General features: G+C 58.5%; 58 protein-coding genes and 1 pseudogene (1 of these 59 cut by a window edge). 48 read left to right on the top strand and 11 right to left on the bottom strand.

Going from position 1 to position 55,378, the window contains the following annotated elements:
• A protein-coding gene (hpaR, locus tag ABLU73_RS19615; protein ID WP_002887503.1) for a homoprotocatechuate degradation operon regulator HpaR crosses the window boundary here: on the bottom strand, positions 1-212 show its 5' end (the start). 229 nt of this gene lie to the left of the window's left edge; the window shows 212 of its 441 coding nt (coding positions 1-212); its start codon is at positions 210-212; the stop codon falls past the left edge of the window.
• Between the two features lie 64 nt (positions 213-276).
• Here hpaR and ABLU73_RS19610 point away from each other — a divergent pair.
• The 17 genes and pseudogenes from ABLU73_RS19610 (at position 277) to ABLU73_RS19530 (ending at position 15,908) form a co-directional block, all read left to right on the top strand.
• Positions 277-441 (top strand): annotated as a pseudogene (locus tag ABLU73_RS19610) (hypothetical protein).
• A gap of 57 nt (positions 442-498) precedes the next feature.
• Positions 499-1,131 (top strand): fumarylacetoacetate hydrolase family protein, encoded by a 633-nt coding sequence (locus tag ABLU73_RS19605; RefSeq protein ID WP_004204186.1) that lies wholly within the window; start codon positions 499-501, stop codon positions 1,129-1,131.
• Positions 1,128-1,892: a fumarylacetoacetate hydrolase family protein gene (locus ABLU73_RS19600; RefSeq protein WP_048294123.1), complete on the top strand. Its 765-nt coding sequence runs from the start codon at positions 1,128-1,130 to the stop codon at positions 1,890-1,892. The genes ABLU73_RS19605 and ABLU73_RS19600 overlap by 4 nt, the downstream gene beginning before the upstream one ends.
• Positions 1,889-3,355 (top strand): 5-carboxymethyl-2-hydroxymuconate semialdehyde dehydrogenase, encoded by a 1,467-nt coding sequence (gene hpaE, locus ABLU73_RS19595; RefSeq protein ID WP_049116142.1) that lies wholly within the window; start codon positions 1,889-1,891, stop codon positions 3,353-3,355. Before ABLU73_RS19600 ends, hpaE begins: the two co-directional genes overlap by 4 nt.
• Position 3,356: 1 nt before the next feature.
• The gene (gene hpaD, locus ABLU73_RS19590) at positions 3,357-4,214 is read left to right on the top strand and encodes a 3,4-dihydroxyphenylacetate 2,3-dioxygenase (protein WP_002887492.1); all 858 of its coding nucleotides are present in this window, start codon (positions 3,357-3,359) and stop codon (positions 4,212-4,214) included.
• 9 nt (positions 4,215-4,223) lie between these two features.
• On the top strand, positions 4,224-4,604 hold the full coding sequence (locus tag ABLU73_RS19585) for a 5-carboxymethyl-2-hydroxymuconate Delta-isomerase (protein WP_017899124.1): 381 nt from the start codon (positions 4,224-4,226) through the stop codon (positions 4,602-4,604).
• Between the two features lie 108 nt (positions 4,605-4,712).
• Positions 4,713-5,516, top strand: a complete 804-nt coding sequence (gene hpaH, locus ABLU73_RS19580) for a 2-oxo-hept-4-ene-1,7-dioate hydratase (RefSeq protein WP_004204180.1) — start codon at positions 4,713-4,715, stop codon at positions 5,514-5,516.
• A gap of 10 nt (positions 5,517-5,526) precedes the next feature.
• Positions 5,527-6,324, top strand: a complete 798-nt coding sequence (gene hpaI, locus ABLU73_RS19575; protein WP_017899125.1) for a 4-hydroxy-2-oxoheptanedioate aldolase — start codon at positions 5,527-5,529, stop codon at positions 6,322-6,324.
• A gap of 21 nt (positions 6,325-6,345) precedes the next feature.
• The gene (hpaX, locus tag ABLU73_RS19570; RefSeq protein WP_004204177.1) at positions 6,346-7,704 is read left to right on the top strand and encodes a 4-hydroxyphenylacetate permease; all 1,359 of its coding nucleotides are present in this window, start codon (positions 6,346-6,348) and stop codon (positions 7,702-7,704) included.
• Positions 7,705-7,713: 9 nt separating this feature from the next.
• The gene (gene hpaA / locus ABLU73_RS19565) at positions 7,714-8,604 is read left to right on the top strand and encodes a 4-hydroxyphenylacetate catabolism regulatory protein HpaA (protein ID WP_004204176.1); all 891 of its coding nucleotides are present in this window, start codon (positions 7,714-7,716) and stop codon (positions 8,602-8,604) included.
• 223 nt (positions 8,605-8,827) lie between these two features.
• Positions 8,828-10,390, top strand: a complete 1,563-nt coding sequence (gene hpaB, locus ABLU73_RS19560) for a 4-hydroxyphenylacetate 3-monooxygenase, oxygenase component (RefSeq protein ID WP_002887473.1) — start codon at positions 8,828-8,830, stop codon at positions 10,388-10,390.
• A gap of 19 nt (positions 10,391-10,409) precedes the next feature.
• Positions 10,410-10,922, top strand: coding sequence for a 4-hydroxyphenylacetate 3-monooxygenase reductase subunit (locus tag ABLU73_RS19555; protein ID WP_017899127.1), 513 nt, complete (start codon positions 10,410-10,412; stop codon positions 10,920-10,922).
• A 295-nt stretch (positions 10,923-11,217) separates the two neighbouring features.
• On the top strand, positions 11,218-13,368 hold the full coding sequence (locus ABLU73_RS19550) for a carbon starvation CstA family protein (protein WP_004204173.1): 2,151 nt from the start codon (positions 11,218-11,220) through the stop codon (positions 13,366-13,368).
• Between the two features lie 110 nt (positions 13,369-13,478).
• A complete protein-coding gene (locus ABLU73_RS19545) occupies positions 13,479-13,682 on the top strand; it encodes a YbdD/YjiX family protein (RefSeq protein ID WP_002887451.1) in 204 nt (67 codons plus the stop codon).
• 11 nt (positions 13,683-13,693) lie between these two features.
• Positions 13,694-14,650 (top strand): GTPase, encoded by a 957-nt coding sequence (gene yjiA / locus ABLU73_RS19540; RefSeq protein ID WP_017899128.1) that lies wholly within the window; start codon positions 13,694-13,696, stop codon positions 14,648-14,650.
• A gap of 392 nt (positions 14,651-15,042) precedes the next feature.
• On the top strand, positions 15,043-15,588 hold the full coding sequence (locus ABLU73_RS19535) for a YfaZ family outer membrane protein (RefSeq protein ID WP_004204167.1): 546 nt from the start codon (positions 15,043-15,045) through the stop codon (positions 15,586-15,588).
• Positions 15,588-15,908, top strand: a complete 321-nt coding sequence (locus tag ABLU73_RS19530) for a hypothetical protein (protein ID WP_004204165.1) — start codon at positions 15,588-15,590, stop codon at positions 15,906-15,908. Before ABLU73_RS19535 ends, ABLU73_RS19530 begins: the two co-directional genes overlap by 1 nt.
• 48 nt (positions 15,909-15,956) lie before the next feature.
• Here the strand turns inward: ABLU73_RS19530 and ABLU73_RS19525 are convergent, their stop codons facing one another.
• Positions 15,957-17,327 carry an NAD-dependent succinate-semialdehyde dehydrogenase gene (locus ABLU73_RS19525; protein WP_060656745.1) on the bottom strand — a complete coding sequence of 457 codons (1,371 nt, stop codon included), beginning with the start codon at positions 17,325-17,327 and terminating at the stop codon, positions 15,957-15,959.
• 159 nt (positions 17,328-17,486) lie between these two features.
• On the bottom strand, positions 17,487-18,389 hold the full coding sequence (locus ABLU73_RS19520) for an Rpn family recombination-promoting nuclease/putative transposase (protein WP_049003530.1): 903 nt from the start codon (positions 18,387-18,389) through the stop codon (positions 17,487-17,489).
• A 215-nt stretch (positions 18,390-18,604) separates the two neighbouring features.
• On the opposite strand from ABLU73_RS19520, the gene ABLU73_RS19515 reads away from it, so the two are divergent.
• The 8 genes from ABLU73_RS19515 to ABLU73_RS19480 all read left to right on the top strand — a co-directional run bounded on the left by ABLU73_RS19515 (position 18,605) and on the right by ABLU73_RS19480 (position 25,257).
• Entirely contained in the window at positions 18,605-19,420 is an 816-nt protein-coding gene (locus tag ABLU73_RS19515; RefSeq protein ID WP_085846576.1) for an AraC family transcriptional regulator, read from the top strand.
• 47 nt (positions 19,421-19,467) lie between these two features.
• The gene (locus ABLU73_RS19510) at positions 19,468-20,130 is read left to right on the top strand and encodes a LysE family translocator (protein ID WP_155026916.1); all 663 of its coding nucleotides are present in this window, start codon (positions 19,468-19,470) and stop codon (positions 20,128-20,130) included.
• Positions 20,123-21,415 (top strand): DUF445 domain-containing protein, encoded by a 1,293-nt coding sequence (locus ABLU73_RS19505; protein ID WP_023319661.1) that lies wholly within the window; start codon positions 20,123-20,125, stop codon positions 21,413-21,415. The genes ABLU73_RS19510 and ABLU73_RS19505 overlap by 8 nt, the downstream gene beginning before the upstream one ends.
• Positions 21,416-21,468: 53 nt before the next feature.
• A complete protein-coding gene (gene mdtM / locus ABLU73_RS19500; protein ID WP_064151042.1) occupies positions 21,469-22,716 on the top strand; it encodes a multidrug efflux MFS transporter MdtM in 1,248 nt (415 codons plus the stop codon).
• Between the two features lie 25 nt (positions 22,717-22,741).
• Complete coding sequence (locus ABLU73_RS19495; RefSeq protein ID WP_004204157.1) at positions 22,742-22,981, top strand: DUF2164 domain-containing protein; 240 nt, start codon at positions 22,742-22,744, stop codon at positions 22,979-22,981.
• Between the two features lie 96 nt (positions 22,982-23,077).
• Positions 23,078-24,229, top strand: a complete 1,152-nt coding sequence (locus ABLU73_RS19490; RefSeq protein ID WP_017899135.1) for a double-cubane-cluster-containing anaerobic reductase — start codon at positions 23,078-23,080, stop codon at positions 24,227-24,229.
• Between the two features lie 9 nt (positions 24,230-24,238).
• On the top strand, positions 24,239-25,006 hold the full coding sequence (yjiL, locus tag ABLU73_RS19485) for a putative 2-hydroxyacyl-CoA dehydratase activator YjiL (RefSeq protein WP_053810802.1): 768 nt from the start codon (positions 24,239-24,241) through the stop codon (positions 25,004-25,006).
• Positions 25,003-25,257: a DUF3343 domain-containing protein gene (locus ABLU73_RS19480; protein ID WP_004204154.1), complete on the top strand. Its 255-nt coding sequence runs from the start codon at positions 25,003-25,005 to the stop codon at positions 25,255-25,257. Before yjiL ends, ABLU73_RS19480 begins: the two co-directional genes overlap by 4 nt.
• Here ABLU73_RS19480 and ABLU73_RS19475 read toward each other — a convergent pair.
• From ABLU73_RS19475 to ABLU73_RS19460, 4 genes are all read right to left on the bottom strand, one after another.
• Positions 25,254-26,318: a DUF2955 domain-containing protein gene (locus ABLU73_RS19475; protein WP_264923643.1), complete on the bottom strand. Its 1,065-nt coding sequence runs from the start codon at positions 26,316-26,318 to the stop codon at positions 25,254-25,256. The genes ABLU73_RS19480 and ABLU73_RS19475 overlap by 4 nt on opposite strands.
• Entirely contained in the window at positions 26,308-27,375 is a 1,068-nt protein-coding gene (locus tag ABLU73_RS19470; protein WP_043522365.1) for an HlyD family secretion protein, read from the bottom strand. The genes ABLU73_RS19475 and ABLU73_RS19470 overlap by 11 nt, the downstream gene beginning before the upstream one ends.
• Positions 27,376-27,381: 6 nt before the next feature.
• On the bottom strand, positions 27,382-27,846 hold the full coding sequence (locus ABLU73_RS19465) for a MarR family transcriptional regulator (RefSeq protein ID WP_004204151.1): 465 nt from the start codon (positions 27,844-27,846) through the stop codon (positions 27,382-27,384).
• A 162-nt stretch (positions 27,847-28,008) separates the two neighbouring features.
• Positions 28,009-28,173: a DUF1127 domain-containing protein gene (locus ABLU73_RS19460; RefSeq protein WP_023319656.1), complete on the bottom strand. Its 165-nt coding sequence runs from the start codon at positions 28,171-28,173 to the stop codon at positions 28,009-28,011.
• A gap of 177 nt (positions 28,174-28,350) precedes the next feature.
• Between ABLU73_RS19460 and ABLU73_RS19455 the strand changes: the two genes are divergently transcribed.
• Together ABLU73_RS19455 and ABLU73_RS19450 are read left to right on the top strand one after the other, a co-directional pair.
• Positions 28,351-29,763, top strand: a complete 1,413-nt coding sequence (locus ABLU73_RS19455) for a PLP-dependent aminotransferase family protein (RefSeq protein WP_122542483.1) — start codon at positions 28,351-28,353, stop codon at positions 29,761-29,763.
• A 304-nt stretch (positions 29,764-30,067) separates the two neighbouring features.
• Positions 30,068-31,918 carry a nuclease-related domain-containing DEAD/DEAH box helicase gene (locus ABLU73_RS19450; protein WP_004204147.1) on the top strand — a complete coding sequence of 617 codons (1,851 nt, stop codon included), beginning with the start codon at positions 30,068-30,070 and terminating at the stop codon, positions 31,916-31,918.
• Between the two features lie 10 nt (positions 31,919-31,928).
• Here ABLU73_RS19450 and fosA read toward each other — a convergent pair whose 3' ends face one another.
• Complete coding sequence (gene fosA / locus ABLU73_RS19445; RefSeq protein WP_032418092.1) at positions 31,929-32,348, bottom strand: FosA5 family fosfomycin resistance glutathione transferase; 420 nt, start codon at positions 32,346-32,348, stop codon at positions 31,929-31,931.
• A complete protein-coding gene (locus ABLU73_RS19440) occupies positions 32,342-33,250 on the bottom strand; it encodes a LysR family transcriptional regulator (protein ID WP_060656742.1) in 909 nt (302 codons plus the stop codon). Before ABLU73_RS19440 ends, fosA begins: the two co-directional genes overlap by 7 nt.
• An 86-nt stretch (positions 33,251-33,336) precedes the next feature.
• On the opposite strand from ABLU73_RS19440, the gene ABLU73_RS19435 reads away from it, so the two are divergent.
• The 21 genes from ABLU73_RS19435 to ABLU73_RS19335 all read left to right on the top strand — a co-directional run bounded on the left by ABLU73_RS19435 (position 33,337) and on the right by ABLU73_RS19335 (position 54,092).
• The gene (locus ABLU73_RS19435) at positions 33,337-34,119 is read left to right on the top strand and encodes an NAD(P)H-dependent oxidoreductase (protein WP_023319649.1); all 783 of its coding nucleotides are present in this window, start codon (positions 33,337-33,339) and stop codon (positions 34,117-34,119) included.
• Between the two features lie 141 nt (positions 34,120-34,260).
• A complete protein-coding gene (locus ABLU73_RS19430; protein ID WP_017899140.1) occupies positions 34,261-34,845 on the top strand; it encodes a TetR/AcrR family transcriptional regulator in 585 nt (194 codons plus the stop codon).
• 21 nt (positions 34,846-34,866) lie between these two features.
• Positions 34,867-35,673 carry a winged helix-turn-helix domain-containing protein gene (locus tag ABLU73_RS19425; RefSeq protein WP_064187912.1) on the top strand — a complete coding sequence of 269 codons (807 nt, stop codon included), beginning with the start codon at positions 34,867-34,869 and terminating at the stop codon, positions 35,671-35,673.
• Positions 35,670-36,188, top strand: coding sequence for a FidL-like protein (locus ABLU73_RS19420; protein WP_004204137.1), 519 nt, complete (start codon positions 35,670-35,672; stop codon positions 36,186-36,188). The genes ABLU73_RS19425 and ABLU73_RS19420 overlap by 4 nt, the downstream gene beginning before the upstream one ends.
• A gap of 445 nt (positions 36,189-36,633) precedes the next feature.
• The gene (locus ABLU73_RS19415; RefSeq protein ID WP_004182810.1) at positions 36,634-36,912 is read left to right on the top strand and encodes a BMC domain-containing protein; all 279 of its coding nucleotides are present in this window, start codon (positions 36,634-36,636) and stop codon (positions 36,910-36,912) included.
• Positions 36,913-36,929: 17 nt separating this feature from the next.
• Positions 36,930-37,214 carry a BMC domain-containing protein gene (locus ABLU73_RS19410; RefSeq protein WP_002442227.1) on the top strand — a complete coding sequence of 95 codons (285 nt, stop codon included), beginning with the start codon at positions 36,930-36,932 and terminating at the stop codon, positions 37,212-37,214.
• A 12-nt stretch (positions 37,215-37,226) separates the two neighbouring features.
• The gene (locus ABLU73_RS19405) at positions 37,227-37,505 is read left to right on the top strand and encodes a BMC domain-containing protein (protein WP_004146125.1); all 279 of its coding nucleotides are present in this window, start codon (positions 37,227-37,229) and stop codon (positions 37,503-37,505) included.
• A gap of 53 nt (positions 37,506-37,558) precedes the next feature.
• Entirely contained in the window at positions 37,559-39,163 is a 1,605-nt protein-coding gene (locus ABLU73_RS19400; RefSeq protein ID WP_348850378.1) for an acetaldehyde dehydrogenase (acetylating), read from the top strand.
• Between the two features lie 25 nt (positions 39,164-39,188).
• Positions 39,189-39,455, top strand: a complete 267-nt coding sequence (locus ABLU73_RS19395) for a EutN/CcmL family microcompartment protein (protein ID WP_017899143.1) — start codon at positions 39,189-39,191, stop codon at positions 39,453-39,455.
• Between the two features lie 8 nt (positions 39,456-39,463).
• Entirely contained in the window at positions 39,464-40,618 is a 1,155-nt protein-coding gene (locus tag ABLU73_RS19390) for a 1-propanol dehydrogenase PduQ (RefSeq protein WP_043522388.1), read from the top strand.
• A gap of 25 nt (positions 40,619-40,643) precedes the next feature.
• Positions 40,644-44,030 carry a choline trimethylamine-lyase gene (cutC, locus tag ABLU73_RS19385; RefSeq protein WP_069135423.1) on the top strand — a complete coding sequence of 1,129 codons (3,387 nt, stop codon included), beginning with the start codon at positions 40,644-40,646 and terminating at the stop codon, positions 44,028-44,030.
• A gap of 85 nt (positions 44,031-44,115) precedes the next feature.
• A complete protein-coding gene (gene cutD / locus ABLU73_RS19380; RefSeq protein WP_043522391.1) occupies positions 44,116-45,063 on the top strand; it encodes a choline TMA-lyase-activating enzyme in 948 nt (315 codons plus the stop codon).
• A 12-nt stretch (positions 45,064-45,075) separates the two neighbouring features.
• A complete protein-coding gene (locus tag ABLU73_RS19375) occupies positions 45,076-45,474 on the top strand; it encodes a BMC domain-containing protein (protein ID WP_023319642.1) in 399 nt (132 codons plus the stop codon).
• A complete protein-coding gene (locus ABLU73_RS19370; RefSeq protein WP_065697276.1) occupies positions 45,471-46,091 on the top strand; it encodes a phosphate propanoyltransferase in 621 nt (206 codons plus the stop codon). Before ABLU73_RS19375 ends, ABLU73_RS19370 begins: the two co-directional genes overlap by 4 nt.
• Positions 46,092-46,103: 12 nt before the next feature.
• On the top strand, positions 46,104-46,772 hold the full coding sequence (locus ABLU73_RS19365; RefSeq protein ID WP_065697275.1) for a hypothetical protein: 669 nt from the start codon (positions 46,104-46,106) through the stop codon (positions 46,770-46,772).
• A gap of 31 nt (positions 46,773-46,803) precedes the next feature.
• Positions 46,804-47,217, top strand: coding sequence for a multidrug efflux SMR transporter (locus ABLU73_RS19360; protein ID WP_060656737.1), 414 nt, complete (start codon positions 46,804-46,806; stop codon positions 47,215-47,217).
• A 19-nt stretch (positions 47,218-47,236) separates the two neighbouring features.
• Positions 47,237-47,566, top strand: a complete 330-nt coding sequence (locus ABLU73_RS19355; RefSeq protein ID WP_004204123.1) for a multidrug efflux SMR transporter — start codon at positions 47,237-47,239, stop codon at positions 47,564-47,566.
• Between the two features lie 279 nt (positions 47,567-47,845).
• The gene (trpS, locus tag ABLU73_RS19350; protein ID WP_004204121.1) at positions 47,846-48,853 is read left to right on the top strand and encodes a tryptophan--tRNA ligase; all 1,008 of its coding nucleotides are present in this window, start codon (positions 47,846-47,848) and stop codon (positions 48,851-48,853) included.
• A 306-nt stretch (positions 48,854-49,159) separates the two neighbouring features.
• Positions 49,160-50,227 carry an HlyD family efflux transporter periplasmic adaptor subunit gene (locus ABLU73_RS19345; RefSeq protein ID WP_065903158.1) on the top strand — a complete coding sequence of 356 codons (1,068 nt, stop codon included), beginning with the start codon at positions 49,160-49,162 and terminating at the stop codon, positions 50,225-50,227.
• A complete protein-coding gene (gene rbbA, locus ABLU73_RS19340) occupies positions 50,224-52,968 on the top strand; it encodes a ribosome-associated ATPase/putative transporter RbbA (RefSeq protein ID WP_264923644.1) in 2,745 nt (914 codons plus the stop codon). Before ABLU73_RS19345 ends, rbbA begins: the two co-directional genes overlap by 4 nt.
• Positions 52,968-54,092, top strand: coding sequence for an ABC transporter permease (locus tag ABLU73_RS19335; RefSeq protein ID WP_023319637.1), 1,125 nt, complete (start codon positions 52,968-52,970; stop codon positions 54,090-54,092). Before rbbA ends, ABLU73_RS19335 begins: the two co-directional genes overlap by 1 nt.
• Positions 54,093-54,133: 41 nt before the next feature.
• Here ABLU73_RS19335 and ABLU73_RS19330 read toward each other — a convergent pair whose 3' ends face one another.
• Both ABLU73_RS19330 and ABLU73_RS19325 read right to left on the bottom strand, forming a co-directional pair.
• Positions 54,134-54,451, bottom strand: a complete 318-nt coding sequence (locus tag ABLU73_RS19330; RefSeq protein WP_004204117.1) for a hypothetical protein — start codon at positions 54,449-54,451, stop codon at positions 54,134-54,136.
• Positions 54,452-54,772: 321 nt separating this feature from the next.
• Positions 54,773-55,048 (bottom strand): DUF2574 family protein, encoded by a 276-nt coding sequence (locus tag ABLU73_RS19325; protein WP_064189444.1) that lies wholly within the window; start codon positions 55,046-55,048, stop codon positions 54,773-54,775.
• Positions 55,049-55,378 lie beyond the last annotated feature (330 nt).

Genomic DNA, 55,378 nt, shown 5'->3' with positions numbered 1-55,378 from the left:
CGCTCCATACGCGTCAAAATACCGGTCAGACTGGGGCGCAGGATACAGGCGCGAAAAGCCAGATCGTGAAAGTCCATCGACGGACGTTCGGCGAGGATCCGCACGATCCGCCACTGCTGTTCGGTGAGATTGTGTCGTTTAACGATCGGTCGAAAGTAGGCCATCGCCGCTTCACGCGCCTGCAACAAGGCAATGGTTAATGAATCATGCATAGTTTCCCCTCAACGGCCTCATCTAAAACTTATTAACAAATTAATAATTAGCGTTAATCCTGCCATGTACAACCGGTTTCTGCACCTGAAAAGTACCAGTCTTTCCGTGAAAAATATTCAACTCATTGATTAATAATAAATAAGTTACTGATGTGTAAATATTGTGTTAATCAGATCACAAAACATTCACTTCCAGTTGCTAAACCTCAGCGCAAAGCATAAAAGATGATCATTAATATATTAACGAAATCCCTTTGAACCGAAATCAGTCCCAGAGGAGTGGTGAATGAAAGGTACCATCTTCGCCGTTGCGCTCAATCATCGCAGCCAGCTCGACGCCTGGCGCGAGGCGTTTCAACAGGCCCCCTACAAGACGCCGCCGAAAACCGCGGTCTGGTTTATCAAGCCGCGCAATACCGTGATTGGCGATGGCGAGGCGATCCCCTATCCGCCGGGTGAAACCGTGCAAAGCGGCGCCACCGTGGCGCTGATTGTCGGCAAAACCGCGCGCAAGGTGGCGGAAGAAGAGGCGGCGAACTATATCGCCGGCTACGCGCTGGCTAACGACGTCAGCCTGCCGGAAGAGAGTTTTTATCGCCCGGCGATCAAGGCCAAGTGCCGCGATGGCTTCTGCCCCCTCGGCGCGCTGTCGCCGGTGCGCAACGTCGATAACCTGACCATCATCACCGAAATCAACGGCCGCGAAGCGGACAGCTGGCATACCGGCGATCTACAGCGTAACGCCGCGCAGCTGCTGAGCGCCTTGAGCGAGTTCGCCACCCTCAATCCCGGCGACGCGATCCTCATCGGTACGCCCCACTCCCGCGTCACGCTGCGCCCCGGCGACCGGGTACGTATCCTCGCCGACGGTTTCCCGACGCTGGAAAACCCGGTTGTCGCAGAAGGAGAGCTGGCATGAAACAGGCACGCATTGAATGGCAGGGACAGGTACGCGACGTGCTGGTCGATGAACGCGACCAGGTGCGCCTGGACGATGGCACGGTATTAAAAGAAGGTGAATTCCGTTGGCTGCCGCCCGCCGACGGCACGCTGTTCGCGCTGGGGCTGAACTACGCCGACCACGCCAGCGAGCTGGAGTTTAAGCCGCCAACCGAGCCGTTGGTGTTCATCAAAGCACCAAACACCTTTACTGGCCACCAGCAGCAGTCGGTACGCCCGGATAACGTCGAATACATGCACTACGAAGCCGAGCTGGTGGTGGTGATCGGTAAAACCGCGCGCCGCGTCAGCGAAGCCGAGGCCATGGACTATGTCGCCGGCTATACCGTGTGCAACGACTACGCGATCCGCGACTATCTGGAAAACTACTATCGGCCGAACCTGCGGGTGAAAAGCCGCGACACCCTGACGCCGATCGGCCCGTGGATCGTCGGCAAAGAGGCGATCCCGGATCCGCATAATCTGGCGCTGCGCACCTGGGTCAACGGCGAGCTGCGCCAGCAGGGCACCACCGCCGATCTGATCTTCAGCATCCCGTTTCTCATCGCTTACTTAAGCGAATTTATGACCCTGCAACCGGGCGACATGATCGCCACCGGCACGCCGAAGGGGCTGTCCGACGTGGTGCCGGGCGACGAGGTGATCGTTGAAGTCGAGGGCGTGGGCCGCCTGGTCAACCATATCATCAGCCAGCAAGCGTATGAGGAGACACTGTCATGAAAAAAATTAACCATTGGATCAACGGTAAAAACGTTGCCGGCGCAGACTATTTTCATACCACCAACCCGGCCACCGGTGAGGTACTGGCTGAAGTCGCCTCCGGCGGCGAAGCCGAAATCAACCAGGCGGTAGCGGCGGCAAAAGCGGCCTTCCCGAAGTGGGCTAACCTGCCGATGAAAGAGCGCGCGCGCCTGATGCGCCGCCTGGGGGATCTGATCGATCAGAACGTCCCGGAGATCGCGGCGATGGAAACTGCCGATACCGGCCTGCCGATCCACCAGACCAAAAACGTGCTGATCCCGCGGGCGTCACATAACTTCGAATTTTTCGCCGAAGTGTGCCAGCAGATGAACGGCAAAACCTACCCCGTCGACGACAAGATGCTGAACTACACCCTGGTGCAGCCGGTGGGCGTCTGCGCGCTGGTGTCGCCGTGGAACGTGCCGTTTATGACCGCCACCTGGAAGGTGGCGCCGTGCCTGGCCTTAGGCAATACCGCAGTGCTGAAAATGTCCGAGCTGTCGCCGCTGACCGCCGATCGTCTGGGCGAGCTGGCGCTGGAAGCCGGGATCCCGGCTGGCGTGCTCAACGTGGTGCAGGGCTATGGCGCCACCGCCGGCGACGCGCTGGTGCGCCATCATGATGTGCGCGCCGTCTCCTTCACCGGCGGCACCGCCACCGGCCGCAACATCATGAAAAACGCCGGCCTGAAAAAGTACTCCATGGAGCTGGGCGGAAAATCGCCGGTACTGATTTTTGAAGACGCCGATATTGAGCGCGCGCTCGACGCCGCGCTGTTCACCATCTTCTCGATCAACGGCGAACGCTGCACCGCCGGTTCGCGCATTTTCATTCAGCAGAGTATTTATCCGGAGTTCGTCAAGCGCTTCGCCGAGCGCGCCAACCGCCTGCGCGTGGGCGATCCGACCGATCCGAATACCCAGGTCGGCGCGCTGATTAGCAAGCAGCACTGGGAGAAAGTGTCCGGCTACATTCGCCTCGGCATCGAAGAGGGCGCCACCCTGCTGGCCGGCGGCGCGGATAAGCCGTCCGACCTGCCGGCGCATCTGAAAGCCGGCAACTTCCTGCGCCCGACGGTACTGGCGGATGTCGACAACCGCATGCGCGTCGCCCAGGAAGAGATTTTTGGCCCGGTCGCCTGCCTGCTGCCGTTCAAAGACGAAGCGGAAGGGCTGCGCCTGGCTAACGATGTGGAATACGGCCTGGCGTCGTATATCTGGACCCAGGACGTCAGCAAAGTGCTGCGTCTGGCGCGCGGTATTGAAGCCGGGATGGTGTTCGTCAACACCCAGAACGTGCGCGACCTGCGTCAGCCGTTCGGCGGCGTGAAGGCCTCCGGCACCGGCCGCGAAGGCGGCGAGTACAGCTTTGAAGTGTTCGCCGAAATGAAAAACGTCTGCATCTCGATGGGCGACCATCCGATCCCGAAATGGGGAGTCTGATATGGGTAAGTTAGCGTTAGCAGCAAAAATCACTCACGTGCCGTCGATGTATCTGTCTGAGCTGCCGGGGAAAAACCACGGCTGCCGCCAGGGCGCGATCGACGGACATAAAGAAATTGGCAAGCGCTGCCGCGAAATGGGCGTCGATACCATCATCGTGTTCGACACCCACTGGCTGGTCAACAGCGCCTACCACATCAACTGCGCCGACCATTTCCAGGGCGTCTACACCAGTAACGAACTGCCGCATTTTATTCGCGACATGACCTACGACTACGACGGCAACCCGGAGCTGGGCCAGCTCATCGCCGACGAGGCGGTGAAGCTCGGGGTACGCGCCAAAGCGCACAATATTCCGAGCCTGAAGCTGGAGTACGGCACCCTGGTGCCGATGCGCTACATGAACAGCGATAAGCATTTCAAAGTGGTGTCTATTTCCGCCTTCTGTACCGTTCACGACTTTGCCGACAGCCGCAGGCTGGGCGAAGCGATCCTCAAAGCCATTGAGAAATATGACGGCACCGTGGCGGTGCTGGCCAGCGGCTCGCTGTCGCACCGCTTTATCGACGATCAACGCGCCGAAGAGGGGATGAACAGCTACACCCGCGAGTTCGATCATCAGATGGATGAGCGGGTGGTGAAGCTGTGGCGCGAGGGCAAATTTAAAGAGTTCTGCACCATGCTGCCGGAGTACGCCGACTACTGCTACGGCGAAGGCAACATGCACGACACGGTGATGCTGCTCGGCCTGCTGGGCTGGGATAAATATGACGGCAAGGTGGAGTTTATCACCGAGCTGTTCGCCAGCTCCGGCACCGGCCAGGTTAACGCCGTGTTCCCGCTGCCGGCGCAGGCGTAAGGGGGCCCCATGCCGCATTTTATCGCCGAATGTACCGACAACATCCGCGAGCAGGCCGATCTGCCCGGGCTGTTCGCCAAAGTCAACGAGGCGCTGGCCGCCACCGGCATCTTTCCGATCGGCGGGATCCGCAGCCGCGCCCACTGGCTCGATACCTGGCAGATGGCCGACGGTAAGCAGGATTACGCCTTTGTCCATATGACGCTGAAGATCGGCTCCGGGCGTAGCCTGGAGAGCCGTCAGGACGTGGGAGATATGCTGTTCGCGCTGATCAAATCCCACTTTGCCGCGCTGATGGAGAGTCGCTACCTGGCGCTGTCGTTCGCCATGGAAGAGCTCGACCCGACGCTGAACTACAAACAGAACAACGTGCACGCGTTATTTAAATAATGTGCAAATTGCCCGGTGGCGCTGCGCTTACCGGGCCTACAACGGCCATGAATTTGTAGGCCGGATAAGCGAAGCGCCATCCGGCAATACAATGCCACAGGAATCACTATGCTCGATAAACAGACCCGAACCCTGATTGCCCAGCGGCTGAATCAGGCCGAAAAACAGCGTGAACAGATCCGCGCGATCTCGCTGGATTATCCGTCGATCACCATTGAGGACGCTTACGCCGTCCAGCGCGAGTGGGTCGAGATGAAGATCGCCGAAGGCCGCGTACTCAAAGGCCACAAGATCGGTCTGACCTCAAAAGCCATGCAGGCCAGCTCGCAGATCAGCGAGCCGGACTACGGCGCGCTGCTTGACGATATGTTCTTCCACGACGGCAGCGATATCCCCACCGACCGCTTTATCGTTCCGCGTATCGAAGTCGAGCTGGCCTTCGTGCTGGCCAAACCGCTGCGCGGCCCGAACTGCACGCTGTTTGATGTCTACAACGCCACCGACTTCGTTATTCCGGCGCTGGAGCTTATTGACGCCCGCTGCCACAACATCGATCCGGAAACCCAGCGCCCGCGCAAAGTGTTCGACACCATTTCCGATAACGCCGCCAACGCCGGGGTGATCCTCGGCGGCCGCCCGATTAAACCCGACGAGCTGGATCTGCGCTGGATCTCCGCCCTGCTGTACCGCAACGGCGTGATTGAGGAGACCGGCGTCGCCGCCGGGGTGCTCAATCACCCGGCCAACGGCGTGGCCTGGCTGGCCAACAAGCTGGCGCCGTACGATGTTCAGCTCGAAGCCGGGCAGATTATTCTCGGCGGCTCCTTTACCCGTCCGGTACCGGCACGCAAGGGCGATACCTTCCATGTCGACTACGGCAACATGGGCGCCATCAGCTGCCGCTTTGTCTGAGGAGAGCAACATGAACAACGCTTTTAAAGCGGCGCTCAAGGCCGGGCGTCCGCAAATCGGCCTGTGGCTTGGGCTGTGCAGTAGCTACAGCGCCGAACTGCTGGCCGGCGCCGGCTTCGACTGGCTGCTGATCGACGGCGAACACGCGCCCAACAATGTACAAACGGTGCTAACCCAGCTTCAGGCCATCGCGCCCTACCCTAGCCAGCCGGTGGTCCGCCCATCGTGGAACGACCCGGTGCAGATCAAACAGCTATTGGATATCGGCGCGCAAACCCTGCTGGTGCCGATGGTGCAGAACGCCGACGAAGCGCGGCTGGCGGTCAGAGCCACTCGCTACCCGCCCGCCGGCATGCGCGGCGTCGGCAGCGCGCTGGCCCGCGCCTCGCGCTGGAACCGCGTGCCGGATTATCTCCACCAGGCCAACGACGCCATGTGCGTCCTGGTACAGATTGAGACCCGTGAAGCGCTGAAAAATCTGCCGCAGATCCTCGATGTCGACGGGGTGGACGGGGTGTTTATCGGCCCGGCGGACCTCAGCGCCGATATGGGTCACGGCGGCAATCCGCAGCACCCGGAAGTACAGGCCGCCATTGAAGATGCCATCCAGCAAATCCGTCAGGCCGGTAAAGCGCCGGGGATCCTGATGGCCAATGAACAGCTGGCGAAGCGCTATCTCGAACTGGGCGCGCTGTTCGTCGCCGTCGGCGTCGATACCACCCTGCTGGCCCGCGGCGCAGAAGCGCTGGCGGCCCGGTTTACCCACACCGCAACGACCACAACCGATAACAATAAATCCGTCTATTGAACGGATAATGTGGAGCGCAACATGACTACCTCTACCCTGCAACACAATGATAATAAATCCGTTGAAGTAGAAAACCGGGTGATCAAAAAGCTGTTCCGCCGCCTGATCACCTTCCTGTTCGTTCTCTTTGTTTTCTCATTTTTGGACCGCATTAATATCGGCTTCGCCGGCCTGACGATGGGCAAAGACCTCGGCCTGACCTCCACCATGTTCGGCCTGGCGGCGACGCTGTTCTACGTCACCTACGTGCTGTGCGGGATCCCCAGCAATATCATGCTGGCGAAAGTTGGCGCGCGCCGTTGGATCGCCGGGATCATGGTGGTCTGGGGGATCGCCTCGACCTGTACCATGTTCGCCACCAGCCCGCATACGCTGTACATCCTGCGCATGCTGGTCGGCATCGCCGAGGCTGGTTTCCTACCAGGGATCCTCGTCTATCTGACCTGGTGGTTCCCGGCCTACCATCGCGCCCGCGCCAACGCCCTGTTTATGATCGCCATGCCGGTGACCATGATGCTCGGCTCGATACTTTCCGGCTATATTCTGGCGCTCGACGGCCTGTGGAACCTGAAGGGCTGGCAGTGGCTGTTTCTGCTGGAAGGCCTGCCATCGGTGGTGCTTGGCGTCGTCACCTGGTTCTTCCTCAACGACACGCCGGATAAAGCCAACTGGCTGGATAACGAAGAGAAACAGGCGCTGAAGGCGATGATCGATCGCGAACGGGAACATGCGGCGATCGTCCCGGCTTCGCCGCGTTCCACGCTGCGCGAAGTCCTGACGCCAGCGGTGCTGATGTATACCCTGGCCTACTTCTGCCTGACCAATACCCTCAGCGCCATTAATATCTGGACGCCGCAGATCCTGCAGAGCTTCAACACCGGCAGTAGCAACATCATGATTGGCCTGCTGGCGGCGATCCCGCAGTTCTGCACCATTTTCGGCATGATCTGGTGGAGTCGCCGCTCCGACCGGCGCAAAGAGCGCAAGATGCATACCATCCTGCCCTACCTGTTCGCCGCGGCGGGTTGGCTGCTGGCTTCGGCAACGCACCACAGCCTGATCCAGCTGATCGGCATTATTATGGCTTCGGTGGGATCCTTTACCGCGATGGCCATTTTCTGGACCACCCCGGATCGGGTGATCAGCCTGCAGTCGCGCGCGGTGGCGCTGGCGGTGATCAACGCCATCGGCAACGTCGGCTCTGCCGTCAGCCCGCTGTTGATCGGCATTTTGCGCGATACCACCGGCAGCTTTAGCTCCGGGCTGTGGTTTGTCGCCGGGCTGCTGATCGTCGGCGCGCTGGTGCTCACCCGCATTCCAATGAGCCAGCGTGAGGACGCCGCCGCCGCGCCGGGCTTAGCGGCGCAAAAAGGCCACTAAGGAGCGGGTATGTGTCAGCATTCCATCGCCAACATCGACATCAATAAAGATTACGACGAGAGCCTGGGTACCGAAGAGGTGCACTATCAGTCGTTTGCCCGTATGGCGGCCTTTTTTGGCCGCGACATGCAGGCGCATCGCCACGACCGCTATTTTCAGATGCACTTTCTTGATACCGGGCAGATTGAGCTGCAGCTTGATGACCATCGCTACTCGGTGCAGGCGCCGCTGTTTGTGATAACGCCGCCTTCGGTGCCGCACGCCTTTATTACCGAGTCCGATAGCGATGGTCACGTGTTGACGGTGCACGAAGAACTCATCTGGCCGCTGCTGGAGGTGCTTTATCCCGGCACGCGGGAGACCTTCGGCCTGCCGGGGATCTGCCTGTCGCTGGCGGATAAACCCGACGAGCTGGCGGCGCTGGCGCACTACTGGCAGCTGATTCGCCGGGAATCTACCGCCCAGTTGCCGGGGCGCGAGCATACCCTGGCGCTGCTGGCGCAGGCGGTCTTTACCCTGCTATTGCGTAACGCAAAGCTCGACGATCACGCTGCCAGCGGCATGCGCGGCGAGCTGAAGCTATTCCAGCGCTTTAACCAGATGATCGACAGCCACTACCATCAGCACTGGACGGTACCGGATTACGCCAGGGAGCTACACCTGACCGAATCGCGGCTGACCGATATCTGTCGCCGCTTTGCCAACCGTTCGCCGAAGCGGCTGATATTCGACCGCCAGCTACGCGAGGCGAAGCGGCTGCTGTTGTTTTCCGATAGCGCGGTTAATGAGATAGCCTGGCAGCTGGGGTTTAAAGATCCCGCTTATTTTGCGCGCTTTTTTAGCCGCCAGGTCGGCTGCTCGCCCAGCAGCTACCGGGCGCAAAAAGTACCGGTATCGTAAGTTCCCGCTGGCGCTGCGCCTGCCGGACGATGGCCCACAGGTCGGGTCAGCGCCGCGCCAGCCGGCAAAAGCTGCAGAGATCACAAAATTCACTCCCGCCTGAAAAGTACCCGTCGTTGTCGCAAACGTCCCTTCACGACAAGCGCAATAACCGCTTCAATTAAACAACAAAAACAAAACATATATTTAACATTATTTTCCGATAAATACTGAAGAGGCCCCTATGAAACCTGAAGATTTCCGCGCCGACGCGAAACGCCCGTTAACTGGCGAAGAATATTTAAAAAGCCTGCAGGATGGCCGCGAAATTTATATCTACGGCGAGCGCGTGAAGGATGTCACCACCCACCCGGCTTTCCGTAACGCCGCGGCTTCTGTCGCGCAACTGTACGATGCGCTGCACAAACCGGAGATGCAGGATTCCCTGTGCTGGGGCACCGATACCGGCAGCGGCGGCTACACCCATAAATTCTTCCGCGTGGCGAAAAGCGCCGACGATCTGCGCCAGCAGCGCGACGCCATCGCCGAATGGTCGCGCTTAAGCTACGGCTGGATGGGCCGCACCCCGGACTATAAAGCCGCCTTCGGCTGCGCGCTGGGCGCCAACCCGGCGTTTTACGGCCAGTTCGAGCAGAACGCCCGCAACTGGTACACCCGCATTCAGGAAACCGGCCTGTACTTTAACCATGCGATCGTCAATCCACCGATTGACCGCCACAAGCCGGCTGATGAAGTGAAGGATGTTTACATCAAGCTGGAAAAAGAGACCGATGCCGGGATCATCGTCAGCGGCGCGAAAGTAGTCGCCACCAACTCGGCGCTGACCCACTACAACATGATCGGCTTCGGCTCCGCACAGGTGATGGGCGAGAACCCGGACTTCGCCCTGATGTTCGTCGCGCCGATGGATGCCGAAGGGGTGAAACTTATCTCCCGCGCCTCCTATGAGATGGTCGCCGGCGCGACCGGGTCCCCGTACGACTATCCGCTCTCCAGCCGTTTCGACGAGAACGACGCGATTTTGGTCATGGATAAAGTGCTGATCCCCTGGGAGAATGTGCTGATTTACCGCGACTTTGACCGCTGCCGTCGCTGGACCATGGAGGGCGGTTTCGCCCGCATGTATCCGCTGCAGGCCTGCGTGCGCCTGGCGGTGAAACTGGACTTTATCACCGCCCTGCTGAAGCGTTCTCTGGAATGTACCGGTACCCTCGAATTCCGCGGTGTGCAGGCCGACCTTGGCGAAGTTGTGGCGTGGCGCAACATGTTCTGGGCGTTAAGCGATTCCATGTGCTCGGAAGCGACGCCGTGGGTCAACGGCGCATGGCTGCCGGATCACGCCGCGCTGCAGACCTATCGCGTGATGGCCCCGATGGCCTACGCCAAGATCAAAAACATCATCGAGCGCAACGTCACCAGCGGCCTGATTTATCTGCCGTCCAGCGCCCGCGATCTGAACAACCCGCAGATCGACCAGTATCTGGCGAAGTACGTGCGCGGCTCCAACGGTATGGATCACGTTGAACGCATCAAGATCCTCAAACTGATGTGGGACGCCATCGGCAGCGAATTCGGCGGCCGCCACGAGCTGTATGAAATCAACTACTCCGGTAGCCAGGATGAGATTCGCCTGCAGTGTCTGCGCCAGGCGCAGAGCTCCGGCAATATGGACAAGATGATGGCGATGGTCGACCGCTGCCTTTCCGAGTACGACCAGAACGGCTGGACGGTGCCGCATCTGCACAATAACGCTGATATCAACATGTTGGATAAGCTGCTGAAGTAATTCGCAGCGGGAGGTCATAATGCAATTAGATGAACAACGCCTGCGTTTTCGCGATGCCATGGCCAGCCTGTCGGCGGCGGTGAATGTGGTCACTACCGCAGGCGAAGCCGGCCGCTGCGGGATTACCGCCACGGCGGTGTGCTCGGTGACGGATACGCCGCCATCGGTGATGGTGTGTATCAACGCAAACAGCGCGATGAACCCGGTGTTTCAGGGCAACGGCAAGTTGTGCATCAACGTGCTGAACCACGAACAGGAAATCATGGCCCGTCATTTCGCCGGGATGACCGGGGTGACGATGGAAGAGCGGTTTGCCCTCAGCGGCTGGCAGCACGGCGCGCTCGGGCAGCCGGTGCTGAAGGGCTCGCTGGCCAGTCTCGAAGGCGAGATTAGCCAGGTGCAAACCATCGGTACCCACCTGGTATATCTGGTGGAGATCCGCAATATTACCCTGAGCCCGCAAGGCCATGGCCTGATTTACTTTAAACGCCGTTTCCACCCGGTGATGATGGACATGGAAGTCGCGGTGTAATGGCCTCGCCTGCTCCTCCCCGGTTGGGGAGGAGCGTTAACCAACAGAGTCGCAGGCCACAATCTCCTGTGATCACAATCACATAATCCAGCCCTGTTCACTTCGTAGCCAACCGCTTACCCCCTCCAGTAACCGCTTAACCCCCTATACAACCACTCACCGATTTACCCAACTTTACGCGCGCGTCGTTCTGGCAAGATCGAAGCCAGCCTAGCTAATCAATACCTCCATTAACCCTTACTTAAAACCAGACGGCTTCGGCCAATTATTCATCTAATTAACGCCAGGTTTTACTATGGATACCAAAAAACTACTCAAGCACATACCCTGGGTGATTCTCGGAATCATCGGGGCATTTTGCCTCTCAGTCGTCGCCCTGCGCCGCGGTGAGCACGTCAGTGCCCTGTGGATCGTCGTGGCGTCGGTTTCCGTGTACCTCGTCGCCTACCGGTATTACAGCCTGTATATCGCGCAGAAGGTGATGAAGCTTGACCCGACGCGCTCGACGCCGGCGGTCATTAATAACGATGGCCTGAACTATGTGCCGACCAACCGCTACGTGCTGTTTGGCCACCACTTCGCCGCCATTGCCGGCGCCGGCCCGCTGGTGGGCCCGGTGCTTGCCGCGCAGATGGGCTATCTGCCTGGCACCCTCTGGCTGCTGGCCGGCGTGGTGCTGGCGGGGGCAGTACAGGACTTTATGGTGCTGTTTATCTCCTCGCGGCGTAACGGCGCCTCGCTGGGCGAGATGATCAAGCAGGAGATGGGGCCGGTTCCGGGCTCTATCGCCCTGTTTGGCTGCTTCCTGATTATGATCATCATCCTCGCGGTACTGGCGCTGATCGTAGTGAAAGCGCTGGCGGAGAGCCCGTGGGGCGTCTTTACCGTCTGCTCGACGGTGCCTATCGCCCTGTTCATGGGTATCTACATGCGCTTCCTGCGCCCGGGCCGCGTGGGTGAAGTGTCGGTTATCGGTATCGTGCTGCTGGTGGCCTCCATCTGGTTCGGCGGCATTATTGCTCACGACCCCTACTGGGGCCCGGCGCTGACCTTTAAAGACACCACCATCACCTTTACCCTGATTGGCTACGCGTTTATCTCCGCCCTGCTGCCGGTATGGCTGATTCTGGCGCCGCGTGACTATCTGGCTACTTTCCTGAAAATCGGCGTTATCGTCGGCCTGGCGCTGGGGATCGTTATCCTCAACCCGGACCTGAAAATGCCGGCAGTGACCCAGTACATTGATGGCACCGGCCCGCTGTGGAAAGGCGCCCTGTTCCCGTTCCTGTTTATCACTATCGCCTGCGGCGCGGTCTCCGGCTTCCACGCGCTGATCGCCTCCGGCACCACGCCGAAGCTGCTGGCCAACGAAACCGATGCCCGCTTTATCGGCTATGGCGCGATGCTAATGGAATCTTTCGTGGCCATCATGGCGCTGGTCGCGGCCTCGATTATCGAACCGGGTCTCTACTTCGCGATGAACACCCCGCCGGCGGGCCTGGGCATCGTCATGCCGAACCTGCACGAAATGGGCGGTGAAAACGCGGCGATGATCGCCGCGCAGCTGAAAGAAGTGACCGTCCACGCGGCGGCGACCGTCAGCTCCTGGGGCTTCGTGATTTCACCTGAGCAGATCCTGCAGACGGCGAAAGATATCGGCGAACCTTCGGTACTGAACCGCGCCGGCGGCGCGCCGACGCTGGCCGTCGGTATCGCCCACGTGTTCCATAAAATCATCCCGATGGCGGATATGGGCTTCTGGTACCACTTTGGTATCCTGTTTGAAGCGCTGTTTATCCTCACCGCGCTGGATGCCGGTACCCGCGCAGGCCGCTTTATGCTGCAGGATCTGCTGGGTAACTTCGTGCCGTTCCTGAAAAAAACCGACTCGCTGGTCGCCGGGATTATCGGTACCGCCGGCTGCGTCGGGCTGTGGGGCTACCTGCTGTATCAGGGCGTGGTCGACCCGCTGGGCGGCGTGAAGAGCTTGTGGCCGCTGTTCGGTATCTCTAACCAGATGCTGGCCGCCGTGGCGCTGGTGCTTGGCACCGTGGTGCTGGTCAAAATGCAGCGCACCAAATATATTTGGGTCACCGTGATCCCGGCTGCGTGGCTGCTGCTGTGCACCACCTGGGCGCTGGGCCTGAAGCTGTTCAGCACCAACCCGCAGATGGAAGGCTTCTTCTTTATGGCTCAGCAGTATAAAGAGAAGATCGCCGCCGGCGGCGAGCTGACCGCGCAGCAGATTGCCAACATGAATCATATCGTGGTCAACAACTACACCAACGCCGGGCTGAGTATTCTGTTCCTGGTGGTGGTGTACAGCATCATCTTCTACGGCATCAAAACCTGGCTCAACGTGCGCAACAATAAGGTGCGCACCGACAAAGAGACCCCGTACGTGCCGGTACCGGAAGGCGGTGTGAAGACCTCGTCACATCATTAACCCTGATGCCGGATAGCGCTACGTTTATCCGGCCTACAAACAAGCGTATTAACGTAGGCCGGATAAGGCGCGAGTCGCCATCCGGCTTTATTCGTTATCTGGAACTTACAATGTTTGGTAACTTAGGTCAGGCAAAAAAATATCTCGGTCAGGCGGCAAAAATGCTGATTGGCATTCCGGATTACGACAACTACGTCACCCATATGCAAACCAACCATCCGGATCAGCCGTACATGACTTATGAAGAATTCTTCCGCGAACGCCAGCAGGCCCGCTACGGCGGCGACGGCAAAGGCGGCGTACGCTGCTGTTAATGGAGGCAATAATGGCACCGATTGCAGTCACCCTACTCACCGGTTTTCTCGGCGCAGGAAAAACCACCCTCCTGCGCCATATCCTGAATGAGCAGCACGGTTTCAAAATCGCCGTGATTGAAAATGAATTTGGCGAAGTCTCCGTTGACGATCAGCTGATCGGCGACCGCGCCACGCAGATCAAAACCCTGACCAACGGCTGCATCTGCTGTACGCGCTCCAACGAACTGGAAGACGCCCTGCTCGATCTCCTCGACAGCCGCGATCGCGGCGAAATCGAGTTTGACCGGCTGGTGATTGAGTGCACCGGCATGGCCGACCCGGGGCCGATTATCCAAACCTTTTTCTCCCATGAGGTGCTTTGCGAGCGCTATCTGCTGGATGGCGTGATCGCCCTGGTGGATGCGGTCCATGCCGACCAGCAGATGGATCAGTTCACCATCGCCCAGTCGCAGGTGGGCTACGCGGACCGCATTTTGCTGACCAAAACTGATGTAGCCGGCGATACCGAAAAGCTGCGCGAACGCCTGGCGCGCATCAATGCCCGGGCGCCGATTTATACCGTCATTCATGGCGATATCGATCTAAGCCAGCTGTTTAACACCAGCGGCTTTATGCTGGAAGAGAAGGTCGTTAACAGCACACCGCGTTTCCACTTTATGGCCGAGAAGCAAAACGACGTGTCATCAATCGTGGTTGAGATGGATTACCCGGTGGATATCAGCGAGGTATCACGGGTAATGGAAAACCTGCTGCTCTCCTTCGCCGATCAATTGATGCGCTATAAAGGGATGCTGTGGATCGACGGCGAGCCGAATCGGCTGCTGTTCCAGGGCGTGCAGCGCCTCTACAGTGCCGACTGGGATCGCCCGTGGGGCGATGAAACGCCGCACAGCACGCTGGTGTTTATCGGCATTCAGTTGCCGGAAGAGGAAATTCGCGCGGCGTTTGCCGGGTTACGACGCTAACCTGCCCGCCTGCGCGCTAAGGCGCAGGCCCCCTTCTCTCACCGCACATCGTCAAAGACAGGAACAAAACGTCGTCATCGCGTCGAAAAATGTAAATCAACGTTTTTATAAGTAACAGTAGAAACACTTTTGGAAATAATAAGAAACTAAATGAATAGGATCCTTAATAATTAATGCCCGCCCTGTTCAGTTTCTGTTTAGCTCACCCATTAAACCTCTGCTAAACAGACCAAATTTCATGATTGACCTCGCCGTAACCCAACGTCTTTACAACATTATCAAAACACACCGCTGACAAAACCAGCATAAAAAATCGACGTAAGTCACATTTGCAGAGGTAAACATCGATTGTTAAGGTGCCCTCAGACAAATTTAATGACGAGGAGCAAACCATGAAAAAGCTTAACATCCTTATTGTTGCTGCCCTGACCGCGGTCTCTGGTTCCGCCATGGCAATGGGGTTTACCGTTGAACAAGGTAAGAATTTTACCAACCTGAATATGGAAATGGGTAAATCCTCTTCCGGCCTGTATGCCGAAAGCCACTGGCTGAAGAATACCGATGACGGTAGCCAGACCGGCGGCGTTGGCGCGGGTTACAATCTGGAAGTGGGCCCGGTGATGCTCAACGCTGGCGCGAAAGCTATCTATCTGGGACCGAAAAAAGGCGATAACGGCGTCGCGTTTCCGGTCGGCGGCGGGGTGAACGTGGCCCTGACCGACAGCATCCACGTATTTGGCGAAGGGTATGTCGCGCCCGACGGCCTGAACAACAGCGTGAAAAACTATGTTGAAGCGAACGGCGGCGTGAGCTGGTCCCCGGTTGGTCCATTGACCCTGAAGGTGGGTTACCGTCACGTGAGCGTTGACGGCAAAGAGGGCCGCCCAAACCACACCCTGATTGACGGCGCCTACGTAGGCGGCGGGGTTACCTTCTGATGAAATCACGTCTCGCCGCGCTCTCTGCGCTGAGCCTGGCGTTGCTGCTGACCGGCTGCACTCAGTATACCTGGGTGAAGCCGGGTTTAAGCGATGCCGAGATGCATAAAAAGCTCACCGAATGTGAAGCGCAGGCCCTGGTCGATCTCCCGCCGGATAACGTGGTGACCGGGTCCAGTTCAGAAAAAACGGACAAAAAACAAAAGAAACAGGATGTTGAAACAAGTTATACAGTAGAAGACGCGAATGAATATCAGCGGGAGACCTTAGTCGACAGCTGTATGTTCAAAAGCGGCTGGGATAAAGTCGAAGTGCAATAAATCTATTATAAAAAAACCTGCCGGATGGCAGGTTTTTTTATGACCGGCCTAGCGGCGCACCACCACCAGCTTCTGGTTCACGAACTCTTTGATCCCGAGATCGGAGAGCTCCCGGCCATAACCGGAACGCTTCACGCCGCCAAACGGCAGTTCGGGCGCGGTATCGGTCAGCCAGTTGATATAGACCATCCCGGTTTCAATGGCGGATGCCATCCGTTTGGCGCGTTCGATGTCCTGACTGAACACCGCGCCGCCCAGGCCATAGTGAGAATCATTGGCAAGCGCAATCGCCTCCTCATCGTTTTTCACCACGTAGATCTGCGCCACCGGGCCAAAGAACTCTTCGAAGTACGCCGGGTTGTCACGGGTGATACCGGTCAGGATAGTGGGTTCAAAGAAGTTGCCTTCCCGCGCCACCGCTTTGCCGCCCAGATGCAGCGTGGCGCCGTTTTTGACCGCCTCGTCCACCTGCTTGCTCAAGGTTTCCAGCGCATCTTTAGAGGAGAGCGGCCCCAGCGTGGTGCTTTCATCCAGCGGATCGCCTATTTTTACCTGGCGAAACGCCTCGCTAAATTTCGTCAGAAACGACTCAGCGATGTTCTCATGCAGGATAAACCGCTTGGCGGCAGTACACACCTGGCCGGCGTTATTCAGCCGCGCCTGGACGCCGATTTTCACCGCGCGCTCGAGCTCAGCATCATCGAGCACCACAAACACATCGTTGCCGCCCAGTTCCAGGGTCGATTTCTTAATATGCTTCGCCGCCTGCGCCGCCACCACGCTGCCGGCTTTTTCCGACCCGGTCAGCGCCGCCCCCTGCACACGGTCGTCGGCGATAATCTTCGCCACCTGATCCTGAGAGATAAACAGATTGGTCCACGCCCCTTCCGGTGCGCCGGCCTCGCGCACCAGATGAGCAAAGGTCTCCGCGCAGTGCGGCACGATGCTGGCGTGTTTGGCGATAACCGGGTTCCCGGCCGCCAGGTTTGGCGCCAGGACGCGCATCAGCTGGTAATAGGGGAAGTTCCACGGCTCTACCGCCAGTAAGACGCCGATGGGGTGGTGCTCAACCCAGGCTTCACCCAGTTCGGAGGGATACTTCACCGGCGCCAGGAACGATTTGGCGTTATCGGCGTAATAGCGGGCGATTTGCGCGCACAGTTTCACTTCGCCGCGGCTCTGCTTAATGAGTTTCCCCATCTCCTGGCTGGCGATTTTCGCCAGATCTTCCACCCGGCTGTCGATCAGATCCGCCAGCTTATGCAGCACCGCCAGGCGCGGTTCGATATCCCCTTTCGCCCAGGCAGAATGATAGAGCGCATCCGCCTGCCGCAGCGCCGCCTCCACGTCCGCATCGCTGTGCGCCGGGTACGTTTTAATAAGCTGATTGTTCGCAGGATTCACCGTCTGATAGGCCATATCGCATGTCTCCTTGTTATCGCTATAAAGGCAGTCAAAAATGCCGTTAAGGATATTAAGGGTAGTCGAGATGGCTGGCGATGCGGGTAAAGTTAGGTATATCCGGAATATTCCATAACGGTGGCTAACCGGGGCGACCGTCATGCCGCCCCGGCGTTATCAATGCGCCAGCGCGGCGACCTCATCGGCGGTCAGGCCGGTGATTTTCACCACCGTCTCGCGGGCAATGCCGTCGGCCAGCATCCTCTGGGCAATGCGCAGCGCCTCGGCATGCTGTCCTTCACGCTTGCCTTTTCTGCGCCACACTTCCTGTAATCGTTCGGCGATGGTCATCAATCTCTCCCTGTGCTGAGGAACCCGTTGCGCCACTTCCTGGATAAACCGGCCAAAGCGGCGCGCGTTGCCAGTGTGCAGTAGATAATTAAACAGCGTTTTTATCTGCCTGTCATTAGCGTCACCGCTAAGTAAAATCGTCGTCAGCTGCTCAACAATACCCATTAAATCGCGCTGGCGAATATGCTTCTGTATCAGCTCGAGTAATGCCACGCGCCGGTGACGAACGATCTCATCGTCGGGGATCACCGTGATATCCACCAGCGGAAAGGGCGAGGCATAAAGCTCCCTCGCCAGCGGTGGATCGGCAAAGCAGTCCAGCCAGTTGAGCGACCACGGGTATGGCGTGGTCGCTCCGTGATAGAACAGCATCGGCACCACCAGCGGCAGTCTGGTATGACCGCTATCCAGATGGCGCTGCATCGCGGCGATGGCGTAGCGCATCAGGCGGAAGGCCATCTGCGCATCCGGAGAGCTCTGATGTTCGATAACCACATAAATGTAGCCCTCGCCAGACGCGGTTTTGAGTGACCACAGCACATCGGAGTACCAGGCCCGCAGGCTCTCCTCGATAAAGCTTGCCGACTCCAGCTGTAAGGTATCGAGGTCGCAGCGCTGACGCAGCGCAGGCGGTAGATGGATCGCCAGGAAATCACGGGCGATGTCGGCCTGAGTGAGAAACTGTTTAAACACCGCATCATGCGGCGTCGAGGTGGTGCCCTTTGCCATCGGCTCATCCCTGCCTGCTTATCCTGCAGGGACTCTACCTCCCATGAATGACTCTGGCACCCCGGAAACCGGAGTTTTACATTCCGCGACGAAAACATATTTCCCCGGACTGCAAGCGCGACATCCTTTTTCGACGCGGTACGCAAATCCCGGCGGGCGACAGCCTCGGCGCAGCATGCTATAAACGATTTATCCCCTCAGCAAAGGTCGATGCGGTGAACCATACCCGAGATATTCCCCAAACCTTCTGGCGAGACGATCGCCTGCCGTGGCTGGAGCTGCGCAGCACCTGGCGCAGCCGTCAGGCCTATAAGCGCCACAGCCACCCGCAGCTCTCGGTGGGGGCGATTATCGACGGTGAAACGCGCTGCCTGTGCAATGGACAGGAATATCTCCTGCAGCCCGGGGATCTGATCGTGATCCCGCCGCACGCGCCGCATAGCTGTAATCCGCTGCGTGACCAGCCGCGCAGCTATCATATGCTGTACCTGGAGGCGGCATGGTGCCATGCGCAGCGTCCGGATATTCCCCCTACCGTCAGCATGGCTTCGCCGCAGCCGCTGCTGCGCGACAGCCCTCTCTTTGCCTGCTTCCAGCAGATTGTCGCCCTGATGAGCCGCGGCTGCATTGAGCAACTTCCCGCCCGGGTGGCGCAGCTCCTGCATGCGCTGCCGCTGTGCGCCGCCGCGCCGCAGGCGCCACATCACGTCAGCGCCCTGCTGTTTCAGCGCCTGGCGACAGATCTGCCGGCGCCGCCATCGCTGGATAAACTGGCCCACGATAGCGCGCTACGTAAAGAGACCGTTATCCGCGCCGTGAAACAGGATACCGGCCTGACGCCCGCCAGTTTGATCAATATGGCGCGCATTGAATATGCGAAAACGCGCTTACGCGCCGGGGACCCTATCGCCGACGTCGGCTATCAGGCCGGCTTTGCCGATCAGAGCCATTTCCATAAAACCTTTGTCAGCTATACCGCTGCCACGCCGCGGCAGTATGCGCACAGCAGATCAATTTCCGACAATAAGTAATTTTCCACCTGGCGTAGGGTGGCCTCAGCACCATTATCGAGGCCACTATGCATACCTTATCGACTCTCTTCCCCGCCGCCTTCCCGGCGTTAGCCCTGTCCCACTTTGTCGCCCTGCTCAGCCCGGGCCCCGATTTTTTTCTGCTGGTCGGTTACGCTGTACGCTACCGGATCCGCGGCAGCCTCGGACTGTGTCTCGGCATCGCCGCCGGCAATGCGCTGTATATTGTTCTGGCCATCGTTGGCTGGGGACTTCTGCGCCAGGCGCCGCTGCTGTTTTTACTCATCGAGCTGTTGGGCGCGGGCTACTTACTGTGGATTGGCAGCCTGCTGATTCGCAGCCGTCCCGCGGCGATGGCTGTAGAGAGCGTTTGCGCATCGCGTCCGGGGTTCGGCAAGCAGCTACTGCTGGGGCTGGGGTCATCGCTGCTCAACCCCAAGAATGCGCTGTTTTATCTGGCGCTGATGACTTCCCTGCTGGGGCCGGCGGTCACCCTGCTGCAGCAAACGGTGAGCGGGCTGTGGATGGTCAGCGTGGTGTTCTTCTGGGATTTACTGCTGGTGAGCGCGATTGCGCTGCCGCAGGTGCAGCGCCGCCTGAGCGCTATCGTCTGGCGGGTCGAGCGGGCGGCGGGGGCGATCCTGATGATGTTCGGTCTGTGGATTATCTGGCGATTTTTGCACGACCTCGCCGTCAGGTTATATGCTTAAGTTTATGGAAAAACTCGCTGAACTGAAACGCGCCAAACTGCTGGCGCTGTCGCTGCTGCTGATCGCCGCCGCGCTATTTATCACCACCCTGCTGCTGCCGCCGACGCCGTGGGTCAGCGCACTGAAGGCCATTTCCGAAGCGGCGATGGTCGGAGCGCTGGCCGACTGGTTTGCGGTGGTGGCCCTGTTTCGCCGTATTCCGCTGCCCTTTGTCGCCCGCCATACCGCGATTATCCCGCGCAACAAAGATCGCATCGCCGACAACCTCGGCCGCTTCGTTGAGGAGAAATTCCTCGATACCCCGTCGCTGGTGGCGCTGATCCGCCGCTATCAACCAGCGCTGATGCTCGGCAACTGGTTCAGCCAGCCTGAGAACGCCCGGCGGGTTGGCCAACACCTGCTGCAGGTGATGAGCGGTTTTCTCGAACTGACCGATGACGCCCGCATTCAGCGCCTGCTGCGGCGCGCGGTGCATAAGGCGATCGATAAGGTCGACCTGACGCAGACCAGCGCCATGATGCTGGAGGGGCTGACCCGCGACAACCGCCATCAAAAGCTGCTGGATTCGCTGATAAATCAGCTGATCGCCCTGCTGCAGCGCGACAGCTCCCGCGCTTTTATCGCCCGCGGCATCGTACACTGGCTGGAGACCGAACATCCGCTGAAGGCCAGGCTGTTACCCACCGAGTGGCTCGGCGAGCACAGCGCCGAGATGGTCACCGACGCCGTGAATACCCTGCTGGACGAAGTCACCCACGATCGCACCCACCAGATCCGCCAGACCTTTGACCGCGCGACGCAAAAGCTAATCGATAACCTGAAATCCGACCCGGAACTGGCGCAGAAGGCCGATAACATCAAAGCCTGGCTGAAAAACGATGAGACCTTCAACCGCTATCTTGGCGAAGTGTGGGGCGACCTGCGCGGCTGGGTAAAAAACGATATCAGCAGCGACGACTCGCGTATCAAGCAGCGCATCGCCGAGGCCGGCCAGTGGTTCGGTGAAACCTTACTCCGCGACGACGCGCTGCGCGAATCGCTCAACGAACACCTGGAGCAGGCGGCGCATCGGGTGGCGCCGGAGTTCGCCGCCTTCCTCACTCGACATATCAGCGACACGGTGAAGAGCTGGGACGCCCGCGATATGTCGCGGCAGATCGAGCTCAACATCGGTAAAGATCTGCAATTCATCCGCATCAACGGCACCCTGGTGGGGGGAACTATCGGCCTGTTGTTGTGGCTGCTCTCGCAGATCCCCTCGCTGCTGCATCTGCATATTGGTTAGCAATGATACTATCTGAACAATAGCGCTGATAAATATTCCACAGGGAGGGCGAGATAATGCACCGGATGACCCACTGGCTAACCCGGCACGCCGCCGCGCTGTTCTTCCCGGCGGCGCTCATTCTGTATGATTTTTCCGCCTATCTCACCACCGACCTGATCCAGCCGGGGATCCTCCACGTGGTGCGGGATTTCAACGCCGATGTGGCGCTGGCTCCAGCCTCGGTAAGCCTGTATATGGCCGGCGGCATGGCGCTGCAGTGGCTGCTGGGGCCGCTCTCTGACCGAATCGGACGGCGTCCGGTACTGCTCACCGGCGCGCTCATTTTCACCCTCGCCTGCCTGGCGACGCTGTTCACCACCTCCATGACCCAGTTCCTGATTGCCCGCTTCGTGCAGGGCACCAGCATCTGCTTTATCGCCACCGTCGGCTACGTCACCGTGCAGGAAGCCTTTGAGGAAAAAAGGTCGATCAGGCTGATGGCGGTGATCACCTCCGTCGTGCTGGTGGCGCCGATCGTCGGCCCGCTTTCCGGCGCGGCGCTGATGCATTTTATCCACTGGAAAGCGCTGTTCGGCATTATCGCCGCCATGGGGCTGGTGGCCTGGCTGGGGCTGCTGTTGACCATGCCGGAGACGGTGCGCCGGGGCGATGTGCCGTTCAGCCCCCTGGGCGTGCTGCGCGATTTTCGCAACGTCTTTCGCAACCGCATCTTTTTGCTCGGCGCCGCCACGCTGTCGCTGAGCTATATTCCGTTGATGAGCTGGGTGGCGGTATCGCCGGTGATTTTAATGGACGCCGGCGGGCTGACCACCAGCGAGTTCGCCTGGAGCCAGGTGCCGGTCTTCAGCGCCGTCATCATCGCCAACCTGTCGGTGGCGCGCTGGGTAAAAGATCCCACCCGCCCGCGCTTTATCCTCAGCGCGGTGCCGGTACAGATGCTCGGCCTGGCCATCCTGATCGTTGGGAATCTGGTATGGCCGCACGTCTGGCTGTGGTCGGTGCTCGGCACCTGCTTCTACGCCTTCGGCATCGGGCTAATTTTCCCGACGCTGTTCCGCTTTACCCTCTTTTCTAACGACCTGCCGAAAGGCACGGTTTCCGCCTCGCTGAATATCGTGATCCTCAGCGTCAGCGCCTTATCGATTGAAGGCGCGCGCTGGCTGTGGTTCCATGGCGGGAGACTGCCCTTCCACCTGTTGGCGGTGGCCGCCGGGCTCATCGCCGCCTGCTGCCTCGCCGGACTGTTACGCCACCAGCGTCAGTGTGCGCAAGCGGTCATTGAAGCCCGGCAGTCGTGACCCCTTTTACGGAGAAAGCCCCATCATGAGTGAGATTGAACTCAGCCCGGCGCAGCGTGACCTGCTGCGCGACAGGCTCAGCAAGTACTGCGAAGAGACGTTTAACCTCGAGCTGGAGCAGTTTGACGCTGAATTTTTTGTCGACTTTATCGCCCAGGAGCTGGGGCCGCTGTTCTACAACGCCGGTATCGAAGAGGCCATCCGCACTCATCTGGCGTGGAGCGAGCGGATCCAGGAAGAGATGGATTTAAAGAAGGTCTATTAACGCCGCGCGCAGACGCAGGAGATCAATAAAAACACACAATCAACAGGGTTATAATGGCGACTCTTTCAGCATCTCCCGTGTACGGGGAAGGAAACCATGTCGCTTATCACCGATCTACCCGCCATTTTTGACCAGTTCTCGGAAGCTCGCCAGAAGGGCTTTCTCACCGTCATGGATCTTAAAGAGCAGAACGTGCCGCTGGTAGGCACCTACTGCACCTTTATGCCTCAGGAGATCGCTATGGCGGCGGGGGCCGTGGTGGTCTCGTTGTGCTCCACCTCCGATGAAACCATCGAGGAAGCGGAAAAAGATCTGCCGCGCAACCTCTGCCCGTTAATCAAAAGCAGCTACGGCTTCGGCAAAACCGATAAATGCCCCTACTTCTATTTCTCTGACCTGGTGGTCGGGGAAACCACCTGCGACGGCAAAAAGAAAATGTACGAGTATATGGCCGAGTTCAAGGCGGTCCACGTGATGCAGCTGCCGAACAGCGCCAGCGACGCAGCCTCCCGCGCCCTGTGGAAAGCGGAGATCCTGCGCCTACAGCAGGTGATTGAGGCGCGGTTTGGCGCGCCGATTAGCGAGGCGGCGCTGCGTGAAGCCATCGTGCTGAAAAACCGTGAACGCCGGGCGCTGGCCCACTTTTATCGTCTCGGGCAGCTCAATCCGCCGGCGCTCAGCGGCGGCGACATCCTGAAAGTGGTGTACGGCGCCACCTTCCGCTTCGACAAAACCGCGCTGATTGACGAGCTTAACGCCATGGCGGAGCGCATCCGTCAGGAGTGGCAGCAGGGTAAACGACTGGCATCCCGCCCGCGCATTCTGATCACCGGCTGCCCGATCGGCGGCGCGGCGGAGAAAGTGGTTCGCGCCATCGAAGAAAACGGCGGCTGGGTGGTAGGCTATGAAAACTGCACCGGCGCGAAGGCCACCGAGCGCTGCGTGGCGGAAGAGGGCGACGTCTACGACGCCTTAACCGACAAATATCTCGCCATCGGCTGCTCCTGTATTTCCCCTAACCATCAGCGCCTGCAGCTGCTGAGCCAGATGGTGGAGGAGTACCAGGCCGACGGGGTGATCGACGTCATTCTGCAGGCCTGCCATACCTATGCCGTGGAATCGCTGGCCATCAAACGCCATCTGCGCCAGCAGCACGACCTTCCTTATATGGCGATAGAAACCGACTATTCGACAGCGGACCTCGGCCAGCTCAGCACCCGCGTCGCCGCCTTTATCGAAATGCTGTAAGGAGCACGCGTGATCTACACGGTTGGTATTGATTCCGGCTCCACTGCCACGAAAGGCATCCTGCTGGCGGACGGGGTGGTTACGCGTCGTTTCCTCTGCCCGACCCCCTTTCGCCCCGCCGACGCCATCCATGAGGCCTGGGAGACGCTGCGCGCTGGCCTCGCGGAAACGCCCTTTTTAACCCTCACCGGCTATGGCCGCCAGCTGGTGGATTTCGCCAATAAACAGGTGACGGAGATTTCCTGTCATGGTCTCGGCGCCCGCCTGCTGGCGCCGGACACCCGCACGGTGATTGATATCGGCGGCCAGGACAGCAAGGTTATCCAGCTGGATGCCGGGGGCAACCTCAGCGACTTTCTGATGAATGACAAATGCGCCGCCGGCACCGGCCGCTTTCTGGAGGTCATTTCACGCACCCTCGGCGCCAGCGTCGAACAGCTGGACGCCATTACCGACGGCGTGGAACCGCATGCCATCACCAGCATGTGTACGGTATTCGCCGAATCGGAAGTCATCAGCCTGCGGTCGGCGGGGGTCACGCCGGAGGCGATTCTGGCGGGGGTGATTAACGCCATGGCCCGGCGCAGCGCGAACTTTATCGGCCGCTTATCAGCGCAGGGGCCGCTGCTGTTTACCGGCGGCGTCAGCCACTGCGCCGCCTTTGCCCGCATGCTGGAAAGCCATGTCGGCATGGCGGTGACAACCCATCCCGACGCCCAGTTCGCCGGGGCGATCGGCGCGGCGCTGATCGGCCAGCGCCAGCGGAGGCGCGGATGACAACGTTTCTGTTTTTATTTCATTCCACGGTGGGAGTGGTGCGAACGCGCAAAGCCCTGCAGGCGGCGGGAATGACCTTCGAGGTCAAAGATATTCCCCGCCAGCTGCGCAGCGGCTGCGGGCTGTGCATCCTGCTTGAGGGGACGGAAGCCGACGCGCGAGCCTGGATCGTCCCGGAACAGACGGCGGCGTTATATCAGCAGGACGGGGAGGCGTGGCGCTGTCTCGCCACCTTCCCACCGGCAGGTTAATCGCTTACCACAAAGCGCGTCGCCGCAAAGCAGTTCAGCAGACGGTGCATAAGAAAAACCAGGGTCAGCGTGACCACCAGCGAGACCGTCACCGAGGTGATGCGGTACAGATCGCTGAACACCAGATCCTGATAGGGATGCAGGTTCTGGCCAAACATAATGCCGATGGTGGTAATGCTGGCGAAGCCCACCCCGGCGCCCACTTTCTCCATCACGTGCAGGCGGGCGCTAAAGGCCAGCCCGAGGCCAATCAGCGGCATCATCAGGATCATGTGATTGCTGAAGTCATAGATAATCAGCTGCACCACCAGAATATAGAGACAGGCCAGCACCACCCCCGCCACGCGCCAGATCGAGCTGATCACCGCCCCGCGATAGTGCATCGGGAACAGGATCAGGATCCCGGCCATCAGCGCCGACAGCGAGTCGCTGAGATCGCAGATCTGAAACACCACGAAGATGATCGTCGCCACCGTGCCGGAGAGCAGCGACTCGTGGCGGATGCGGGCGGCGTCTTTTTCAATGCGCGGCGGCGGCTTGCGCGGTTCGACGTCCGGGATCAGGTAATGCAGCAGCGCGCTCAGCACCACCGCCAGCACGCACGCTTCCATGTTGGAGAACATCAGGGTGTGCCAGTTGCTGGTCGGGTAGCTCATAAAGTTGAGCATCGTGCTCTGACACACCACCCCCATCGACCCCAGCAGAAACAGCGGCCCCTGGCTCATAAAGCGAAAACGCATCACGTACAGGGCGAACACCACCAGCGTCATGATCACCGGCCATTGCGACAGATAACCGACAATCAGCACCATTTCGACGCAGTTCACCGCCGCGCTGAACACAAACTGGCGGGCGACGTGGCGGTTGAACACCGGCACCAGCGACATCAGCATCAGCGGATACACCACAAAAAATACGCCGTACTGCACGTCGTAGAAGGTGGAGATGCTGAGCGCAATGGTCCCGGCCACGGCGATACGCACCGTCTGGCGAAAATCATTCGCCGTGTAGACGATATTGCCGTGCGGGGTAAAGACGTGCGCCAGGGTATTAATAGACATAGTGCAACCAGCTCACCAGATGAATCTGCAGGCCGGCGAAGGTGCGGGCGAAGGGTCCCTCGCTATTGTACAGCTGCACCGTGGCGCGGGCGCCGGTCGGCAGCGGTTTCGCCAGCGGCTGATCCAGCGCGACGTGAATGCGCATTCGCTGGGCATCACGCACCCAGCGGGTGGACTGTTCCGGCTGCGACAGCTGCCCGTTAACCGCCTCCTGCCCCGCCAGAATCCCGGCATCGCTGCTGGTCACGTGCGCCGGGAAAACTTTCCCCGGCAGGGCGTCAAAAACCACCGCCGCATCGGTGTTTACCGCGGTGTGGCGCAGGCTCTTCTCACGGAAGTCAGCGACGATATCGGTATTGTTGTTGACCAGCGCCAGCACGGCCGTCGCCGCGGTGGCGTAGATCCCCGGGTTAAGCTGCAGGTTGCTGACCATGCCGTCAGTTTCCGCACGCACTTTGGTCCAGGCCAGGTTCAGCTGCGCCTCCTCCAGCGCGTTGCGGTATTTCTGCAGGGTGACGTTGCGCTTATCGTCGCGCTCGCCGCGCTGGATCAGCAGGTTCTGGATCTGCGCGTTCAGCGCCGAGACCGACTGCTCGCTGGTCTGCCAGGTGGTCCGCACTTTGTCGAGATCGGACTGCGAGACGTTCTGCATGGTGCTCAGGCGCTGATAGCGATCGAGCGTGACCTTATCGTTACGGGCGGTGTACTGCGCGGTGCGCAGGTTGGCGCGGGCGGCGGCGATTTGCGCGTCCAGCTGCTGGTTGCTCAGCTTCGCCTGTTCAAGGGCGATCTGTGCCGCTTCAACTTTATTAATGAATGGCGTCGGGTCGAGCTCATACAGCAGGTCGCCCTTTTTCACCTGGCTATTGTTATGCACGTAGACGTGCGAGACATAGCCGGAGACCCGCGACGAAACCGGGGTCACCACGCGCATGACGGTGGAGTCCGGCGTCAGCGGGATCCAGATATCGGCAACGATAAACCAGGCGAATATTCCCAGAAAAGCGGCAATACTCACCCGTACCCAGCGGGCAAATTTTTGTTCAGGCGTCATCATAGTGTGTTAGATCTTGTTATCTTCTTCGCGGATATTCCGCAAACGGCAGGCGATTTGATTTAACGTGGCGCTGAAGGTGACGAGGTCGGCCTCCGGGATGGTCTGGGTTACGCGCTCCTGATAGGTCTCGATCACGCGGCTCAGTTTTTCCAGAATAGCCCGCCCCTCGGCGGTCAGCGTCAGCAGGCGAATGCGTTTGTCATATGGCGATGTGGAACGCAACAGATAGCCCTGCTTTTCCAGTAATGAGAGGGTGCGCGTCAGCGGCGGCAGTTCAATCCCCTGCACCTCCGCCAGTTCGCTGACCGAGACGTTGTCCCCCAACTGATGCAGTTGCATCAGCACCGTCCAGCTGGACTGGGTGAGTCCCGTATCGGTGATAGCGGAGTCAATAATCGCGCGCCACTGGCGCACCACCATGGCCATCCGCATCCCCAGCGGGCGGCGGGCAAACAGTTCGTCTTCAGTCACAGCTTTTCCTCTCATTGTTGAGAAGAAAATAATACTTATCAGGGTAAGTATCAAGAAACGGAAGGTCACGTCGCATCAATTGATAAATTTCGTGAATGATTCCCCGGCATCGCCAGCGCTTACCGGGGCAAAGAAGAAGTGATGCCTGAAAAAAAGCACTTTTTAATTGATCTGATCCCGACGCAGGCCGATATCTTTCAGCTGTTCGTCGCTCATTTTCTGCAAAGCTCTACGCGTTTGCTCCTGAAGCCACCATTTTTTGACAAACCGTACCAGCAATACGAAACCGATAAATGGCTGTCTTGCCCTGTTCTCATGAAATTCCATCCTCTACCTCCTCACCTTGCCAGAGACTTTATCTTCACGGATTTGGGGGGGAGGAATACAGATTCACAAAACACTTTTCTTTAACATACAGATTGGCTAAAACGTACAGCAGACCGCAATTTTTCCTGCCATCTGTACTGGTTATTCCATCTGTATGGCGACAATTAAGGATACAGCATGACCCGCTATCAACATCTTGCTGCGCTGCTGGCCGAACGCATTGAACAGGGCCTGTATCGCCACGGCGAAAAGCTGCCGTCGGTGCGCAGCCTGAGCCAGGAGCACGGCGTCAGCATCAGCACCGTCCAGCAGGCCTATCAGCTGCTTGAGCAGCAGCAGATGATTGTGCCGCAGCCGCGATCGGGCTATTTCGTCGCCCCCCGCAAGGCCCAGCCGCCGGTGCCGCCGATGTCGCGTCCGGTGCAGCGTCCGGTGGAGATCACCCAGTGGGATCAGGTGCTGACCATGCTCGACGCCCGCTACGATAAAACGATCATCCCCTTCGGCGGCGGCTCGCCGGACGTGACGCAGCCAAGTCTGAAGCCCATCTGGCGCGAACTGAGCCGGGCGATCCAGCACAACCTCACTGAGGTGTTGAACTATGACGAACTGGCCGGTCGCCGCGAGCTTCGGGAGCAGATCGCCCGCCTGATGCTCGACGGCGGATCGGTGGTGACTGCCGACGATCTGGTGCTCACCAGCGGTTGCCACAGCGCGCTGTCGCTGGCCCTGCTGTCGGTGTGCCAGCCAGGGGACATCATCGCCGTGGAATCCCCCTGCTACTACGGCACCATGCAGATGCTGCGCGGACTGGGATTAAAAACGATTGAGATCCCCACCGATCCGGAAACCGGGATCAGCATCGAGGCCCTGGAGTTGGCGCTGGATCAGTGGCCGATCAAAGGGGTGATCCTGGTGCCGAACTGCAACAACCCGCTGGGATTTATCATGCCGGACGCCCGCAAGCGCGCGGTGCTGAACCTGGCCCAGCGCCACGATATCGTTATTTTCGAGGATGATATCTACGGCGAGCTGGCTACCGAATATCCGCGCCCGCGCACGATTCACTCCTGGGATATCGACGGCCGGGTGATGCTCTGCAGCTCCTTTACCAAAACCATCGCCCCCGGCCTGCGCATCGGTTGGATAGCGCCCGGGCGCTACTACGACAAGCTGCTCCAGATGAAGTACGCCGCCAGCGGCACTAACGTCCCTTCAACCCAGCTGGCGGCCTTTAACTTTATTCGCGAAGGCCATTATCACCGCCACGTGCGGCGGATGCGGCAGATCTATCAGCGCAATATCGAGATCTACACCTGCTGGCTGCGGGAGTTTTTCCCCTGCGGGATCTGCGTCACCCGGCCGAAGGGCGGTTTTATGCTGTGGGTGGAGCTCCCGGAGCAGGTGGATATGGTCTGCGTCGCCAAACAGCTGTGCCGGCTGAAGATCCAGGTCGCGCCGGGGTCGCTGTTTTCCGCGGCGGGCAAGTATCGCAACTGCGTCAGGATCAATTGCGCCCTGCCGCCGACCGAGAAACATAAAGCGGTGATGGTTAAGCTGGGAGAAGCGGTGAAGGTGGCGATGGAGTGAAGCTGCGGCATTCCCACAATCTGCGAGCCGGTAACCCGGAAAAGGCGCGGTAAGCGCGCCTCCGGGCAAGATATACGCTCTTTAAACATTCTAAAATCACTCTTACAAATACGAAAAACAAAACAATTCATATAAACAATATTTCATTATTATTGAATAACAATTTTTGTGGTGCAAAACCATAAATACCAATATATATTGGCCCATTCACAAATACATGGTGGCATTTTAAGTAATGCCGTTAAAAAGCATGACTATTAACTTTTAAAGTATAAGCGTAGTCATACAGTTAGCTGAGAGCAAAATGGCAACGATCATCCCAACCATCGGAAGCTGCGGTAACAAGATTACTGCCGGAGAAAAGCGTCTTGCGAGAATTTTTGAAAGCAATCTGAGTAGCGATTGTACTTGTTGGTATGACATTCCTACTGGCGAAAAACAAACACATCCTGATTTCATCATTCTGGATCCTCAGCGAGGGCTGCTTTTTATTGAAGTGAAGGACTGGTATATTTCAAAAATAAAATCCGCTAATAAAACACATGTGATATATGAAACATCAAATGGTGACATTTCTCTAACCCATCCCATAGAACAGGTCAGACAATATTCTTACGGCGCAATTAACTATCTAAAGCGGGACCCACAACTTCTTCAGGACAACGAAAAATATAAAGGACAATTTTGCGCCCCCTACGGTCATGGAGTCTACCTCAGTAATATTACACGTAAGCAGTTAGATAAATACTTTTCCAATAGTGATATTTTTCCTTCTGATATCGTGATTTGTAAAGATGAAATCACCGAGTTTATGTCATCTGAAGAAATATCATTACGCCTATTTTCTTTGGTCAAACATACATTTTCTAAAGAGATAAGTAATAAGCAAGTAGATCGTATACGTTGGCATTTATACCCTGAAATTCGCATCACCCACGCTCTCGATAAACCAGAGAGTTCTGCCAAATCAATATCTGTACTCCGAACGCCGAATATTATAAAAATAATGGATACTCAGCAAGAATTACTCGCCAGAAGCCTTGGTGAGGGGCATCGGATAATTCACGGCGTCGCCGGCTCAGGTAAAACCTTAATTCTCCTTTATCGTTGCCTACACCTGGCGAAAGATAATAATTTAAAGAAACCTATTCTTGTCGTGTGTTATAATATAATGCTGGCCCAAAAATTAAAATCTCTAATAAAAAGCCATCAACTTACGGTTCCGGTTGAAATTACCAACTTCCATGCATGGTGTTATAAGCAAGCAAAAATTAAAAATATTCTCCCTAACTCAAAGCAAAATTTTATAGAAAATCTTGAGCAAGCTGTTATTGCTGGTTTTCAAAATAAAACAATAGCAGCAGAACAATATAGTGCGGTATTAATTGATGAGGGGCATGATTTTAAACAGGATTGGCTAAAAATACTTTCTGGAATGGTTGATAGCGAAACTAACTATCTATTATTTCTATATGACGATGCGCAATCAATTTATCAGAAAAAAAGCTCACTTGATTTTACGCTTTCCAGCGTTGGTATCAAAGCTCAAGGGCGTACAACTATTCTTGACATCAATTATCGAAATACACAGCAGATTCTCCACTTTGCTACCAGCATTGCATTTGATTATTTAAATGATCATATTGAGGATAACTTTAAATATCATAAACCAGATGCTGGTGGACTTCAAGGCCAGGATCCAAACATGCTTATTTTTGATAACCACCAACAAGAAATCATCCATATAATTAAATGGCTAAAGCAACAACATCATACTGGTGTTAGCTGGAATGACATGGCTATATTATGTCCCTCGACCGCACATCTTTCTGCAATATTAGTAAAAGAGTTAAGGGATTCAAAAATCCCGCACTATTTTATAGCAAGCTCGGAAGATAAAAAACGCTACTCACCACAAAGCGATTTTTTGTCTATTATACCTTTGCCTAGTAGCAAAGGTCTCGAGTTTCATTCAGTCGCAGTGATAGATAGTTCAAACATAATGGGTAATAGCGATGATCTCAGCGACGAGATCAAGCGACTATATGTTGGTTTCACTCGGGCAACCAATAATTTGCTTGTGACTTTACATCAAAAAAATGTGCTCAGCAGACATTTAACCTCAACTTATAATCAAATCTATAACAATGCATAGTAGCCCCCTGTCACTCATCAAAAAACACCATCCCCTTATACGGCTGTTCGCGGCAGGCGGCCAGCCGCTGGGCGAGGCTGCCGACGTGCAGCTCCAGCTTGTGGCCGTCGGGGTCGAGGAAGTAGTGCGAGGCGCCTTCGCTGCGGTTCAGCTTCCAGACCGCCACGCCGGCAACCTCAAGGCGGGCGGCGAAGCTAGCAAAATCGGCTTCGCTAATGCTAAACGCATAATGGGTGTAGTCGCTCTCCTCCGGCGGGGTAACGCGCCGCTGCGGATCCAGCGACAGGCACAGCCACAGATCGCCGCAGGAGAGATAAGCCCCGCTGTCCCAGCGGGCGTGCAGCGTCATGCCCAACAGCTGCTGATAAAACGCCACGCTCGGCGCCAGCTGGCTGACCGCCAGGGTCAGGTGATTCAGTCCGCTCAGCATGTCTGTTCCTCCAGTGAATTCACAATGAACTGGCGCAGCCATTGATGCGCCGGATCGCGGTGCCAGCGCTCGTGCCATAGCATCAGCATCTCAAAGCCGGCGACCGCCAGCGGCGGCTCGACGACGACCAGCCCGCTCTGCCCGCGCACCAGCCGCTCCGGCAACACCGCCACCAGATCGCTATTACGCAGGGTCTCCAGCATAAACAGGAAATGTGGCACGGAAAGGACAACCCGCCGCGTCAGGCCAAGATTCGCCAGCGCGGTATCGGTCGCCGCGCTGAAGCCGCCTCCGTCCGGGGAGACGATCGCTTGCTCCAGCTGACAGAACGTTTCCAGGCTCAACCCTTGCCGCAGCACCGGATGCCCGGCCCGGCCCGCCAGCACGTAGCGCTCGCGAAACAGCAGGCGCTGATGCAGCCCCGGCGGCGCGCCCTCGCGGGTATGGAAAAAGAGATCCACTTCATCGCTGGCCGCCTGCTGCTCCAGCCGCGCCGGCTGGAGTTCGAATACCGCCAGCCGACTGCCGGGAGAGGCCTGCCGTAGCCTGCCCAGCATCGGCATGAGAGTCGCCGAAGCCATATAGTCCGTCGCCGCCACCCGCCAGGTCTCCGCCGCCGCGGCCGGATTAAAAGGTGCTACCGGCGCCACCGCCTGCTCCAGCGCGGCTAACGCAGCGCGCAGCGGCTGGCGAAGCTCATCGGCGCGGGCGGTGGGCTGCATGCCGCGCGGGCCCGGCATCAGCAGCGGGTCGGCAAACATCTCCCGCAGCCTGGCGAGTTGAATGCTGACCGACGGCTGCGACAGATTCAGCCGCTGCGCCGCCCGGGTAACGTTATTTTCACTGAGCAGCACGTCGAGCGTGCGCAGCAGATTGAGATCCAGACGATGTAAATTAATCACAGCTATACCTGGGATTTAAGTAATTAATTTCTACTATAGCGCCAGCTTTCCTACTCTGCAGCTCTTCCCACTTCAGAGGTGATGTTATGAAAGTACTGCTGATTTACGCCCATCCGGAACCGCGCTCCCTCAATGGCGGTTTAAAAAATTTCGCCATCCGTCATCTGCTGCAGGCCGGTCATGAAGTCCAGGTCTCCGATCTCTACGCCATGCGCTGGAAGGCCGGGTATGACGCCGACGACAGCGGCGCGCCGCCGGTCGGCGAGTTCTGGCGTCCTACCCTGGACTCTAAACAGGCCTTTGCCCAAGGTACTCAAAGCGCGGATATCGCCGCCGAGCAGGAAAAGCTGCTGTGGGCCGATACGGTGATTTTTCAGTTTCCGCTGTGGTGGTTCTCGATGCCCGCGATCATGAAAGGCTGGATCGACCGGGTGTACGCCTGGGGGTTTGCCTATGGCGTCGGCGAGCACAGCGACCGCCACTGGGGCGATCGCTATGGGGAAGGCACCTTCGTCGGCAAGCGAGCGATGCTGATCGTCACCGCCGGCGGCTGGGCGGAACACTATTCACCGCGCGGGATCAATGGCCCCATCGACGACATCCTGTTCCCCATTCAGCACGGTATGCTGTTCTATCCCGGCTTCGAGGTGCTTCCGCCGCTGGTGTTCTACCGCACGGACAAAACCGATGCCGCGCAGTTCGCCGACCAGTGCGCCACCCTGGCCGAGCGGCTGGACACGCTGTGGCAAACCGAGCCCATTCCATTCCGCCGGCAGAATCATGGCGACTATCTGATCCCGTCGCTAACGCTGCGCCCGGAGCTGGCGCCGGGGCAAAGCGGCCTGGCGGTGCACCTGGCAACGAAATAAACCTCAACGCGATAGCCCTTCCGGGTTATCGCTTTCATTAATATGACAATTTGTGAGCCTCCACGCATTAACGGCATCGCATCGCGCGAAGCCGCCTCTCATATTGATAGCGATCAAAAATAATCATACCGTCTGGTCGGTATGATTCCGGCCATGAACATGGAAGCCCAGCATCGTAAAAAAGATCCCGTCCGTCTCCACCGTCAGCTGCTTGAATCGGCGGCGATGATTGCCGGCCGGGACGGTATCGCCGCCCTGTCGCTGAACGCTGTCGCCCGCGAGGCTGGGGTCAGCAAAGGCGGCCTCCTGCACCATTTTCCCAATAAGCAGGCGCTGATTTTCGCTCTGTTCGCCAGGCTGCTGGCGATTATGGAAAAGGCGATTAGCGAACTGATGGCCGCCGATAACATCGCTTACGGACGCTTTACCCGGGCCTATTTGCACTATCTGTCCAATCCGCAGTTGACGGACACGCACGAAAGCCGTCAGCTGATGGTGCTGTCGCTGGCGATGCCGGACGAACCGGTGCTGCGAAAATGCTGGCGCGACTGGATGCTGGATCATCTGGCGCAAGGCGATGCGCTGGATAACGGCCCAACCGGTACCCTGGTACGCTACGCCGCCGACGGTATCTGGTTATCTGAGCTGACCGAGGGGCGCACCATGAGCAGCGAACATCGCCAGTCGCTGGTGAACGATCTGACCAAAATGACGCTTCCCGCATGAAGCGAATAGAGTGAGGCCGCGATGCGCTACAACATCAATGCCCGTCTCATTTATGATGCAACAGACGGCACGCTAACCCTGCCCGGCAGCGATGAACCAGATAGCCAGCTATCCATCACCGCCAGCGCGCTGCTCTATTTTTTTCTCCGCCATACCGGCGTGGTCAGTCGCGATGAAGTGTTGAAAAAAGTCTGGGACGATAACGGCTTAACTTCTTCCAATAGCAACCTCAACCAGTATCTGAGCATGCTGCGCAAAACTTTCCGCCACTACGATATCGATAACATTATCGTCACCGTGTCGCGCGGCATGCTGCAGCTGAATCAGGATCTCAGCATCGAACTGCTCGACGCCGGGCCGGCGCTGGCCGATGTCGCCAGCCCGGCCGCGCCGCCTGGCGAACCCGCCGGGGCAGGAAGGGAAACCATACCGCCTGCCGCTTCACCACACGCGCGCGGAATGTGCTGGTATCTGGCCGGCGGCTGCCTGCTGGTCATCGCCCTGCTTCTGGTGGCATTCACGTTTGCCGGAACCCACGTCGCCCGGCCAATTAATCTGACGCTGATGAACCACCGCCAGTGCGAACTGCTCGCCAGCGATGAAATGCTGCGTTCGGTCTCGGCGACGGCCTACAGTAAGAATTTTGATGAGGTGCGTCAGCGGCTGAAGCTCAGCTGCAAGCCGGGGGAGCGTTTTGTTTTCTTCTATGGCGACCGGCTGGAGACCAACGGCCTGGGCCGGGTATTTCTCGCCCACTGCGCGATGCACGAAGACAACCCGTTTAGCTATTGCGATAACTACTTTTACTACTCCTGGAAGCCGCAATGAGACTCGCGCCCCGCACCTTTTTCGCCCTCTCTGCCCTCGCGTTTATCGCCGCCGCCGGGTTTAGCGCCTGGCGCCTGCTGCCGGATGCCAACGACGGCGTGATGAGCTGCTCCACCAAAGCGATCATGCGTTTTGAAAACATGGAAAAAGAGAATGTGAACGGCAATATCCATTTTAATTTTGCCGCCAATGGCAACGGGTCGATGGTAGTGGAAGGCTATACCGATTCTGCCGCCGGCTGGCTCTACCTGCAGCGTTACGTCAAATTCAGCTACACCAGCCAGCGCATCTCGGCGACCGAGCGCCACTACCGCATCAAGAAATGGGAATCCAGCGCCTCGTCCATCGATGAATCGCCGGATGTCATCTTCGACTATTTCATGCGCGAGATGTCCGACAGCCACGACGGCCTGTTCCTCAATGCGCAAAAGCTTAACGACAAAGCTATCCTGCTGAGCTCTATCAACTCACCGCTCTACATCTGCACGCTGAAGTCCGGCAGCACGCTTAATTAACCCGTCCCCCCTGTACCACCGCGAGGAAAATGCGCCCTCGCTCACGCTCCATTAATGCCTCTTTTCCCTGGATGCTAAAAGCGCACGTTTTGCGTTTATCTTCGACGCGAGAACTTGAGCATACCCACAATTATAACGTGGCCATATTACCGATTGCTGGCAAGTAATTAGCATCTTATTAACATTCATCTCCCGCCGATAAATAGCTTAAAAAAACGCCATATCATCATGAAAATCCTCACGCATGAAACAGGATTAAGAGATAAAAAGAAGCCTAAATAAGGCTAAATAGCAGAGTAAAAACCTAAAATATTCATCTACACGGATTTAAATTTCACTTCTCTCCCCATTCCCTATAGTGAACCCCGAACGCCGCTTCCGCGTGTTGATGCCGTTACGCGGACGGTTTTCCCGAATCACAAAACCTGTTCTGGAGGAGATCACGATGGGTGATGCATTGGGGCTTATCGAAACCAAAGGTCTGGTGGCCTGTATTGAAGCAGCGGACTCGATGTGTAAAGCCGCCAACGTCGAACTAATCGGCTATGAAAACGTCGGCTCCGGCCTGGTCACCGTGATGGTGAAGGGCGACGTCGGCGCAGTAAAAGCGGCGGTGGATTCCGGTGTGGAATCGGCGCAGCGCATCGGCGAAGTGGTGACCTCGCTGGTCATCGCGCGTCCGCATAACGACATCAACAAAATCGTCATTAAACACAAGGCCTGAAGGCCAGGAGAACGCAAATGGGTGATGCATTAGGTCTGATTGAAACCAAAGGTCTGGTGGCCTGCATTGAAGCAGCGGATGCGATGTGTAAAGCCGCCAACGTCGAACTGATCGGCTATGAAAACGTCGGTTCCGGCCTCGTCACCGCGATGGTGAAAGGCGATGTCGGCGCGGTGAAAGCGGCGGTGGATTCCGGCGTTGAATCGGCCCAGCGCATTGGCGAAGTGGTGACCTCGCTGGTCATCGCCCGTCCGCATAACGACATCAACAAAATCGTCTCGCATTACAAAATTGCGGACTAACGGAGAAACCTGATGAAAGAAGCGCTTGGTCTTATCGAAACCAAAGGTCTGGTGGCCTGTATTGAAGCCGCGGACGCGATGTGCAAAGCCGCCAACGTCGAATTGATTGGCTATGAAAACGTCGGCTCCGGCCTCGTCACCGCGATGGTGAAAGGCGACGTCGGCGCGGTCAACGCGGCGGTCGACTCCGGCGTGGAAGCGGCGAAACGCATTGGCGAAGTCGTCAGCTCTCGCGTCATCGCGCGTCCCCATAACGACATCGAAAAAATCGCGGCGCAGCACAAAGCATGACCTGACAGGGCACGCCCCGTCCCCACTCTTTTCGTCTGATGAAGGATAGACTCATGATTGAACTGGATAACGATTTGCAGTCCCGGCAGAACGCCCGGGAACTGGTGCGCAACGCCAAAAAAGCGCAGGCAATGCTGGCCACCTTTTCGCAGCAGCAAATCGACGCCATCGTGAAAAACGTGGCCCAGGAAGCAGCGCACCACGCCGAAGCGCTGGCGAAAATGGCCGCGGAAGAGACCGGTTTTGGCAACTGGCAGGACAAAGTGCTGAAAAACCGCTTCGCCTCGCTGCGCGTCTACGACGCCATCAAAGGTTTGAAGACCGTTGGCATCATTCATGACGACCCGGTAAAAAAAGTGATGGACGTGGGCGTGCCGCTCGGCGTGATTTGCGCGCTGGTCCCCTCAACTAACCCAACCTCTACGGTTATCTACAAAGCGCTGATCGCCCTCAAGGCCGGTAACGCCATTATCTTCTCCCCGCATCCCGGCGCGCGTCAGTGCAGCTGGAAGGCGATTGAGATCGTCAAACGCGCGGCGGAAGCGGCCGGCGCGCCGGAGGGCTGCGTCGACGGCATCACCCAGCTGACCCTCGAAGCCACCTCAGAGCTGATGCACAGCAAAGACGTTTCGCTGATCCTCGCCACCGGCGGCGAGGGCATGGTGCGCGCGGCCTACGCGTCCGGCACCCCGACCATCAGCGGCGGTCCGGGCAACGGCCCGGCATTTATCGAACGCAGCGCCGATATCCACCACGCGGTGAAAGATATCATCACCAGCAAAACCTTCGATAATGGCGTGATCTGCGCCTCCGAGCAGTCGATCATCGTCGAAGGCTGCATTTATGATGAGGTTCACCGCGAGCTGGAAGCGCAGGGCGCTTACTTCATGAATGAAGATGAAGCGGCGAAAATGGCGGCGCTGCTGCTGCGCCCGAACGGCACCATCAACCCGAAAGTGGTCGGTAAAACCGCGTTGTACCTCAGCCAGATGGCCGGCTTCTGCGTCCCGGCCAGCACCAAAGTGCTGATCGCCGAGCAGACCACCGTCTCACCGAAAAACCCCTACTCGCGCGAAAAACTGTGCCCGGTACTCGGTCTGTACGTGGCTGAGGACTGGAAAGCCGCCTGCCACCGCGTGGTAGAGCTGCTGACTAATGAAGGGCTCGGCCATACGCTGGTGATCCACACCCGCAACCAGGACGTCATCCGCCAGTTCAGCCTCGAAAAACCGGTCAACCGCATCCTGATCAACACCCCGGCGGCGCTCGGCGGCATCGGCGCCACCACCAATATCTCCCCGGCGCTGACCCTCGGCTGCGGCGCGGTCGGCGGCGGCTCCAGCTCCGACAACGTCGGCCCGATGAACCTGCTCAATATCCGCAAAGTCGGCTATGGCGTGCGGTCGATTGACGAGCTTCGCGCGCCGGGCAGCCGCCCTGAGCCAAAGCCGACCATCGTCACGCCGGCGAGCGATCCGCAGCGCAGCATTCTTGATGACGTGCGTTTCAACGCTCCGGCCAGCGCTGCGCCAGCACACCCGGCAGGCAGCGATGACCGCTTCGCCAGCCCAGGCGCCGCAGCGAATGCGGAAGGCGCAATCAACGAACAAAACGTGGAACGCGTTATCCGCCAGGTGCTGGAGCGCCTTGCTAAGTAACGCACTGATATAAGGCGATATAACGATGATTCTCGCAAAGGTGACCGGCCATGTTGTCGCCACGCAAAAATGCGATGAGCTGCGCGGCAGCAACCTGCTGTTGATCACCCGCTTAGATGACAAACAGCAGCCGATGAAGGACCAGACCTGGGTCGCCGTCGATAACGTCGGCGCCGGTATGCACGACATCGTGCTGGCGGAAGAGTACTTCGCGCTCAATAAAGACCGCTACAAAGCGATGTCGGTGGTCGCCATTGTTGAGAAGGTGTTTCGGGACGCCGAACAGGAGTGAATAGCCCAATGAGTGAATTTTTACTGAAACCACGGATTTGCTTCGGTCAGGACGCCCTCTCGGTGCTGAACGAAATTTCCGCCCGCAGCGTGCTGCTGGTGACCGATCAAGCGATGGTGAAATTTGGCCTCGCCGAGCGCGTCACCGCCCTGCTGCGCCAGCGCGGGATCGCCTGGCAGGTGTGGGACGACGTGGTGGCGGATCCGGATATCGCCACCGTGGTGCGCGGTATGAAGCTGATGGATAACCACTACCCGGATCTGGTTATCGCGCTCGGCGGCGGTTCGGTAATCGATGCCGCCAAAGCGGTTATTTTCTCCCTGGCGCAAACCCGTCCGCTGGCCGACCGTCCCCGACCGTGCTTCGTCGCCATCCCGACCACCAGCGGTACCGGTTCGGAAGTCACCGCCTTTTCGGTGGTGAAAGCCAACGCGGAAAAGCTGGTGCTGGTGGATGCGTCATTGCTGCCGGATATCGCCATTCTGGACCCGGCGCTGGTGGCTTCGGTGCCGCCGGCAATTACCGCCGACACCGGCATGGACGTGCTGTGTCACGCCCTTGAGGCCTACGTCTCCCGCGCCGCCAGCGACTTTTCCGACGCCCTGGCGGAGAAAGTGGTGCAGCAGGTATTTCGCTATCTGCCGACCTGCTGGCGCAGCGGCGACAACCTGCAGGCGCGCGAAAAGATGCACAACGCCTCCTGCATGGCGGGGATGGCCTTCACCAACGCGTCGCTGGGGATAACCCACAGCCTGGCCCACGCCCTCGGCGGCGTCTTCCGCGTGCCCCATGGCCGCGCCAACGCCCTGCTGATGGCGCACGTCGTCGCCTGGAACGCTGATTATCACGGGCTGTGCGATACCGATGCCGCCCGCAAATATGCCCGACTAGCCCATCTGCTGGATCTGCCTGCGGCCACTACCCGCCAGGGCGTCACCAGCCTGCTGGTCGCCATTCAGGCGCTTAAAGACGAAATGAGCATGCCGGCAGGCATCCGCGATACCGGCGTCCTTGCAGACGAGTTTGACCAACGGCTGGCGGAGATGATCGGCCAGGCGTTACGCGACAGCTGTACTCCGACGAACCCACGCGCGCCGGATGCTCACGCACTGACCGAACTCTATCGCCGGGCATGGACCGGCAACGCCGTTCAGGGCCACTGATAACAAGATTTGGAGAACCTTACCCATGGCACACTACAGCTTAACGCCGCGCGTCAAAGTGCTGGCAGACCGTTTACTCGCCCAGAAAAGCACGCTGTGCACCGAACATGCCACCACGCTGAACGCCCTGGATGGCGATATCGCGGGCGTTCCCGCCGCCGTTAAACCGGCGCGCCGTTTCTATGAACTGATGCGCCAGCTGCCGCTGACCATCAGCCCCGACGAACTCATTGTCGGCAACCAGAGCCGTAAACCGCACGGGGCGATTTTCCATGACGAAAACGCGACCCGTCGCCCATCGGCTTTCCAGTTCCTCAACCTCAACAGCGATCTGGATTCGCCGGACTACAGGCTGGTGGTCGAAAAAGGGGTGCTGGCGATTAAGCACCAGCTGGAAGAGAAAACCCGCGCACTCGGCAGCGCGGTCAGCCGCAGCGGTATGGATGAAGTCAACGGCTGCCGCGCCGCCATCTACGCCTGCGACGCCCTGCTGGCGCTGGCGCAAAATCTGGCCAACAGCGCCGAGCAGCTGGCGGCGGCGGAGACCAATGCTTATCGCAAAGCCGAGCTGCTCGATAGCGCAGCCATTCTCCACCACGTGCCGGCCCATCCGGCGCGTAATTTCAAAGAAGCCTGCCAGGCGTTCTATCTGTTCCAGCTGGCGCTCCAGCTGGATAACGGCAGCTATGCAGTCAACCCGGAAGGGGCGGACAAGGCGCTGCTGCCTTACTTCCAGCGCGATATCAACAGCGGCGCGCTGAATACCCAGCAGGCGTATGAGCTCGTGGAGTGCCTGTGGTTCAAGCTGGCGGAACTGAGCGAAGTCCGCGCCGCCTGCGCCATTGACGGCTATCCGATGCTCGACGCCATGTTGCATGGCGCCGCTTTTGAGCATGCCGAGGTGAACGAACTCTCGGCGATGTTCATCAGCGCCCAGCGCAATCTCAGCGCGTTGAATCTGCCGGTGCGTCTGTTTAGCGGCGCACAACAGGTCAGCCATGCGCCGTTCGCCGCCTGCGCCGACACGCCGGTGATGGAAGGGTTAACCCCGCGTATGCAGCGTCTGCGTAACCACTATCTGACGGTACGCCCGAGCGTCTCTATCTATCGCGCGCTGGCCTTTACCGAAGTGGTGAAAGCTAACCCAGGCATGCCGACCATTCTGCTGCGAGCGAAAGCCTTCCGCCACGCCTGCGAAACCGCGCCGATTCTGATTCAGGACGATGAGCTGATCGTCGGCCATCCGTGCGGCAAGCCGCGCGCGGGCGCCTTCTCGCCGGATATCGCCTGGCGCTGGGTGCGCGACGAGCTCGACACCATGAGCACCCGCCCGCAGGATCCGTTTGAGATCAGCGAAGCGGATAAAAAAACCATTCGCGAAGAGATCGTCCCATTCTGGGAAGGCCGTTCGCTGGATGAGATTTGCGAAGCGCAATACCGTGAGGCTGGCGTCTGGGCCTTCAGCGGCGAGACCTTCGTCAGCGACCTCTCCTATCACCAGATTAACGGCGGCGGCGATACCTGCCCGGGCTACGACGTGCTGCTGTTCACCAAAGGGATGAACGGCATTAAAGCCGATGCCGAGGCGCATCTGGCCAGCCTGAGCATGGAAAATCCGGAAGATATCGACCGCATTTACTACTACAAAGCGGCGATTGAAACCTGCGAAGGGGTGGTCAACTACGCTCGCCGCATCGCCGCCCATGCCCGCGAACTGGCGGCTAAAGAGCAAAACGCCCAGCGCCGCGCCGAGCTGCTGACCATCGCCGACGTCAACGAAAACGTGCCGGCCAATCCGCCGAAGACCTTGCAGGAAGCGCTGCAGAGTATCTGGACCGTCGAATCACTGTTTGAAATCGAAGAGAACCAGACCGGGCTGTCGCTGGGGCGCGTCGACCAGTACTGCTATCCAATGTTCGAAGCCGATATCCGCGAAGGCCGCTTGACCCACGACACCGCACTGGAGCTGCTGCAGGCGTTTATCATCAAATGTGCCGAACTGATGTGGATGTCGAGCGAACTGGGAGCGAAATATTTCGCGGGTTATCAGCCGTTTATCAACCTCACCGTTGGCGGCCAGAAACGTAGCGGCGGCGATGCCTGTAACGATCTGACCTATCTGATTATGGACGCCGTGCGCTTCGTGAAGGTTTACCAGCCGTCGCTGGCCTGCCGTATCCACAACCAGTCGCCGCAGAAATACATGGAAAAAATCGTCGACGTGGTGAAAGCGGGAATGGGCTTCCCGGCCTGCCACTTCGATGACTCCCACATCAAGATGATGCTGCGCAAAGGCTTCGATTTTGAAGACGCCCGCGATTACTGCCTGATGGGCTGCGTTGAACCGCAGAAATCCGGGCGCATCTACCAGTGGACCTCCACCGGCTACACCCAGTGGCCTATCGCTATCGAGTTCGTGCTTAACCGCGGGCGGATGGTGCTGTTCGATAGCTATCAGGGGCTGGACACCGGCGACCTGCGCGACCTGCGCACCTTCGAAGCATTCGACGCGGCGGTGAAACAGCAGATCGCCCATATCGTGCGCCTGTCGGCTATCGGCACCGTCATCAGCCAGCGCGTCCACCGCGATGTGGCGCCGAAGCCGCTGATGTCGCTGCTGGTCGAAGGCTGCATGGAGAGCGGCAAAGATGTCGCCGCCGGCGGCGCGATGGTCAACCACGGTCCGGGGCTGATTTTCTCCGGTCTGGCGACCTACGTCGACTCGATGGCGGCGATCCGCAAGCTGGTGTTCGAAGAGAAGAAATACACCCTTGAGCAGATCCGCGATGCGCTGCTGGCCAACTTTGAAGGTTACGAAGCGCTGCGCCGCGACTGCCTGAACGCGCCGAAATACGGTAACGACGATAACTATGTCGACCAGTACGCGCTGGATATTACCGAATGGACCGAGAAAGAGTGCCGTAAGTACAAGATGCTCTACTCGACCCTCAGCCACGGCACCCTGTCTATCTCCAACAACACGCCCATCGGCGAGCTAACCAACGCCACGCCGAACGGCCGCCTGGCGTGGATGCCGCTCTCCGATGGCATCAGCCCGACCCAGGGCGCGGATAAGCAAGGCCCAACGGCGATTATCAAGTCGGTCAGCAAGATGAACGTGGAAACCATGAACATCGGCATGGTGCACAACTTCAAATTCCTCAAAGGGCTGCTGGATACCCCGGAAGGTCGCCATGGTCTGATTACCTTGCTGCGTACCGCCTCGATTCTCGGCAATGGCCAGATGCAGTTCAGCTATGTCGATAACGAAGTGCTGAAGAAGGCGCAGCAGGAGCCGGAGAAATACCGTGACCTGATCGTCCGCGTCGCCGGCTACAGCGCCTACTTCGTTGAGCTGTGCAAAGAGGTCCAGGACGAGATCATCAGCCGTACGGTGATTGAGAAGTTTTAGTTCTCTTAAAGAGAATTAAATGAGCTGTATTTGAGAAATAACCGGAAGTTCTCCGTCCCGTAACGGGACGGAGCGGGAGGCAAGCGTGATCGCAAAACAAGAATTAACGGGCCGAATTTTCAATATCCAGAAATATTCGATCTATGACGGCGATGGCATTCGCACGCTGGTGTTTTTTAAGGGCTGCAACATTCGCTGCCCGTGGTGCGCCAACCCGGAAGGGCTGAGCAGCCAGTTCCAGGTGATGTTCTCGCACGACAAATGCATTAACTGCGGCGACTGCGTCAGCGTCTGTCCGGCGGGTATTCATTATCGGGCGGAAGAGAATGGCGAAATGAAGCACTTCGTCGATCGCCATAAAGACTGCATCGGCTGCCGCAAATGTGAAGAGATTTGCACCCAGAACGCGCTGGACATCATGGGCAAGGACGTCACCGTCAGCGAGCTGATGGAGATCATCATGCAGGACTACGACTTCTATATCTCCTCCGGCGGCGGCGTGACCATCGGCGGCGGCGAGATGAGCCTGCAAACTGATTTTGCCGTCGCCTTATTTCGCGAATGCAAAAAGATGATGATTAACACCGCCGTCGAAACCCAGGGCACCACACCGCTTGCCAACTACCAGAAGCTGGCGCCGGTCACCGACACCTTCTTATTCGACATTAAGCAGATTAACAGCGAACACCACAAGGCGATGCTCGGCATCGGCAACGAAGGGATCCGCCGCAATCTCGAATGGCTGGTGGATTCCGGCGCCAACGTCATTGTGCGTATGCCGCTCATTCGCGGCTACAACGACTCATTCGACGCCATTACCGGCGCCATTGATTACGTACAGAAGCTGGCGAAGCGCGGGAATATCCGCCGCATCGACATGCTGCCGTACCACCAGCTGGGACGCAAAAAGTACGAACGCCTGGATATGCCCTACCCGATTAGCCAGGACCCGTCTTATTCGCCGGATGAACTGGACCGGCTGGAAGCCTTCTTCCGGCAATTTGATTTTGATATTCGCTTAGTCCGCCATTAACAGGAGCCGACCATGAAAAGTTTAGGCGTAATTGAAACGCGAGGATGGGTCGCCGCCATTCAGGCCGTCGACGCCGCCTGTAAAGCCGCCGGAGTGACCTGCATTGGCTATCGCAAACCAGGCTCCGGGCTGGTGAGCGTCTGCTTTGAAGGGGAAATCAGCGCCATCCACACCGCTATCGAACGCGGCGTGGCGGTTGCCGGCGCCGAGCACACCGTGAAGTCGCTGGTCATTGCCCGTCCGGAGCGCTGCGTGGTTGAAGCGTTAAGCAACCTCAAAGGCAACCCTCCGCGCGAGGAAAAAACGGACGAACCGGTGGTTATCACCGCCCCGGAACCCTTCGTTCCGCCCGCTATCCCGAACGAAGCGGAAGATAAGCACCCTGCGCTGAAGAAAGGGAAGAAGTCATGATCGACACTTTGCTTCGCGAAAAAATCGCCGCCCGCCTGAGCGCAACGGCGCCGGCGATCCCGGTGGGGATCTCCAACCGCCACGTCCATCTCGCGCAACAGGACGTCGAGGCGTTGTTCGGTAAAGGCTACAGCCTGACGCCGTTCAAACCGCTGCGCCAGCCGGGGCAGTTTGCCGCCCAGGAGTGCGTGACCGTCGTCGGGCCGAAGGGCTCGCTGACCAACGTTCGCGTCCTCGGGCCGACCCGCCCGCTATCGCAACTGGAAGTGTCGCGCGCCGACTGCTTCACGCTCGGCATTCAAGCGCCAGTTCGTGAGTCCGGTCAACTGGAGAATGCCGGTAGCGCGCTGCTGATTGGCCCCGCCGGTCACGTTGAGCTCCATTCTCAGGTGATCTGCGCCTGGCGGCATATTCATATGTCGCCGCAGGACGCTCGCCAGCTCAACGTCAGCAATGGCCAGAAGGTCAGCGTGCGCAGCAACGGCGAGCGTCAGCTGACTTTCGATGAAGTGGTGGTGCGGGTGCGCGATGACTTCGCGCTGGAATTTCACATCGACACCGAAGAAGCCAATGCCGCCGGGTTAAAAAACGGCGCGCAGGTGACGCTCATCGGCTAACGGAGGCTCGCCATGACCGACGAACAGATTGAAGGTGTAGTTGCGCGGATTTTGCAGCGCCTGCGGCCGCCGGTACTGGTGATGGTGACCGCCGCAGACGGCTACCGCGCAGCTATCCGCCAACGCCTGGCGGGAAGCGGCTATCCGCTGCGCCTCGCGCTGGAGGAGGGTCTCGCCGACGCCACCGCCTGGCGAGAGGTGGGCGAGATTATCCCGTCATCGACCTGGCTGGATGTCCTGCCGTCAGCGCCATGGCGGGCGGTACTGCTGCCGTTTCTCGATTATCCGCAAGCCTCGGATCTGCTGAGCGGCACCCTGCGCAATCCGGTTTCCCGCTGCGCGCACGAGGCGCTGCTGGCGGGTATTCCGGTTCTGGCCCTGCGCTACCACTGCGATCCGCACAGCGAGCTCAACCAGCTGCGCGGCGCGCAGGCCGGCAGCGCCTATGCCGGGCATCTGCAGGCCACGCTGGCTCGTCTGGAAGCCTGCGGCGTCTTCCTCGGCACCATGAATGAGCTGCTGGCGAAGCTGGACGCACCCACCGCGCCGGCCGCCGCCAGCAGCGAACCGCGCCGTTATCTTACCGTCACAGACGTGGTGAATAATCCGGCGCTGGCGGCGGCCCCGCGCGCTCAGCTGACCGATGCGGCCATTGATTACTTAAAAAACAGAAAGATATGACCTTACCCAACGAAAAACCTGGAGCTTAACGATGTCTTCGAAAACAAAATGCTGGTTATGGATGCTGCTGGTTATCCTCTCCGAAACCTCGGCAACCTCGACGTTAAAAATGTTCGGTAGCAGCGAAGGCGGCAGCAAAATGCTGCTGCTCGGGCTGCTGATTGCGCTTTACTGCACCTGCTATTACTCGCTCTCAAGGGCGGTGAAAGATATCCCGGTCGGCCTGGCGTACGCCACCTGGTCCGGCACCGGCATTCTGGTGGTCTCGACGCTGGGAATGGCATTCTACGGCCAGCACCCGGATACCGCCGCCATCATCGGCATGGCGGTGATCGCCAGCGGCATCATTATCATGAACCTGTTCTCGAAAATGGGCTCCGAAGCGAGCGAAGAGGCCGCGCCCACCGCGCCAGCCGCCGCCATGGATAAGAACATCGCTAACTAACAGAAAAGGAATACCCCCTATGTTTAATCTCGGATTTTTATGGCTGGCGCTGTCTATCGGCTCCGAAATCACCGGCACCTCGATGATCAAAAAGACCAACGGTTTCAGCAAACTGGCCCCTTCGGTGCTGGTGGTCTGCGCCTACGGCCTCTGCTACTTCGCCCTCACCCGCGCAATGAGCACCATCCCTGTGGGCGTGGCCTACTCGCTGTGGTGCGGCTTCGGTATCGTCGGCGTCACCATCTGTTCCATGATCCTCTATAAGCAGAAACCGGACCTGGCGGCCATTATCGCCATGGCGCTGATTATCTCCGGCGGCGTGATCATGAACGTCTTCTCGACCATGTAACAGCGGTCGTTTTATCCTGTTACCCGGCCTGTGCGGGCAGTCCGTAGGCCCGCGCCAGCGCAGCGCCGCCGGACGTTTTACCAAACGGGGTTTACCCCACTATGGTTTCGTGGCAGGATAAAAAGATGAACAGAAACGCGATCGTGACCTATCCCCGCCGTTGGTGGCTGCCTGCATAACAGGCGGCACGATATACGTTTCCATTTTCAAAGCCGCCGGAAGGCGGCTTTGGTGTTTTCAGGACGTCTTTCGGCTGAACAGTCTGATAAGGAGTTCCTGATGAACCACCCGCAAACCATTCTCACCGGCGACCGCCCCACAGGCCAGCTACATCTTGGCCATTACGTCGGCTCGCTGCGCCAGCGCGTCGCGCTGCAGCACGACCACCAGCAGTTTATCCTGATCGCCGACCTGCAAGGGCTCACTGACAACGGCAGCAATCCGCAAAAAGTTAGCCACCATATCCTCGAAGTGATGGCCGATTATCTGGCCGTCGGCATTGACCCCAGGCTCACCACGATCTGCCTGCAGTCCGCCCTGCCCGCGCTGGCGGAGCTCAGCGCGCTGTATATGAATATCGTCACCGTCGCCCGCGTGGAACGTAATCCGACGGTCAAGAATGAGATTGCCCAGAAAGGATTCGCCCGTTCGCTGCCGGTGGGCTTTCTTGCCTATCCGATTAGCCAGGCCGCCGATATCACCGCCTTCAAGGCCGAGCTGGTGCCAGTGGGCGACGATCAGCTACCGATGATTGAGCAGACCAACGAGATCGTCCATAAGATGAATAGCCTCACCGGCGCGCCAGTGCTGCGCCACTGCAAGGCGCTCCTCAGCGAAGTGAGCCGCCTGCCGGGCGTCGACGGCAACGCCAAAATGTCGAAATCGCTGGGCAATACGCTGACGTTATCGGCCAGTGAAGAGGAGATTCACCGCGCGGTCAGCGCGATGTATACCGACCCGACACACCTGAGAGTCAGCGATCCGGGGCATGTCGACGGCAACGTGGTGTTCACCTATCTCGACGCTTTCCATAGCGATAAGGCACTGGTGGCTGAGATGAAAGCCCACTATCAGCGCGGCGGGCTGGGCGATCGCCAGTGTAAAAATGAACTGGAGACCTGCCTGCAGGCGCTACTGGCGCCGATCCGCGAACGGCGAGCCACCTTTATTCAGGATAAAGGGATGCTGCTGGATCTGCTGCGCCAGGGCAGCGAGCGCGCCCACCAGCTGACGCAGCAGACGCTGCATGAGGTGAAACGTGGTCTGGGGCTGCCGGTGCTGTTCTGAGGTGATGAAATGTTGCCGGTAGTGGATATTTTGTTAACACGTCGACAAGACCCTGCCTTTCGTATGGACAAGCCCGCCGCGGATGTTACTATCGCGTTAACGGTAGCTCTCACTATGCGTGTTTCATTAAGGCCAGGATCGCTGATGATGACCACATAAGTAGTACAGCGTTCGGCTGCGCATCGACGCGGTAGAGCGCTGCATCAGCGGCCCTTCCCCTCTTTATTCGTCCTTCGCAAGGAGGACGCTCCGCCCGCCGGAGGAGACACGCGTATCACTCAGCACAGGGAACCAAGCGAGTCGCGTATGGACAAAATAAAGAAACGTTGGACAGGGTATTTTGTCGGCTTACTGGTGGTACTCGCCGCCGCGGCATGGTGGCTGCTGCGCCCGCCGGGCCTCCCGGAGGGTTTCGCCAGTAGCAACGGACGAATAGAAGCCACCGAAGTGGATATTGCCAGCAAAATCGCCGGGCGTATCGACACCATTCTGGTCAAAGAGGGTCAGTTCGTGCGCCAGGGAGAGGTGCTGGCGAGAATGGATACCCGTGTACTGAACGAGCAGCGTCTTGAAGCCGCCGCGCAAATCAAGGAAGCGGAAAGCGCGGTCCTGGCCGCCAGAGCCTTGCTCGATCAGCGGCAAAGTGAAATGCGCGCCAGCGAAGCGGTTGTGAAGCAGCGTCAGGCGGAGCTCGACTCCACAGCGAAACGTCACGTCCGCTCGAATGCCCTGTCGCAGCGCGGCGCCGTCTCAGCCCAGCAGCTGGATGACGATCGCGCCGCGGCAGAGAGCGCCCGCGCGGCGCTGGAGTCGGCGAAAGCCCAGGTCTCCGCCGCCCGCGCCGCCATCGAGGCCGCCCGCACCAGCATTATTCAGGCGCAAACCCGCGTCGAAGCGGCCCAGGCGACCGAGCGGCGGATCCTTGCCGATATTGACGATAGCGAGCTGAAGGCGCCCCGCGACGGCCGTATTCAGTATCGCGTCGCCGAGCCGGGGGAAGTGCTGGCCGCCGGTGGTCGGGTGCTGAACATGGTCGATCTCGCCGACGTCTATATGACTTTCTTTCTGCCCACCGAACAGGCGGGCCTGCTGGCGCTTGGCAGCGAAGCGCGGCTGATCCTTGATGCCGCCCCTGATCTGGTGATCCCGGCCAATATCAGCTTTGTCGCCAGCGTCGCGCAGTTTACGCCGAAAACGGTGGAGACCCGCGACGAGCGTCTCAAACTGATGTTCCGCGTCAAAGCGCGCATCCCGCCGGAGCTGCTGGCGCAGCACCTGGAGTATGTCAAAACCGGCCTGCCCGGCATGGCTTACGTGCGGCTGGATAAGCAACACTCCTGGCCTGAAGACCTGACGGTGAGGTTGCCGCAATGATATTGACGCCACTGGATACCGCGCCCCCCATCGCCCGGCTGGACAACGTTGGCCAGCGCTTCGGCGCCACCGTGGCGCTGCGGGATATCAGCCTGGCGATCCCGGCGCGACGCATGGTCGGCCTGATTGGCCCGGACGGCGTCGGCAAATCGAGCCTGCTCTCTCTCATCGCCGGGGCGCGGGCCATTGAGCAGGGTAATGTGATGGTGCTCGGCGGCGATATGCGCGACGTTCATCATCGCCGCGAGGTGTGCCCGAAGATTGCCTGGATGCCGCAGGGACTGGGGAAAAACCTCTATCACACCCTCTCGGTGTATGAAAACGTCGACTTCTTCGCCCGCCTGTTTGGCCATGATAAAGCCGAACGCGAATCACGTATCCACGAGCTGCTGCAGAGCACCGGGCTGGCACCGTTTCGCGATCGCCCGGCGGGTAAGCTCTCCGGCGGGATGAAGCAAAAGCTGGGTTTATGTTGCGCCCTTATCCACGACCCGCAGCTGCTGATCCTCGATGAACCTACCACCGGCGTCGACCCGCTTTCCCGGGCGCAGTTCTGGGAGCTTATCGACAGCATTCGTCAGCGCCAGCCGGAGATGAGCGTGCTGGTGGCCACCGCCTATATGGAAGAGGCTGAGCGCTTTGACTGGCTGGTGGCGATGAACGCCGGCGAGGTGCTGGCGACCGGTACCGCTGCGGAGCTGAAAGTGCAGACCGGCAGCCAGACGCTGGAGCAGGCGTTTATCGCCCTGCTGCCGGAAGCGCAGCGCCAGGCGCATAAGGCGGTGGTAATCCCGCCGCGCGACGACCGCGAGGAAGAGATCGCCATCGAAGCCCGTGGGCTGACCATGCGCTTTGGCGACTTCGTCGCCGTCGACCACGTTAACTTCCGCATCGCGCGCGGTGAAATCTTCGGCTTCCTCGGCTCCAACGGCTGCGGCAAATCCACCACCATGAAGATGCTCACCGGCCTGCTGCCCGCCAGCGAAGGCGAAGCCTGGCTGTTCGGCCAGCCGGTCGATCCGAAGGATATCGCCACCCGCCAGCGGGTGGGCTATATGTCGCAGGCCTTCTCGCTCTATAGCGAACTGACCGTCCGGCAAAACCTCGAACTGCACGCCCGCCTGTTTCATATTCCGGACGGCGAAATCCCCGGTCGGGTGGCGGAAATGAGCGAGCGCTTCATGCTCAGCGAGGTGGAAGACGCCCTGCCCACCGCCCTGCCGTTGGGCATCCGTCAGCGCCTGTCGCTGGCGGTGGCGGTCATCCATCGCCCGGAAATGCTGATCCTCGACGAACCCACCTCCGGGGTCGATCCAGTGGCACGGGATATGTTCTGGCAGCTGATGGTCGACCTCGCGCGTCAGGATCGGGTGACCATTTTTATCTCCACCCACTTTATGAATGAGGCGGAACGCTGCGACCGCATCTCGCTGATGCACGCCGGCAAGGTGCTGGCCAGCGATACGCCGCAGGCGCTGGTCGAACAGCGCGGTGCCGCCAGCCTAGAAGAGGCGTTTATCGCCTGGCTCCAGGAGGCGCAGCCAACCGCCGCAGTTCCTGAGGAACCTGCGCCTGCTGCAGCATCCCATCCAGAACGCGCGGCCCCGCGCCAGGCCTTCAGTCTGCAACGGCTGTTCAGCTTCAGCCGCCGCGAAGCGCTGGAGCTGCGCCGCGATCCGGTACGTTCGACGCTGGCGCTGCTGGGAACGGTGATCCTGATGTTTATCATGGGCTATGGGATCAGCATGGACGTCGAGGATCTGCGCTTTGCGGTACTCGATCGCGATCAAACCCTCAGCAGTCAGGGCTGGTCGCAGAATATCGCCGGCTCACGCTACTTCATCGAACAGGCGCCGCTGCGCAGTTACGATGAGCTCGATCGGCGGATGCGCGACGGCGAACTGGCGGTGGCGATAGAGATCCCGCCGAATTTTGGCCGCGATATCGCCCGCGGCACGCCGGTGCAAATCGGCGTCTGGGTGGATGGCGCAATGCCAAACCGCGCGGAGACGGTGCGCGGCTACGTGCAGGCCATGCATCTCGCCTGGCTGCAGGAGATGGCCGGCCGGCAGAGCAGCCCGCCGCGCGATACCTCGCTCATCTCCATCGAGACCCGCTATCGCTATAACCCGGACGTGAAGAGCCTGCCGGCCATCGTCCCGGCGGTGATCCCGTTGCTGCTGATGATGATCCCGGCGATGCTCAGCGCCCTGAGCGTGGTACGTGAGAAGGAGCTCGGGTCGATCATCAACCTGTACGTGACGCCGACCACCCGCAGCGAATTCCTGCTCGGCAAGCAGGTGCCTTACATCATGCTGGGAATGTTTAACTTTTTTCTGCTATGTGCGCTGTCGGTCTTCGTCTTTGGCGTATCACATAAGGGCAGCTTCCTGACGCTAAGCCTGGCGGCGCTGCTGTACGTCACCATTGCCACCGGACTGGGACTACTGATCTCAACCTTTATGAAGAGTCAAATCGCCGCCATCTTCGGCACAGCCATCATTACGCTAATTCCGGCGACCCAGTTCTCCGGGATGATCGATCCGGTAGCGTCGCTGGAAGGCCCCGGGCGCTGGATTGGGCAAATCTACCCGACCAGCCACTTCCTGACTATCGCCCGCGGCACCTTCTCCAAGGCGCTGAATCTCGGCGATTTGTGGGGCTCCTTTATTCCACTACTGATTGCAGTGCCGCTGGTGCTCGGGCTGAGCGTGCTGCTGCTGAAGAAACAGGAGGGGTGATGCGCGGATTACGCAATATTTATAATCTTGGCGTCAAAGAGCTGCGTAGCCTGCTGGGTGATAAAGCGATGCTGGCGTTGATCGTGTTTGCTTTTACGGTGTCGGTGTACTCCTCAGCCACGGTGATGCCCGGCTCGCTACACCTGGCGCCGATTGCGGTTGCCGATATGGATAAGTCGCAGCTCTCTTCACGCATCATTAACGCATTCTACCGCCCCTGGTTTCTCGAACCGGAGCTGATTACCGCCGATGAGATGGACGCCGGCCTGGATGCCGGGCGCTACACTTTCGCCATCAATATTCCGCCTAACTTCCAGCGCGATGTGCTGGCCGGCCGCCAGCCGGAAGTGCAGGTCAACGTCGACGCCACGCGCATGAGCCAGGCCTTTACCGGCAACGGCTATATCCAGAATATTATTAGCGGCGAAGTAAACAGCTTCATTGCCCGCTATCGGGACAACAGCGTGCTGCCGGTAGAGCTGGCGATAAGAATGCGCTTTAACCCTAACCTGGAACAGGAGCGCTTTGGCGCGGTGATGGCGATCATCAACAACATCACCATGCTGGCCATTGTCCTCACCGGCTCGGCGCTGATCCGCGAGCGCGAGCACGGTACCATCGAGCATCTGCTGGTGATGCCGGTCACGCCGTTTGAGATCATGATGGCCAAGATCTGGTCGATGGGGCTGGTGGTGCTAGTGGTCTCCGGTTTGTCGCTGGTGCTGATGGTACAGGGGATGTTGCAGGTGCCCATTGAGGGGTCGATTCTACTGTTTATGCTGGGGGTGGCGCTCAGCCTGTTCGCCACTACCTCAATCGGCATTTTTATGGGCACCCTCGCCCGCTCAATGCCGCAGCTGGGGCTGCTAATGATCCTGGTGCTGCTGCCGCTGCAGATGCTCTCCGGCGGCTCCACGCCGCGGGAAAGTATGCCGCAGCTGGTTCAGGATATCATGTTGACCATGCCGACCACCCACTTCGTCAGTCTGGCGCAGGCGATTTTGTACCGCGGCGCCAGCTTCAGTATCGTCTGGCCGCAGTTCTTAACCTTGCTGGCTATCGGAGCGGTGTTCTTTACTATCGCCCTGCTGCGTTTTCGCAAAACGATTGGTCAAATGGCATAAGGACTTAAGAAGGGCCGTCGACTTCCGGCGGCCCGAATGGTTTATTTGTGGCGGTTCATAAAGTGGCGCAGACCCCAGGTGAAGGCCATCGCCATGCTGAAGAGAATGAACAGCAACACCACCCAGCTGATGGAGATGCGCAGCAGCGTGCCGGGGGTCATAAACGGCTGCAGATAGACGGTAAAAGACTGGGCGGGTGATTTCCCCAGCAGTTCATACAGGTTATCCGTAAGCCATACGCCGACCCGGCAGAACAGCCAGATTATCGCTGGCCAGCAGAGCAGCACCAGAAAGGTAAAGCGCTCCTGAAGGTAAGTGAAGAGCCGGCGCAACGGCGACCAGTTAAGCAGGATTTTCATTTCTATTCTCATATTGCCAGCCGATAACCAAAGCAGATGACGCAAGGTACGTCGGACAGCATCCATACAGGCAATCATCCCTCTTTGTATATCAAATTTGCTGTCATATAAACCAGATCAAGTTAACAAAGTGTTAATGATATCGCTCATTAAGCCAAAAAACCGGCGAGAAGCATACCCATTGTCGCCATAAATGGGAGTGATGTATTCAGCGGCGGGAATAATTTCGTAATTTCGCTAACGCATTAATATATATGAAGAAGATGCAGCGCTATTATTTAGCAGAACACAATATAATAGCGCTGAAATAGAGAGAGGTATTTAATCGTAGCTGCTGATAATTATTTTTCGATTCGTATCATTGGATAAATTCACTGTACGAGTGACCACACCACGCGCGTGATTCTCTATATTTTTCGAGGCAATGTGGTAGGTATTTTTTCCGCAGCGCTGCAGAGGTTGTTTATTCACAATATCAGTATTGCAGGTTTCTGACACGACCCGCCCGGAGAGCATTAGGTTGGCGGTTTCGGCAGCAAACAGAGGTGAGCTTAATCCATAAGCGAATATCAGAATCCCAATTAGCGGTTTTTTCATTTAATGTTTAACCAGTTAACAGGATGAAAGATAAGCGAGTTGCTTAATATTTTCTCCGTCAGGAGAGCGATGCATTGGTACAATGCGCAGGGAAGATAAACCATAGTATTACTAAGGGCAATGTAAAGATAACCTATTAATGTGATAATTATTGCTGATAGTAGCGAACTGGCATAGTGGTCTGCCTGGAGACGGTGCTGCGCACCAGGTTTTGTGGCTCAGGATCCGTAGCCCCGGTAAGCGCAGCGCCACCGGGGAGGCATGCCGGCACCCTCCCCGGATGGCACAAACGCAAAAAAGCTCAGCCTTCCGACTGAGCTTTCTGCTTTA

The organism is Klebsiella sp. GG_Kp175, from assembly GCF_040062325.1.
GTDB lineage: Bacteria > Pseudomonadota > Gammaproteobacteria > Enterobacterales > Enterobacteriaceae > Klebsiella > Klebsiella quasipneumoniae.
Note: the sequence above shows the minus strand (reverse complement) of the source record. Positions and strands in the feature narration are given on the sequence as shown.

What these genes read in the sequence shown, in the direction of transcription:
- ABLU73_RS19365 (WP_065697275.1), top strand. Translation starts at nt 46,104, where the DNA reads ATGACCGACGAACAGATTGAAGGTGTAGTTGCGCGGATTTTGCAGCGC.
- ABLU73_RS19420 (WP_004204137.1), top strand. Translation starts at nt 35,670, where the DNA reads ATGAGACTCGCGCCCCGCACCTTTTTCGCCCTCTCTGCCCTCGCGTTT.
- ABLU73_RS19430 (WP_017899140.1), top strand. Translation starts at nt 34,261, where the DNA reads ATGATTCCGGCCATGAACATGGAAGCCCAGCATCGTAAAAAAGATCCC.
- yjiA (WP_017899128.1), top strand. Translation starts at nt 13,694, where the DNA reads ATGGCACCGATTGCAGTCACCCTACTCACCGGTTTTCTCGGCGCAGGA.
- ABLU73_RS19410 (WP_002442227.1), top strand. Translation starts at nt 36,930, where the DNA reads ATGGGTGATGCATTAGGTCTGATTGAAACCAAAGGTCTGGTGGCCTGC.
- ABLU73_RS19370 (WP_065697276.1), top strand. Translation starts at nt 45,471, where the DNA reads ATGATCGACACTTTGCTTCGCGAAAAAATCGCCGCCCGCCTGAGCGCA.
- ABLU73_RS19470 (WP_043522365.1), bottom strand. Translation starts at nt 27,375, where the DNA reads ATGATGACGCCTGAACAAAAATTTGCCCGCTGGGTACGGGTGAGTATT.
- ABLU73_RS19555 (WP_017899127.1), top strand. Translation starts at nt 10,410, where the DNA reads ATGCAATTAGATGAACAACGCCTGCGTTTTCGCGATGCCATGGCCAGC.
- ABLU73_RS19585 (WP_017899124.1), top strand. Translation starts at nt 4,224, where the DNA reads ATGCCGCATTTTATCGCCGAATGTACCGACAACATCCGCGAGCAGGCC.
- ABLU73_RS19425 (WP_064187912.1), top strand. Translation starts at nt 34,867, where the DNA reads ATGCGCTACAACATCAATGCCCGTCTCATTTATGATGCAACAGACGGC.
- ABLU73_RS19330 (WP_004204117.1), bottom strand. Translation starts at nt 54,451, where the DNA reads ATGAAAATCCTGCTTAACTGGTCGCCGTTGCGCCGGCTCTTCACTTAC.
- ABLU73_RS19605 (WP_004204186.1), top strand. Translation starts at nt 499, where the DNA reads ATGAAAGGTACCATCTTCGCCGTTGCGCTCAATCATCGCAGCCAGCTC.
- hpaH (WP_004204180.1), top strand. Translation starts at nt 4,713, where the DNA reads ATGCTCGATAAACAGACCCGAACCCTGATTGCCCAGCGGCTGAATCAG.
- ABLU73_RS19390 (WP_043522388.1), top strand. Translation starts at nt 39,464, where the DNA reads ATGAGTGAATTTTTACTGAAACCACGGATTTGCTTCGGTCAGGACGCC.
- ABLU73_RS19360 (WP_060656737.1), top strand. Translation starts at nt 46,804, where the DNA reads ATGTCTTCGAAAACAAAATGCTGGTTATGGATGCTGCTGGTTATCCTC.
- ABLU73_RS19405 (WP_004146125.1), top strand. Translation starts at nt 37,227, where the DNA reads ATGAAAGAAGCGCTTGGTCTTATCGAAACCAAAGGTCTGGTGGCCTGT.
- ABLU73_RS19435 (WP_023319649.1), top strand. Translation starts at nt 33,337, where the DNA reads ATGAAAGTACTGCTGATTTACGCCCATCCGGAACCGCGCTCCCTCAAT.
- ABLU73_RS19535 (WP_004204167.1), top strand. Translation starts at nt 15,043, where the DNA reads ATGAAAAAGCTTAACATCCTTATTGTTGCTGCCCTGACCGCGGTCTCT.
- ABLU73_RS19325 (WP_064189444.1), bottom strand. Translation starts at nt 55,048, where the DNA reads ATGAAAAAACCGCTAATTGGGATTCTGATATTCGCTTATGGATTAAGC.
- hpaE (WP_049116142.1), top strand. Translation starts at nt 1,889, where the DNA reads ATGAAAAAAATTAACCATTGGATCAACGGTAAAAACGTTGCCGGCGCA.
- hpaI (WP_017899125.1), top strand. Translation starts at nt 5,527, where the DNA reads ATGAACAACGCTTTTAAAGCGGCGCTCAAGGCCGGGCGTCCGCAAATC.
- ABLU73_RS19355 (WP_004204123.1), top strand. Translation starts at nt 47,237, where the DNA reads ATGTTTAATCTCGGATTTTTATGGCTGGCGCTGTCTATCGGCTCCGAA.
- ABLU73_RS19490 (WP_017899135.1), top strand. Translation starts at nt 23,078, where the DNA reads ATGTCGCTTATCACCGATCTACCCGCCATTTTTGACCAGTTCTCGGAA.
- ABLU73_RS19345 (WP_065903158.1), top strand. Translation starts at nt 49,160, where the DNA reads ATGGACAAAATAAAGAAACGTTGGACAGGGTATTTTGTCGGCTTACTG.
- ABLU73_RS19375 (WP_023319642.1), top strand. Translation starts at nt 45,076, where the DNA reads ATGAAAAGTTTAGGCGTAATTGAAACGCGAGGATGGGTCGCCGCCATT.
- hpaD (WP_002887492.1), top strand. Translation starts at nt 3,357, where the DNA reads ATGGGTAAGTTAGCGTTAGCAGCAAAAATCACTCACGTGCCGTCGATG.
- ABLU73_RS19505 (WP_023319661.1), top strand. Translation starts at nt 20,123, where the DNA reads ATGCTTAAGTTTATGGAAAAACTCGCTGAACTGAAACGCGCCAAACTG.
- ABLU73_RS19480 (WP_004204154.1), top strand. Translation starts at nt 25,003, where the DNA reads ATGACAACGTTTCTGTTTTTATTTCATTCCACGGTGGGAGTGGTGCGA.
- ABLU73_RS19455 (WP_122542483.1), top strand. Translation starts at nt 28,351, where the DNA reads ATGACCCGCTATCAACATCTTGCTGCGCTGCTGGCCGAACGCATTGAA.
- ABLU73_RS19450 (WP_004204147.1), top strand. Translation starts at nt 30,068, where the DNA reads ATGGCAACGATCATCCCAACCATCGGAAGCTGCGGTAACAAGATTACT.
- hpaX (WP_004204177.1), top strand. Translation starts at nt 6,346, where the DNA reads ATGACTACCTCTACCCTGCAACACAATGATAATAAATCCGTTGAAGTA.
- ABLU73_RS19495 (WP_004204157.1), top strand. Translation starts at nt 22,742, where the DNA reads ATGAGTGAGATTGAACTCAGCCCGGCGCAGCGTGACCTGCTGCGCGAC.
- ABLU73_RS19335 (WP_023319637.1), top strand. Translation starts at nt 52,968, where the DNA reads ATGCGCGGATTACGCAATATTTATAATCTTGGCGTCAAAGAGCTGCGT.
- ABLU73_RS19525 (WP_060656745.1), bottom strand. Translation starts at nt 17,327, where the DNA reads ATGGCCTATCAGACGGTGAATCCTGCGAACAATCAGCTTATTAAAACG.
- trpS (WP_004204121.1), top strand. Translation starts at nt 47,846, where the DNA reads ATGAACCACCCGCAAACCATTCTCACCGGCGACCGCCCCACAGGCCAG.
- hpaA (WP_004204176.1), top strand. Translation starts at nt 7,714, where the DNA reads ATGTGTCAGCATTCCATCGCCAACATCGACATCAATAAAGATTACGAC.
- ABLU73_RS19400 (WP_348850378.1), top strand. Translation starts at nt 37,559, where the DNA reads ATGATTGAACTGGATAACGATTTGCAGTCCCGGCAGAACGCCCGGGAA.
- fosA (WP_032418092.1), bottom strand. Translation starts at nt 32,348, where the DNA reads ATGCTGAGCGGACTGAATCACCTGACCCTGGCGGTCAGCCAGCTGGCG.
- cutC (WP_069135423.1), top strand. Translation starts at nt 40,644, where the DNA reads ATGGCACACTACAGCTTAACGCCGCGCGTCAAAGTGCTGGCAGACCGT.
- ABLU73_RS19460 (WP_023319656.1), bottom strand. Translation starts at nt 28,173, where the DNA reads ATGGAATTTCATGAGAACAGGGCAAGACAGCCATTTATCGGTTTCGTA.
- ABLU73_RS19475 (WP_264923643.1), bottom strand. Translation starts at nt 26,318, where the DNA reads ATGTCTATTAATACCCTGGCGCACGTCTTTACCCCGCACGGCAATATC.
- hpaB (WP_002887473.1), top strand. Translation starts at nt 8,828, where the DNA reads ATGAAACCTGAAGATTTCCGCGCCGACGCGAAACGCCCGTTAACTGGC.
- ABLU73_RS19550 (WP_004204173.1), top strand. Translation starts at nt 11,218, where the DNA reads ATGGATACCAAAAAACTACTCAAGCACATACCCTGGGTGATTCTCGGA.
- ABLU73_RS19395 (WP_017899143.1), top strand. Translation starts at nt 39,189, where the DNA reads ATGATTCTCGCAAAGGTGACCGGCCATGTTGTCGCCACGCAAAAATGC.
- ABLU73_RS19510 (WP_155026916.1), top strand. Translation starts at nt 19,468, where the DNA reads ATGCATACCTTATCGACTCTCTTCCCCGCCGCCTTCCCGGCGTTAGCC.
- ABLU73_RS19520 (WP_049003530.1), bottom strand. Translation starts at nt 18,389, where the DNA reads ATGGCAAAGGGCACCACCTCGACGCCGCATGATGCGGTGTTTAAACAG.
- ABLU73_RS19415 (WP_004182810.1), top strand. Translation starts at nt 36,634, where the DNA reads ATGGGTGATGCATTGGGGCTTATCGAAACCAAAGGTCTGGTGGCCTGT.
- ABLU73_RS19530 (WP_004204165.1), top strand. Translation starts at nt 15,588, where the DNA reads ATGAAATCACGTCTCGCCGCGCTCTCTGCGCTGAGCCTGGCGTTGCTG.
- rbbA (WP_264923644.1), top strand. Translation starts at nt 50,224, where the DNA reads ATGATATTGACGCCACTGGATACCGCGCCCCCCATCGCCCGGCTGGAC.
- ABLU73_RS19545 (WP_002887451.1), top strand. Translation starts at nt 13,479, where the DNA reads ATGTTTGGTAACTTAGGTCAGGCAAAAAAATATCTCGGTCAGGCGGCA.
- ABLU73_RS19600 (WP_048294123.1), top strand. Translation starts at nt 1,128, where the DNA reads ATGAAACAGGCACGCATTGAATGGCAGGGACAGGTACGCGACGTGCTG.